We start from the raw sequence: 49098 nt of genomic DNA, 5'->3' as shown, positions 1-49098 counted from the left end.
AAATCAACATCAATGCCTCCGACTGCTTCCAGCGCGTCGAAAACCAGTGAATTCATGAGTGGGTCCGAATCGTTCAACCACGAGTGGAGTGTATCGCTAAGTTCCTCCTGAACATCTGGCGTGAGCTGCCAGCCAACGCCTCGCACGAGGTCCACCAAAGTCATTCTTAGTGGATGGAGCCCGATGTTCCAAAGGTAGTCGGCAACTCTCGCGAAGCCTTCAGGCAACGTGTTCTGTGTTCGGCCGAAACAGTTGTAGGCGCTTACAGCAACAAGCAACTGACCCGGAGTGAAATCCTTTGGGGCCGATAGCGCGTTTTGCAGGACAAGCACTGCGGCAGGCGACGTGGACTTCGGCCAATAGGACCTAAAAGCTTGCTGAATATCGAACATCTCCCTTGCGAGAATTACGCCCGGGGAGCTATAGACAGCGTTGAATGCTCGCTTCCTGAATGCCAGCTTTTTGTCGGCATGCGTAGTTCGAAGCTGTTCGGCATACGCCAAAATGCGGCCATCGATACGACGGAATGCCTCCAGTACCTCTGGCAGCAGCCCGTGAAGCGCTGCAGCGGGAACCACCGATAGGTAGCGCTTGCTGAGCTCACAATCGTCTTGTTCAGGTAGGTCGGGGCGAACAACGTGACGCCCCTTTTCGTCGGTTTCGAGTTCAAGCACCAATGCTTCGTAGCGCTCGGCGAGCTTCTCCAACAGGTCGCGCACGCGGTCGGCCACGAACGACCTTGCACTGGAGCCGCACTTGCCCTCCAAACACGCAACCAAGAGTTCGTGAGTGGGTTCATGCAACAAAACTTCCAAGAACGCGATGCTGTCACTCCCACCGAGAGCGAAGTGTGCAAGCGAGGCATATATGGGACGCTGCAGCGCCTGTTTTAGTGCGCTCACATCAAGGTGCCGCATGAGGAGCGCTTCAGCACTGAAGTAGTCGGCAATCAAGTCGTGGCGGAAGAACGCCTTTCCAGCCCGTCTGACTAGCAACCCACAACGTTGCGCACCTTCGGCAAGCTGGGCCGCTGCGGCAGATGACCCCAGTACGTTTTTGAGTTCGCGGAGCAGCTCATGTTCGGCCACGGTGGAGATGAGCCGCTCCCGCATCTGCATAGCGAGTTCCGACAATGCGCGATGGGATTCAGCCTCTTTGGGCCCAAGCCGCTGTCTGGTGAAAGCGCTGTACAGCGCGAAACGACCATCTAGGTGGCTTGCATCTAGTACGACGTTCGCCAGAATCGCAGCATCGTTGGCTGTTGTGACCACCTCCAGTGCGTCGCACTCTGGTTGGGTTGCTTCGCGCCCCAAGTGCGCTTCGAGAACTGCTTTCAGATGCTCCAGGCTGGGTTCGAGCACCGCTACACGGTGACTCAGACCCCACGGTACTGCAAAGTCTGTTTGCCCCGCCAATACGAATTGCGCATTGTGGCGGCGGTGCAATGCGAGCAACGAGCGGACCAATGCCTTGTGAAGCGTTGGCGGACACTCGTTGAAGCCGTCGACGAATACGACAACCGGGCAAGCGCTTCTACGCGCGACACGCAGCACTTCAGGGAGAGAGTGCTTTGTCGCCAGAGCGATTGACCGCTCGAGAAGGGGGCGCATCTCTCCTTCAAAGAATCGAGCTTCGATTGCTATCGGCAACATCCCCGCCGTGCTAGCCAGCGCCGACAGCTCTTCGAGTATCCGCGTCTTGCCAGAACCAGAGCTCCCGACAAGGAACAGGCTGGCGCCTTCCCGCAGGCGCTCAATGCCGTTCGCCAATGTGAACTCCTGCCCGTCGCACTGGAGTGACGGGGAGACGAACGGTTGATTTGCTGCTGCGATGGCTGTCACCCACTGCATGGAGTAGTCAGCCACGAAGCGCTCATCCGCATTGGGCTCACCCTGCACGTATGGCATCAAGCCCAAGTTCTGCGCGAACTCCCGCCAGAGGCTGAGAGGTAAAGCGTTAACACGGGGCTCTTCTATCTGTTCCGATAGCTCTGGATACCCACCAATCGCGCACTTGAAGTTGCTTTCGGGAGTGTTCGAGTTGGGCAGTGGTGCGGGGAAGATGCACAGATTCCCACCAATCGCCTGACGCGACCGTGCAGAGTCAATCGCGAATTGGGTTGAGACCTCGTCCGCTATGGCATGCCTAGCATCGAGGGCTTGCTGGAAAGGGCTCTTAGAAGAGATTGCGCGCCGCCGCGTCTCGTCGAGCTTGGCTTGCCAAGCTCCGTTCACGCCCCCCTCCACAGGATAGCGATAGCCCTTCACTTCGATAACCGTCGCGCCCCTCTCAGTTGCCACAACGAAGTCAACTTGGGTTCGGGCGCGCCCCACATAGAAGTTTGCGAAAACGATGCATGGCAGCGCTTTTGCCTCAAGGTCCGCGCGCAGTCTGTTCAGAAACCGCAGCTCAGTGGGGTCCTGTATGGCGTGCCCAAGAAAAATCTCGATGCCGTTTCCTGGAGTTGCCGGGCTTGTCTCGTCAATCATTTGCGACTGGCTTGGGTCTCAAGTGCCTGTTCACATGTCTATCGCCATCAGTCGACACCTTTTGAGCGGTCCCGTGGGGGCTTCGGTAGCGGCGCGTTCAACATGTCCAATGTCACACCCTTGCGCTCAGCGTTAATCGCCCACGTCACGAACTGCTCGAGCAGGAGTTGGTTTTCCGCTTCCAGCCGCCCGGCTTTGGCCTTGTAGCGGTCAGTCTGCGCGAGAGCCTCTCGAACCCGCTCATCCCGAGGCTCGCCTCGCCCTCGCGGCAAAGTACCGCGCAGGGCATCCTTCCTAAACGAGAATGCGTTGGCAATCTCCGGATATTCAGCGAACGTGAACCTGGAGTAGCGGTGGCCGGTTGATGCCTCGACCGCATCCAGCAATAGTTCCCACGTGAGCTTGCCTTTCCACTCATCCAACATCGCAACGATTGCGGCAATACGCTCGTCGGTTAAATCCGGTGCTCTGCTCTTTCTCATGCAAGCGCCTTTCGCCGCGCAGTCGGGCTAAATCTGACGGGATGGACGTTGTCCCTTGTGATGAGCGGGGCGTTGCTCACGTCCAAACGAATTCGCGTCCCAACGGGGACCGCCGGGTCCTCTAGAATCGACAGAAGGGCGGTGACACGTTCCAGGGTGAGCGTCTGGTGCTTGACCCAGGTATCGGCGCCGTACTCTTCTTCACTCAGTGCTTCCCGGGCCTGCTTCAACAAGTACTCTGTCTCACTCTTGAGCATGCGTAGGTTCGCTTCCTTCTGCGCTTCTCCCTTAATGCACTCCTGCTCCTCGCAGTTAATGCAATCGCGATACATCTGACAAGGCTCACTCGCGAAATCGTGCGCGCACCAGCCGTACTGTGTCGTATGTGCCGCAGTCAGCCCCAGGCCTTTGAACTCAGTCCGCGTCACCAAGTCACGCTTCGCGCTGAAGACCGGTTCCAGCTCCGAGGTGAACCCGTCTTTCAATGCCTGGCTGATGGGCGCCTGCACCTCGTCCGAAGACATATGGTCGTAGGCTCGGTTTTGCCTCACGTCCTTTCGACCGGAGAAGATGGCAATTTCGGTACTGCTCAGGCCTCCCGTCTGCGCCAACATGTTCAGGTAATGGCGCAAGCTATGACTTCGGAGCTCGATGGGGGAGCCGTCATCCTCGGTGTAACCGAACCGCTCAAAGATGGAAATCCGCCCCTCACGAGCCCCGAAGTGATTCGTGATGACACCGTAGTCAACGCAACTAAACATGCACAGGTAGGTCGCCTTCGCCGAATGCATTTCGTTCGTGCGCATAACGGCCATGGAGTCGCTGCACCGTAGGCCGGGAGCACCAGGCACGTAAGGGAACGTTTCGGGCAGCATGGCAACGACAGCGCGCTCGGCATCCTCAAACAAATATCCAATACGGTGCTCACTGAGCGACTGAGCAGGTAGCTTGTCCCTTCACGAACGGCAGAAGAGCGTGTTTGAGTGGCAGAACAAACGCTGCGAAGCCATCGCTATACCGACGAAAGTCGACTCGCGCGTTAAACGGGCCATCGGCCCATTCCCAAACGTCTTCTCTAGGGTCGAAGCTGCTCCCACTCCGCGTAAATACGCGCGCAGGCAAGGGGATGACAAGCGCAGTTGACGCGCGGAGTTCAGTTGTCTGGGGCATCAAGTTGTTCTTGTAGTTTCAGGGAGAGCTCGCCATGTAGCGGAGCCGAGTAGCCTGTGTAGCGACACCAACTGCCTTGACCTCCCTGACAGCCGCCTTCCGACGCATGCGGATTCGTCTGATATCGACGACGTTGGAATTGCTCAGCTCATCTGCGTCTTCGTAAGACAGGTCATCCACTCGATACTGAGCAGCGTCGACTAAGCGGTTGAGCTCAGGTACCGCCAAGAATCTGCCCTGCCGCAGCCGCTCGAGCAAATCAATGTTCGCCTTTGCCAGTTCCCTATGTAGCAACGCCAACGCCATGCAAACGCTGTGAATTGTGTTGGCGGCCAGACCACGCTTGCGGCACTTCGCCAAGTACAGGGTCGCTTCGTGGACCGGTAAGGCTCCAGGCCTGCTCAGAACAGAGTGGCGCTCCCCGTTCCGGAACCTAACCCGCTTTGCTACGAACTTCGTCATGTATCAACGGTTTCTGCCAAGTAGTAGTTATGCATAACGACCCCAAACAACAAAAATAAAGTGTGGATAAAGAAAAAGCCCGTGGCTACAAGGCTCACGGGCTTCAATCAACAAAAACTACACGAGGTAGGTTCTAAAACGGAATATCGTCGTCCATATCCTCAAAGCCATTCGACGGGGCTTGCTGACGACGTGCACCGCCGCCCTGGCCACCACCTTGGCCGCCGCTTTCACCGCCGCGCGAATAGCCACCGCCGCCTTGCTGGCTGCGGCCACCACCGTAACCACCACCACCACCGCTGCCGCCGCCTTCGCCGCCGCGCGAGTAACCACCACCGCCGCCACCCTGCCCGCCACCGCCTTCACCGCGGCCGCCGAGCATCTGCATTTGGTCTGCAACGATTTCGGTGCTGTATTGCTTCTGGCCGTCCTTCTCCCACTGACGGGTCTTGAGGCGGCCCTCGATGTACACCGACGAACCCTTCTTCAGGTATTCGCCAGCGATTTCGGCCAGGCGGCCGAAGAAGGCGATGCGGTGCCACTCGGTGGCTTCCTTCATTTCGCCGCTGGCCTTGTCCTTATAGCGGTCGGTGGTCGCCACGCGGATATTGGTGACGGCGTCGCCGCTGGGCATGTAACGCGTTTCTGGATCGGCGCCGAGATTGCCGACGATGATGACTTTGTTGACGGACGCCATGATGAGTTTCCGAAGGTAGGTTGAGTGATGCCGCCGTAGGCCCGGTTTAATGTCGGCGCAATGCCGGCATCCGCATGGGGCTCGCGATTATAAGCCAAGCCAAGGCCAGCCCGGCGCATGTGAAGAACACGGCGCTCTGGCCCGCGTGCAGCAGAATCCAGCCGCCGCCCGCACCGCCTGCAAACAGCCCCAGCGCCTGCGTGGTGTTGTACACCCCCATGGCTGCGCCCTTGCGCACGCCTGGCGCGTACTTCGACACCAGCGAAGGCTGCGAGGCCTCCAGCACGTTGAAGCCCAGGAAGTACACCAGCAGCGCAATCGACAGTGCCGTCAGTGTCGGATGCACCTCGCCCAGCGCCAGCTGCGCCACCATCACCAGGGCCACGGCGGACAGCAGCACCGCCTTCATCTTGCCGCGCTTTTCCGCAGCAATGATGGCCGGCACCATCAGCACGAACGACACGCCCATCACCGGCAAGTAGATCTTCCAGTGCGAGTCGATCGGCAGACCGGCGGCTTCCAGCATGTGCGGCAGCACGACAAACAGCGCCGTCTGCGTGGCATGCAGGGCAAACACGCCAAAGTTCAGGCGCAGCAGTTCCGGGTTGTGCAGCACTTCGCGGAATGGCGCTTTGACATGCTCGGGCGGACGCGGCGCATTGGGCACCACCCACAGCACCACGCCGATGGCGATGACAGCCAGCACGCCAATCGCCAGGAACATGCCCGGCATGCCGACCCAGCGAAAGATGACCGGCGCGCTGACGATGGCCACGGCAAACGACACGCCGATGCTGCCGCCAATCATGGCCATGGCCTTGGTGCGATGTTCTTCACGCGTGAGGTCGGCCACGAAGGCGATCACCGCGGAGGAAATCGCCCCGGCACCCTGGATGGCTCGCCCTACGGCGATGCCCGCCACGCTGTGCGAAAACGCCGCCACCAGGCTGCCCACCGCAAAGATCACCAGCCCCGTCACGATGACGGGCTTGCGTCCGAAGCGGTCCGACAACCAGCCATAGGGGATATACAGCACCGCCTGTGTCAGGCCATACACGCCGATGGCGAAGGCGACAAGCTGGGTGTTATTGCCGTCGGGCAGCGTTTTCGCGAACACCGCGAAGACCGGCATGATCATGAACAAACCCAGCATGCGCAGCGCAAAGATGCCGGCCAGCGAGGCGGCCGCACGCAGCTCAAGGCCGGTCATGCGGCCGGAAGCGGAAGTCATGGATGGGGAGGCGGAAGACATGGTCGGAAACCGTCACTTTCCAGCAACGGCAAGGACACTGGGGTGACACATGAGCGGCCTTGCCAGTTGCCCCATGTGAGGGCAGGTACCCGCAAAACCGAAGTTCGGTATATTAGCAGGCTTACCCTTTTCCACCCCCTCCGCCTATTGCCGCACATTGCTCGGCTGGCGGGCCGCGAGGCGAAAGCCGCACATGGAAGAAATCAAGATTCGTGGGGCCCGTACCCACAACCTGAAGAACATCAACCTCGACCTGCCACGCAACCAATTGGTTGTGATTACCGGGCTGTCGGGGTCGGGCAAATCGTCGCTCGCGTTCGACACGCTGTATGCGGAGGGGCAGCGGCGCTATGTGGAATCGCTCTCGGCGTATGCCCGCCAGTTTCTGCAGCTGATGGAAAAGCCCGACGTCGACCTGATCGAAGGTCTTTCGCCGGCCATCTCCATTGAACAGAAGGCAACGAGCCACAATCCGCGTTCGACCGTCGGCACCGTCACCGAGATTCACGACTACCTGCGTCTGCTGTACGCCCGCGCCGGCACGCCCTACTGCCCTGATCACGGCCAGCCGCTGGAAGCACAGAGCGTGTCGCAAATGGTCGACGCCGTGTTGGCGCTGCCGGCCGACACCAAGCTGATGATCCTGGCGCCCGTGGTGGCCAACCGCAAGGGCGAACACGTCGACCTGTTTGAGGCGATGCAGGCGCAGGGTTTCGTGCGCTTTCGCATCCGCTCGGGCGGCGGTACGGCACATGAGGCCGAAGCCAAGGTCTACGAAGTCGACAACCTGCCCAAGCTCAAGAAGAACGACAAGCACTCGATCGAGGTCGTGGTCGACCGCGTGAAGGTTAACCCGGAGCTCAAGCAGCGTCTGGCCGAATCGTTCGAAACCGCGCTGCGCCTGGCTGATGGCCGCGCCATCGCGCTGGAAATGGACACCGGCAAGGAGCACGGCTACAGCTCCAAGTTCGCCTGCCCGATCTGCTCGTATTCATTGCAGGAGCTGGAGCCGCGGTTGTTCTCGTTCAACAACCCGATGGGCGCCTGCCCGCATTGCGACGGCCTGGGCCAGATCACGTTCTTCGATCCGAAGCGCGTGGTGGCCTTCCCGAATCTCTCACTCGCTTCGGGCGCCATCAAGGGATGGGACCGCCGCAACCAGTTCTACTTCCAGATGCTGCAAAGCCTGGCGGCCTTCTATGACGTCGACATCGACGTGCCGTTCGAAGAGCTGTCGCCTGAGATTCAGCAGATCGTGCTGCACGGCTCCGACAAGCAGCAGATTCCGTTCACGTACATCAACGAAAAAGGTCGAACCACGGTGCGCGAGCACGCGTTCGAGGGGATCATCCCCAACCTGGAGCGGCGCTACAAAGAGACCGACTCCATCGCCGTGCGCGAAGAGCTGGCCAAGTACCAGAACAACCAGCAGTGCCCCGAGTGCCACGGCACCCGTCTGCGCCGCGAAGCGCGCTTCGTCAAGATTGGCGAGGCCGACCAGGCGCGCGGCATCTACGAGATCAACGGCTGGCCGCTGCGCGACGCGCTCACGTATTTCCTGACGCTGAACATGCACGGCGCCAAGCGCGAGATCGCCGACAAGATCGTTCAGGAGATCACCGCGCGGCTGAACTTCCTGAACAACGTCGGGTTGGACTACCTGTCACTGGAGCGCAGCGCCGATACGCTCTCGGGCGGTGAGGCGCAGCGCATTCGCTTGGCCTCGCAGATCGGCTCGGGCCTGACCGGCGTGATGTATGTGCTGGATGAGCCGTCCATCGGCCTGCACCAGCGCGACAACGATCGCCTGATCGGCACGCTCAAGCACCTGCGTGATCTCGGCAACTCGGTGCTAGTGGTCGAGCACGATGAAGACATGATCCGCGCGTCGGATTACGTGGTGGACATTGGCCCCGGCGCCGGCGTGCACGGCGGTCAGATCATCGCGGAGGGCACGCCCAAGCAGGTCGAGCAATCGCCCGCGTCGCTCACGGGGGAATACCTCTCGGGCAAGCGCCGCATCGAGGTGCCTAAGCAGCGCACCGCACCCGATGAGGAACGCTGGCTGCGCATCATCAACGCCACGGGTAACAACCTGCGGGGCGTGTCGGCGGACATTCCGGTCGGGCTGCTGACGTGCATTACGGGCGTGTCGGGCTCGGGCAAGTCGACGCTGATCAACGACACGCTGTATCACGCGGTGGCGCGCCATCTGTATGGCTCCACGCCGGAGCCGGCGGCGCACGACCGCATCGACGGGCTCGAGCATTTCGACAAGGTCATCAACGTCGATCAGTCGCCGATCGGCCGCACGCCGCGCTCGAACCCGGCCACGTACACGGGCCTGTTCACGCCGATCCGCGAGCTGTTTGCCGGTGTGCCGTCAGCCAAGGAGCGCGGGTACGACCCGGGCCGCTTCTCGTTCAACGTCAAGGGCGGCCGTTGCGAGGCCTGCCAGGGCGATGGCGTGCTCAAGGTTGAGATGCACTTCCTGCCCGACGTGTACGTCCCTTGCGACGTGTGCCACGGCAAGCGCTACAACCGCGAAACGCTCGAGGTGCTCTACAAGGGCAAGAACATCACCGAAGTGCTGGAGATGACGGTGGAGCAGGCGCACGAGTTCTTCGCGCCGGTGCCGGTGGTGCGCCGCAAGCTGCAGACGCTGCTCGACGTGGGCCTGGGCTATATCCGTCTGGGGCAATCGGCGACCACGCTGTCGGGCGGTGAAGCGCAGCGCGTGAAGCTGTCGCTGGAGCTATCGAAGCGCGATACCGGCCGCACGCTCTACATCCTGGACGAGCCGACCACTGGCCTGCACTTCCACGATATCGAGCTGCTGCTCAAGGTCATCTACAAGCTGCGCGACCACGGCAATACGATCGTCATCATCGAGCACAACCTCGACGTGATCAAAACGGCGGACTGGTTGCTCGATCTCGGGCCGGAAGGTGGCGCGGGCGGCGGGCAGATCATCGCCAAGGGCACGCCGGAGGATGTGGCCAAGAGCAAGGCGAGCTTTACGGGCAAGTACCTCGCGCCGCTGCTCAAGCGCAAGTAAGACAAGCAGCACGCGCCCAAGAAAAAAGCGCAGCTTCGGCTGCGCTTTGTCGTTGGTGAAACGGCAGGCTATTGCCCGGCGGCGGCTTCCGGTTCAACCTCGTCGGTGTCCTTCATGCGGCTGCGGTTCAGGGCGCCTGCCTCATCCAGTACCGGGTACGCGGCCGCACAAAACAGCGAGTTCAGCCGCTTGAAGTCACTGATGATGTCCAGATGCAGCGAACTGGTTTCGATGCTTTCGGCGGTCTGTTCCGACACGCGCGCCAGGTGGCTGCGCGCATAGCGCTTCTCCAGATCGCGGAAGTGCACCTTCTGCAACATCAGTCGCTGGGCGCTCGGCAGATCGCCCGTCAGGAATACCGACATCGACAGCTTCAGGTTGGCGACCAGCTGCGTGTGCATATTCTCCAACTCCTGCAAGCCGGCCTCGGAAAAGGTCAGCTTGTGCGCGATCTTCTTCTCGCGCACGTCCTGCAGCAGGCGGTCGATGATGTCGCCGGCGTGCTCCAGGTTGATGGTGAGGGAGATGATGTCGGTCCAGCGCTTGCCATCGCGGTCATCGAGTGCCTCATGGCTGAGCTGGGTGAGGTAGAACTTGACGCCCGAGTAGAGCGCGTCGACCTCGTCGTCGACGGCGCGCGTGGTCTGCAGCAGACGCACGTCGTCGGTCTTGAGCACGCGCAGCGTGTTCTCCAGCATCTGCTCGACGCGGTCGCCAATGCGCAGCACCTCGCGCGAGGCATTGCCCAGCGCCAGCGTGGGCGTGGCCAGCGCCGACGGGTCGAGATAGCGCGGCGCGACAAGCTCGTCGAGGTGCCGACCACCCGGCAGGATGCGCGTGCACAGGCGGGCCATCTGATCAGTGAAACCGATCAGCAGCGCGGCCAGCGCGACGTTGAACAACACGTGAAACGCAACCACCACGTGCTGCAACGCCACCCCAACATGCGGCGCCAGCTCGGCCAGCTTACCCAGGAACGGCAACACCAGCGCAGCACCGAGCACGCGCGAGAGCAGATTGCCCAGCGTGGCACGGCGCGCAGCCTGGCTGGATGCCGGTGTGGTCGCCAATGCGGCGATGGCGCTGCCAATGTTGGCCCCCAGCACAATCGCAAAAGCCACCTTGACCGACACCGCCGCAGACGTCGCCAGCGTGGCGCAGAACAGCACCACCGCCAGGCTCGAATAGCACAGCAGCGTCAGCACCGCGCCGATCAGCATGTTCAAGCCCGTATCGGCGGAGATGGAACTGAGCAGCACGCGCAGCGCATTGGCCTCGACCATTGGGCTGGCCGCCACCGCAATCAGCTCCAGCGCCAGCATGATCAGCCCCAGGCCGATCAGCACACGCCCAAAGTGCCCGACCGGGCTGCCCTTGCGCGACAGATGCAGGATCACACCAAAGAAGATCAGCAGCGGTGAGAGCCACGACAGGTTCAGCGCAAACACCTGCGCCATCAGCGCCGTGCCGACGTTGGCCCCCAGCAAGATGGCCAGCGCCGACGACACCCCCATCAAACCCTGCGCAACAAACGCCCCGACGATGGTGGCCGTTGCGTTACTGCTCTGCACCAGGCACGTCACGCCAATACCCGCCAGCAGCGCGGAGAACCGGTTCGACACGCTGCGCGACAGCAGCCGGCGCAAGTCCGCTCCATACAGGCGCAGCATGCCGACCTTGACGGTCTGCGTGCCCCAGACCAGCAGGGCCACACCCGAGAGCAGTTTGAGCAGCGTGTACATCAGTTTCCGTTGCGCTTACTTGGTCAGCGCAACGCGCAGCCCCAACCCGATGAAGATGCAACCGCTCACGCGATCGAGCCACAACGATGCGCGCGGCGTGCGGCGCATCCAGCCGCCCAATGCGGCCGCGCACCAGCCATACAGGCTGAACACGACGATGGTCTGTGCCATGAACACGCCGCCCAGCAGCAGCATCTGCAGCGCCGCATGCCCGGCCTGCGCATCGACGAACTGCGGCAGGAACACCACGAAGAACAGCGTCACCTTCGGGTTGAGCAGGTTGGCGAACACACTTTGGCGAAACACCTGCCACAGGTCTGGCGCCGCCTGCAGCCCACCGTTGTTCAAACCGACACCGCCCTTGCTGCGCAGCGCCTGCACACCCAGCCAGATCAGGTAGGCCGCGCCCAGCCAGCGGATCGCCTGGAACGCCACGGGCGAGGATTGCAACACCGCCGCCAGCCCCAGCGCCGCCAGCGTCGTGTGGAACAGGCAACCCGACGCAAACCCGGCCGCTGCCGCCAACCCGGCCTTGCGGCCCTGGCTCGCACCACGTGCGATCACCTGCAGGTTGTCCGGCCCCGGCATCACCGTAATGGCAATCGAGGTCAGCAGAAACAGCAGCACGTGGGGCATCGGCGCCTCCTGGCAGTGGAAGAAAAAACGGAAGCGACCATGCTACCGCGCACGGTCACAAAGTGTCATATTTTTGTCACATGAGCGTATGCGGTGAATGCATCGCTCGGGGGCTGTGCGGCTACGTCAATGGCCGTCGAAGTGACAGACCGTGAACAGCGGCAACCCACCTTCGATCAGTAAGCGCGAGCCGCCCAGTTCGGGCAGATCGACAATCGCCGCGCCCTCCACCACCGTCGCACCCAGACGTTCCAGCAAGCGCTTGCCGGCCATCATGGTGCCGCCGGTGGCGATCAGGTCGTCGATCAGCAAGACGCGGTCGCCGGGCTTGCAGGCGTCGGAATGGATTTCCACTGTCGCACTGCCGTATTCGAGCTGGTACTCCTCCGCCACCGTGGTGAACGGCAGCTTGCCCTTCTTGCGGATCGGCACGAAGCCCAGGTTCAGCTCATACGCCACGATCGAGCCGAGGATGAACCCGCGCGCGTCGATGCCCGCCACCAAGCTCAGCCCCTGCCCCATGTAGCGATGGATAAACACATCCACCAGCACGCGCAGGCTCTTCGGGTCCTGCAGCAGCGGCGTGATATCGCGAAACATCACCCCCGGCTGTGGCCAGTCCGGCACGGTGCGGATGCGCTCGCGCAGGTAGCGCGTCACGTCGCCCAGCTCGGTGGACGCAGGCACGGACGACGGCGTGAGCAAAGCCGCCTGATGGTGAGGAACGTTGGTCATGACAGGAATGGGAAAAGGCGATTTGCGCGGACTGTGGTAACCGGCTACCACCCACGGCAGACGGCGCGTCACCACAATGGGCAGACCGCAACCATACAGGAGACAACCGTGGCGAAGAAGATTCTGATGCTGGTGGGCGACTATGTCGAAGACTACGAAGTGATGGTGCCCTTCCAGGCCCTGCAGATGGTCGGCCACACGGTGCATGCGGTCTGCCCGGACAAGAAGGCTGGCGACTCCGTCGCCACTGCCGTGCACGACTTCGAAGGCGCGCAAACCTACTCCGAAAAGCCCGGCCATCGTTTTGCCCTCAACGCTGCCTTTGCCGATATCGATCCGGCGGCCTATGACGCACTCGTCGTGCCCGGTGGCCGCGCGCCCGAATACCTGCGCCTGAACGCCCGCGTGCTTGAGATCGTGCGCCACTTCGCCCGCGCCGATAAACCCATCGCGGCCATCTGCCACGGAGCGCAACTGCTGTCGGCGGCGGGCGTGCTGGAAGGCAAAGCGTGTTCGGCCTACCCGGCATGTGGCCCGGAAGTCACGGCGGCGGGCGGCACCTTCCGGGACATCCCCGTCGACCAGGCCTACACCGATGGCAAGCTGGTGACAGCACCCGCCTGGCCGGCGCATCCCGCGTGGCTTGCGCAGTTTCTTGAAGTCCTGGGGACACGGGTTCTACACTGATGCGGTTGCCCGCACGCCGGGCGCCTGACGAGGAGCCCCGGCCATGTGCGAAATCTTCATCCGCGCCAATCCCCATTCGTACGACACCCTGGCCCGCTCGCTACGCCTGCATGGCGTGGCGACCAGCGTGCGACTGGAGTGCCTGTTCTGGGAGGTGCTGGAAGAAATCGGTCTGCGCGATGGCCTGACGGTCAGTCAGCTCATCAGCAAGCTGTATGACGAGTTGCTGGAGCATCGGGGCGAGGTGGCCAACTTTGCCTCGTTCCTGCGCGTCTGCTGCCTGCGTTATCTGATGCTGCAGCAGGGTGGGCGCATTCCGGCCGATACGCGCGTATCGATCCGCTCGCTGGATGCCGCTGCTGTGCTGGCGGGCTTGCCGCCAAGCTTGGCCGACAGCCCACCACCGCGTCGTTCACGCGGGCCGCTACTTGAAGCGCTGGCCAAGTAGCGCGGCCGGCTCAACGCGGCGAGAGCCGCTCCTCTGCCATCTGCAGCCCCTCGGGGGTGCCGCGCAGCACGACGATATCGCCCAGCTCCAGCACCGTATCCGGGTCCGGATCGAGCGCGCGGATACCCTGGCGCCGTATCGCCGTCACCGAGGTCTTGAAAGTCTCCAGCCCCATTGTGCCGAGCTTGCGGCCAATGGCGGGTGAACCTTTGGTCAGCGGCACCGAATGCAGGCGCACAGCATCGCGCTCCAGCATGTCCTCTTCATCGTCCTGGCCGTGGAAGTAGCCGCGCAGCAGGCTGTAGCGCGCGTCACGGGTTTCCTGCACGCGGCGCACCACGCGGCGCAGCGGCACACCCAGCAGCACCAGCGCGTGCGAGGCCAGCATCAGGCTGCCCTCAATGATCTCGGGCACGACCTCGGTGGCACCGGCCTGCTGCAGGCGGTCCAGATCAGCATCGTCAATCGTGCGGACGATCACAGGCAGGGTCGGCTCCAGCGCCTGCACGTGGTGCAGCACCTTCAGCGCCGAGGCCGTATCCGCATACGTAATGGCCACTGCCGCCGCGCGGTGGATACCCGCCGCCACCAGCGATTCACGCCGCGCTGCATCCCCATAGACCACGTGCTCGCCCGCCGCCGCGGCATCCCGCACGCGATCCGGGTCCAGGTCGAGCGCCATATAGCCGATCTCTTCCTGCTCCAGCATGTGCGCCAGGTTCTGGCCGCTGCGCCCGTAACCGCAGATGATGACGTGGCGCTCGGTGGCGATGCTCTGTGCGGCGATCTTGGTCATCGCCAGCGATTGCAGCAGCCAATCCGTACGCGAGAACCGCATGGCGATCACGTCGCTGTACTGGATCAGGAACGGTGCAATCAGCATCGATAGCAGCATCGCCGCCAGAATCGCCTGGCTGAGCAGCGGGTCGATCAAGTGCATGCCGTCGATCTGGTTGAGCAGCACGAAACCGAATTCACCGGCCTGCGCCAGCCCCAGCGCCGTGCGGATCGCCGCGCCGCCGCCCGAGCCAAAGCCGCGCGCAAGAAACGCGATCAGCACAAACTTGAACAGCACCGGCCCGGCCACCAGCACCAGCACCAGCGCCCAGTGCTCAACCACCACGCGCGGGTCCAGCAGCATGCCCACGGTCACGAAGAACAAGCCCAGCAGCACATCGCGAAACGGCTTGATGTCCTCTTCCACCTGCAGCTTGTAGGGCGTTTCCGACACCAGCATGCCGGCCAGGAACGCGCCCAGCGCCATCGACAGGCCCAATCGCTCGGTCAACGCTGCCATGCCCAGCGTCACCAGCAGCAGGTTCAGCATGAACAGCTCCTGCGAGCGGCGCGCCGCCACCAGGTGGAACCAGCGCGAGAGCAGCTTCTGCCCCAGGAACAAGATCAACACCAGCGCAACAGTGATCTTCACGGCGGCAACGGACAGCGCCAGCACGAGGTCCGTCGGGTTCTTGCCCAGCGACGGCACCACGATCAGCAACAGCACCACCGCCAGATCCTGGAACAGCAGCACGCTGATGATGTTGCGGCCGTGCTCGGTTTCAAGCTGCAGGCGCTCGGCCAGCATCTTCGAGACAATGGCTGTGGACGACATCGCCAGCGCGCCGCCCAGCGCCAGGCCCGCCTGCCACGACAGCGGATACCAGTGCGACAGCAGCATGGTGATCGGCACTGTCAGCAGCATGGTCAGCGCCACCTGCGACGCGCCCAGCCCAAACACCTGCCGCCGCATCGAGCGCAGCTTGGAGAGGTTGAACTCCAGCCCGATCGAGAACATCAGGAACACCACGCCAAACTCGGCGAGGTAGCGCGTCTGCGCAGAATCGGACTCCAGCCCCGTCGCCTTCGGCCCGATCAGCACGCCCACCACCAAGTAGGCCAGCATGGGCGGCAACTGCAGCATGCGGAACAACACCACGCCGATCACGGCGGCGGCCAACAGCACGAGAGTGAGTTCCAGCGGCGAATGCATGCAGCTCGAAAAACCAGGCGAAAGGGGTTGGACAGGGTGGACAGCACCGGCGCATCAGGACGGTGCACACGGCAAACATGCCGCAGGCAGCACACAGCGCGTTGCAAGACCGATGCCAGGGTATAAACGAAGAACGCGATACGCGGGACGCCGCAGAGCAAAAAATGACGGCGTGGCGACGGGAAGAAAAGTGATTTGAAAGAGTTTTGCCGCGGTGCAGCAAAACGAAGCGCCCGTACGCTCCGCAACTCCCCGCAAGCCGAGCCCCAATCCGTGCCAAACCAAGCAGCAAGCGGCCGGGACCCGTGTCAATCGTTGTTATACTTCGCCGCCATGATAGCGAATTTCAACCCAGATCGAGCGCTTGCGCTGGCGCAGCAGACCTTCGACATCGAAGCGCAAGCCGTACTCGGTCTTAAATCCCAGGTGTCCGCCGACTTTGCGCGCGCGGTCGAGATGGTGCTCGGCTGCACGGGGCGCGTGGTCGTCTCGGGCATGGGCAAATCCGGTCACATTGCGCGCAAGATCGCGGCCACGCTGGCCTCGACCGGCACGCCGGCCTTCTTTGTCCACCCGGCTGAAGCCAGCCATGGCGACCTCGGCATGGTCACGCGCGACGACGTCTTCATCGGTTTCTCCAATTCCGGTGAGGTGTCGGAGCTGAACGCCATCCTGCCGCTCGTCAAGCGGCTGGGCGCCAAGCTGATCGCCGTGACGGGCAACCCGGAATCCTCCCTCGGCAAGCATGCCGATGTCGTGCTGAATTCACACGTCGACGTCGAAGCCTGCCCGCTGAACCTGGCGCCGACCGCCAGCACCACCGCCCAGATCGCACTGGGCGACGCGCTGGCCGTGGCCGTGCTCGATGCGCGCGGCTTTGGCGCCGAAGACTTCGCCCGCTCGCACCCGGGCGGCTCGCTCGGCCGCAAGCTGCTGACCCACGTGCGTGACGTCATGCGCGCCGGTGATGCCATCCCCCGCGTGCAGGAAGACACGCCGCTGTCGCAGGCGCTGATGGAAATCACCCGCAAAGGCATGGCGATGACCGCCGTGGTCGACGCTGACGGCCACGCCGTGGGCGTCTTCACCGATGGCGACCTGCGCCGCCTGCTGGAAACGCCGCGCGACTGGCGCACCGTGCCAATGGCTGAAGTCATGCACCGCAACCCGCGCTCGGTCGGCCCCGACCAACTCGCGGTCGAGGCTGTCGAGGTCATGGAAACGCACCGCATCAACCAGCTTCTGGTGGTCGATGCCGCCGGCGTGCTGGTGGGCGCCCTGCACATCCACGACCTGACGCGCGCCAAGGTCATCTAAGCCTGACACTTTGCTGATGTCCGCCCCGGCAGAATCCCCCGTCCACAGCAACATCGACGCCCGCTTTCCGCAAGCGATGGAACGCGCCGCGCGCGTGCGCCTGATGATTTTCGACGTGGATGGCGTGCTGACCGACGGCCGCCTGCTGGTCGGCCCCGAGGGCGAGATCAGCAAGGCCTTCGACACACTCGATGGCCACGGCATCAAGCTGCTGGCCCAGGCGGGCATCACGTCTGCCATCATCACCGGCCGGCATTCCGAGATCGTCGCCTGGCGTGCCGGGGAACTCGGCATCGAACATCTGTACCAAGGCGTAGCCGACAAGCGCGAGGCATTTGCCCACCTGCTGGCTGCCACCGAACTGCAACCGCAGGATGCAGGCTACATGGGTGACGACTGGCCAGACTTGCCGGTGATGGCGCTGGTGGGCTTTGCCGCCTGCCCCGCCCAGGCCCACGCTGAACTGCGCAACCGCGCCCACTATGTCGCCCAGGCGACTGGCGGCCGTGGCGCCGTGCGCGAAGTGGCCGACCTGATCCTCAAGGCCCAGGGCGCCTACGACAACCTGCTCGCCCAAATGTTGGAAACCCCGCTGCAACCCCCACTGCAGGCCCCGCAAACTTTCTGACCCCATGGCCAGCGAACGCTCCCAACACCTCGTCTCCACCGTGCTGCAGATCATGCTGCGCGGGCTGCCGATCCTGCTGATGGCGATCGTCTGCGGTGTCACGTTCCTGCTGGTGCAGGTCAACACGCCGCAAACCGACGAAACCGCCAACCAGCCCAAGCGCCACGTTGCCGACTACATGATGGACGGCGTCTCGGCCACCGCGCTGGACGAGAAAGGCGTGACCAAATATCGCTTCACCGGCGTCCACATGAACCATTACGAGGACGACCTGACCTACGACGTCACCTTTCCGGCACTGCGCGTATACGCGCCCGACCGACCGCAGGTGACCGCCCGCGCCGATCTGGGCAAGATGAACGGCGAAGGCACCATCATTGATCTGTACAACAACGCCAAGGTCGTCCGCGCGCAAGGCCCTGACCCGCGCCAGGACCCGCTGATGACCGCCGATTCGACCTACTTCCAGGTGCTGCTCAACGACGACATCGTGCGCACCGACAAGCCGGTCGAACTGCACCGTGGGCCGTCGATCATGAACGCCAACGGCCTCACCTTCAACAACGTGACGCGCCAAGTACAATTGCTGGGCAATGTGCGCGGCCGGATCGAAGGGCTGGGAACGCCGAAGCAGTAGACAGTAGACTGCGTCCACCCCCGCCCCTGACCACGCCCATCGACCGCGCTATTCTCTGTCTGAATTGATCTCCATGACCGACTCTCTCCGTGCCGCCGGCCTTGCCATCGCTGCTGCGCTGCTGCTCCCGGCCCTGCCCGCGCATGCCGAGCGCGCCGACCGCGACAAGCCGCTGGTGCTCGAAGCCGATAACGCCAGCTACGACGATCTGAAGCAGGTCTACCACCTGACCGGCAACGTCGTGCTGACCAAGGGCACCATGGTGCTGCGCTCCGACGAGGCCGATCTGCGCACCGACCCGGAGGGCTACAACTACGCCATCGCCACCTCCAAGCCCGGCAATCTGGCCTTCATCCGCCAGAAGCGCGACAACGTCGACGAATACATCCAGGGCTGGGGCGAGCGCATCGAGTACGACGGCAAGCAAGAGATCTCCAAGCTGATCACCCGCGCGCGCATGGAGCGCCTGCAGGGTGCCACGCAGCTCGATGAGATCCGCGGCGCGGTCATCACATACGACGGCCAGAAGGAGTTCTACACGGCCTCGGGCGGCCCGGAGAACACGACCGCCGCCAATCCGTCGGGCCGCGTGCGTGCCGTTCTTGCACCGCGCACCGGCACACCGGGCACGCCGGGTTCGCCCGCACCTGCCACCAAGCCCTGATCCGCACGCCTGTCTTTCCGTATCGTCTATGTCCGCAACTACCCTCGCCCCCAAGACCGTCGCTCCGCAGGCCACGACCTCCAGCACGCTGGTCGTACGCCATCTGAAGAAGCGTTACGGCACGCGCACGGTGGTCAAGGACGTATCGCTCGACGTGAAGAGCGGTGAAGTGGTCGGCCTGCTCGGCCCCAACGGCGCGGGCAAGACCACGTCGTTCTACATGATCGTGGGCCTCGTGGCGCTGGACGCCGGTGACATCGTGCTCGACGGCGAGCACATCAGCCGCCTGCCGATCCACCAGCGCGCGCGCATGGGCCTGTCGTACCTGCCGCAGGAAGCCTCGGTGTTCCGCAAGCTCAACGTGCAGGAGAACATCCGCGCCGTGCTCGAGTTGCAAGAGCAGGACGGCAAGAAGCTCTCGCAAGACGAGGTCAACCGCCGCCTCGACGGCCTGCTCGACGACCTGCAGATCGCCCACCTGCGCGATAACCCCGCGCTGTCGCTTTCGGGCGGTGAGCGCCGTCGTGTGGAAATTGCCCGGGCACTGGCCTCGTCGCCGCGCTTCATCCTGCTCGATGAACCGTTTGCCGGCGTGGACCCGATCGCCGTGGGCGAAATTCAGCGCATCGTCAGCTTCCTGAAAAACCGCAACATCGGCGTGCTGATCACCGATCACAACGTGCGTGAAACCCTGGGCATCTGCGATCACGCTTACATCATCAGCGAAGGCTCGGTGCTCGCCGCCGGAAGCCCTGCGCAGATCATCGAAAACGAGGATGTGCGCAAGGTCTATCTGGGCGATAACTTCCGGATGTAAGCCACCGATTGATCGCACACGGCGCTTACGTCGTAAGGACGTGCGAACGGACGTGCGAATGGACGTGGTAAGGGCGCACCTTAAAGCAAAATCCGTTCCATCGACTGACTGTTGGGCATAGAATAGCCCGCATGAAACAGTCGCTCCAGCTCCGCCTCTCTCAGCATCTTGCGCTCACGCCGCAGTTGCAGCAGTCCATCCGGCTGCTGCAGTTATCGACCATCGAACTGCAGCAGGAAGTTGAACAGGCACTGACCGAAAACCCGCTGCTGGAGCGGGAAAACGAGTGGCTCGACACCTCCGCGCGCATCGGCGCGGACGGCTCCGTCAACGCGCTGCAGAACAACAACGCCACGCCGCTGCCCACCGAATCGCCACCGCCTTCGCCCAACGGCGCGGACAGTTCCGACACCCCCGACAACAGCTACGACGGCCACGACAGCGGCGCCGATTTCGACAGCGATTACGGCTCCGACCGCTCCGACTGGAGCCTCGACGACTTCGCCCGCAAGCCGCAATCGGATGAAGACGATCGCGCCCCGCTGCAGTTGCGCGAAGCCGAACAAAGCCTGCGCGAATTCCTCATGGAACAGCTCGCGCCGCTCAAGCTGTCGATGCGCGACAAGGGCCTCGTCATCTTCCTGATCGAATCGCTCGACGATGAGGGCTATCTCTCCGCTACGCTCGACGAAGTCCTCACCGACCTGCCCGCCGAACTCGAAGTCGAACTCGATGAGCTGCAGGCCGCGCTGCGCATGCTGCAGAGTTTCGATCCACCGGGCGTCGGTGCACGCTCGGCAGCCGAATGCCTGTCGCTGCAGTTGCATCGACTTGATTCACCGGCGAAGGCGCTCGCGCTCATCATCGTCAACCAGCATCTCGAACTGCTTGCTGCACGTGACTACACGCGGCTGAAGAAGGCGCTGTCCGTCGATGAACTCGCGCTGAAGGCAGCGCATGAACTGATCCGTTCGTTGGCGCCATTCCCCGGACACGCTTTCGGCCGCGCAGAAGCCGACTTCGTGGTGCCCGACGTCGTCGTGCGCAAGACCAGTGCTGGCTGGATGGCACAACTCAATCCGGACGTCATGCCGCGCCTGCGCATCAACGACATGTACGCGCAAATTCTGCGCAGCAGTCGTGGGGAAACCGGTGCCGCCAATCTGCAGCAGAAACTGCAGGAAGCTCGTTGGCTGATCAAGAACATTCAGCAGCGCTTCGACACGATCCTGCGTGTTTCGCAAGCTATTGTCGAACGTCAAAAGAGCTTTTTCACGCACGGCGAAATCGCCATGCGCCCCTTGGTTTTGCGGGAAATAGCTGATACGCTGGGCCTACACGAGTCCACGATCTCCCGTGTGACGACCAACAAGTACATGGCAACGCCCATGGGGACGTTTGAGCTGAAGTACTTCTTCGGCAGCCATGTATCGACGGAAACCGGCGGGGCCGCGTCATCCACTGCGATACGCGCGCTCATCAAGCAACTTGTAGGAGCCGAAGACCCGAAGAATCCTCTGTCCGATAGCAGAATTGCCGAGCTGTTAGGTGAACAAGGATTCGTGGTGGCCCGTCGGACGGTGGCCAAATACCGCGAAGCCCTCAAGATCCCAGCAGTGAATCTGCGCAAGTCTTTATAGCCGCATCGCGGGCAATTCCGGTGCGGCCCATCCGTGAGAAGGAGAACCGCTATGAACTTCAAACTCAGTGGACACCACCTGGACATCACGCCGCCGTTGCGTGAATACGTGGAAACGAAACTGGAGCGTGTGATCAGGCACTTCGATCAGGTGATTGGCGTCAGCGTGTTGCTATCGGTCGATAACCACAAGGAGAAGAACCGTCGCCAGTACGCGGAAATCAACCTGCACCTCAAGGGTAAAGACGTCTTCGTCGAGTCACACCATGAAGATCTTTATGCGGCCATCGACCTCTTGGTCGACAAGCTGGACAGGCAGGTCATCAAGTACAAGGATCGTGTGCAAGGACATGACCGCGACAGCGTAAAGCATCAGGCCCTCCAGGCCGTGCAGATGCAGCAATAGCAGCCCGCACCGCAAAAGACCGCGCCCTCAGATGGCGCGGTTTTTTTATGCCGTGGTGCATTCCTGACGAATCCGATTGCATCCGAATTAAGTCGGGCTAAAATCTGACGAAAGTATGAATGCTGGGCGTGGCGTGGGTTTTGCCGCCATGCTGGCAACAACAGGGTCGATGCTCAGGCGCAATTTGCCCGCACCGACTGAATCGCAGCCTTGGGGGATTCGCCTTCTGTCCTGCGCGGCACACCGCTGGTGCGCCGCACAATGCCGCGCGGCACGTGGTCTATAATGACCCGATTGTCCGCGCCATCTTGGTGCAGAAGGACGCCGCTCATTTCACGCATTGCACATGAATCGCTTGGCCAAACTGCTGCCGCCCGGGAACATTGCCCTCGACGTCAGCGTAACCAGCAAAAAGCGGGTCTTTGAACAGGCCGGTCTGCTGTTCGAGAACAATCACGGCGTCGCCCGCGCGGTCGTCACTGACAACCTGTTCGCGCGCGAATCGCTCGGCTCCACTGGCCTGGGTGCTGGCGTGGCCATCCCGCACGGCCGTATCAAGGGGCTTAAGCAGCCTCTGGCAGCGTTCATGCGCCTGGCCGAGCCGGTGCCGTTCGAGTCGCCCGACGGCAAGCCTGTCTCGCTGTTGATCTTCCTGCTGGTGCCAGAACAGGCCACCCAGCAGCATCTGGAGATCCTCTCTGAAATTGCCCAACTGCTGTCCGACCGCGACATGCGCGAAGGCCTCGCCACCCTGCCGTCGCCCGAGGCGATTCACCAGCTACTGACCGACTGGCGGCCCTGAGCGCGGCGCAATCGGTGCAGCAACGCAACCGATTGCGAATGCGCACCGCCCAGCGGCATCACCGCGCCCTGCTATGGAACTGACTGGCGTCACCGCCCAATCGATCTTCGACGACAACGCAGCTGACCTGAAGCTGTCGTGGGTCGCCGGCCTGGAAGGCGCAGACCGCGCGTTCGATGTGGATTTCGCCAAGGAGGCCACGTCAGCGGCAGACCTGGTCGGGCACTTGAACCTCATCCACCCGAACCGCATCCAGGTGCTCGGTAAGCCCGAGATCACCTACTACCAGCGCCTGTCGGAAGAAAACCGCAAGCGCCAGATGGGTGAGTTGATCCTGCTGGAACCGCCCTTCCTGGTGGTAGCTGACGGCGTGGATCCGCCGCCCGATTTGGAACTGCGTTGCACGCGCTCGTCCACACCGCTGTTCACGTCGCCGATTTCATCAGCGGCCGTCATTGACCACCTGCGCCTGTACCTGTCGCGCATTTCGGCGCCGCGCGTGACGATGCACGGGGTGTTTCTCGACATTCTCGGCATGGGCGTGCTCATCATGGGCGACTCGGGCCTGGGCAAGAGCGAACTTGGGTTGGAGCTGATCTCGCGCGGCCACGGCCTCGTGGCCGACGACGCGGTCGACTTCGTGCGCCTGGGGCCGGATTTCATCGAGGGCCGCTGCCCGCCGCTGCTGCAAAACCTGCTGGAAGTGCGCGGCCTGGGCCTGCTCGACATCAAGACGATCTTCGGTGAGACGGCCGTGCGCCGGAAGATGAAGATCAAGCTGATCGTGCAGCTCGTGCGCCGCAACGACGGCGAGTTCGAACGTCTGCCGCTGGATTCGCAATACCTCGATGTGCTCGGCCTGCCGATCCACATGGTAAAGATTCAGGTGGCGGCCGGCCGCAACTTGGCAGTACTGGTCGAGGCCGCCGTGCGCAACACCATCCTGCGCCTGCGCGGCATCGACACGCTGCGCGACTTCATGGACCGCCAGCGCGCCGCCATGCAGGCTGAAGCGGCATCGCATTCGCCCCAGGGCCGGTTGCTTTAACAAAATCGTTACAAAGCTTCGCAATTCGAGGGGTTTTACCCTAGTTTTGTCGAGAAACGTCAACCCGACATGCCCCCGCCCCGTTGTGGAGGGGAATGCGCCGGGCACGCACGCGGCGGCGTTCATCGCGAGCGCGGCGGCTTGTCTCCGCCCGCTCTTCTGACGGTACCCAAGGAGAATACGACGATGAAACAACTGATTGCCGCTTGCGCCCTGGCGCTCCCGTTCCTGGCCGGCCAGGCGTTTGCCCAAGGTAGCGCACCGGCTGCGGCTGCCCCGGCCGCACCCGCAGCGCCGCCCCGGCAGCCAAGAATTCGCAGCAAGAGAAGATGGCTGCCTGCTCGAAGGCCAACAAGGGCAAAAAGGGCGCTGACTACAAGAAGGCCCAGAGCGATTGCCTGTCCGGCAAGACCGACGCTGCCCCGGCCGCCGCACCGATGACCCAGCAGGAAAAGATGGCTGCCTGCTCGAAGGCCAACAAGGGCAAGAAGGGCGACGAGTACAAGAACGCCCAGAAAGAGTGCCTCTCGAAGAGCTGAGCATCCGCTTAGAGCAACACCAGAAAGGCGACCCGGGCGGTCGCCTTTTTCTTTGGTCTCTGGTTTGCCACAGAGGGATGCTATCCTCGCGGCATGCGGATCATTCTCATCACCGGTATGTCGGGTTCAGGGAAATCGGTCGCCCTGAACGTGCTCGAAGACGCAGGCTATTACTGCGTCGACAACCTGCCTGCGCAGTTCATTCCCGAACTGGCGCGCTATCTGGCGGACCAGGGCTATACGCACCTGGGCGTGGCCACCGACATCCGCAGCCGCGAATCGCTGCGCAAGGTGCCCGAGACCATCACGACGCTGCGCAAGGAACACGACGTCCGCATGCTGTTCCTGACCGCCAGCACGAACGCATTGGTGCAACGGTATTCCGAAACGCGCCGTCGTCACCCGCTCTCCATCCGCAACGGTCGCCCCGCATCTGCGCATGCAAACGCTGAACCGCCGCAAGCGCCGAAAGACGCCGACACATCGCTCATCGAAGCCATCGAGATGGAGCGCGAGCTGCTCAGCCCGCTGGCCGACCCCGCACATCGCATCGACACCAGCACGCTGCGCACCAACGCCCTGCGCGCGTACATCAAGGAATTCATCAGCGATGAGCCGCACGACATCACCCTGATGTTCGAATCGTTCGGCTTCAAGCACGGCGTGCCGACGGATGCCGACCTCGTCTTCGACGTGCGCTCGCTGCCGAACCCGTACTACGACACGCAGTTGCGCCCGCTGACCGGCCGCGACCAGCCCGTCATCGATTTCCTGCAAAGCCAGCCAATGGTGCTGGCGATGGCCGAAGACATCCGCGCGTACGTCGAAAAGTGGCTGCCGAGTTTCATTGCCGACAACCGCAGCTACCTGACGGTGGCGATCGGCTGCACGGGCGGCCAGCATCGCTCGGTGTATATCGCCGAGCGGCTCGCCACGTACTTCCGCGCGCATGGTAATGTGTTGGTCCGCCACCGCGAATTGGCCGTAGAGGGCTGAACCGCGCGCCATGCGCGCCGAGCCAGCCTGCAGGATGTACGGATACGGCTTGCGCGGCGCCACGCGAAAGTCTTGCCGCCGTCCGCTCCACTCGCTCATGCAAGAAGACATCGCTCTCTCGCCGTTCTCACCGCTGCCGCCGCTGCCCACCGAGCTGTCGCTGTTTCCGCTGCACACGGTGCTGTTTCCCGGCGGTCTTCTCCCGCTGCGTATTTTCGAAGCCCGCTACATGGATATGGTCCGCACCTGCCTGCGCGACCAGACCCCCTTCGGCGTCTGCCTGATCGAGCGCGGCAATGAAGTCGCCACGGCAGATGCGTCGACCGTGCCGGTGGACGTCGGCTGCATTGCCCACATCGTCGAATGCGACATGGAGCAACTGGGCCTGCTGATGATCAAGGTGCGCGGCACGCAGCGCTTCAAGGTGCTGTCATTCGAGACCACGTCCAACGGTCTGATGCGCGGCACGGTAGAGCCCATCGGCGCCGACGTGCAGGACTGCAAGGGCGAGCTTTTCGATGATTGCGTGAACGCCCTGCGCCGCATCGTCACGACCTTGAGCACGCGCGAAGACGGCCACGTGCTGATGGCCGAGCCGTACGAGTGGAACAGCCCAAGCTGGGTCGCCAACCGGCTGTGTGAATTGCTGCCGGTGCCGCTCAAGGCCAAGCAGAAACTGATGGAACTGATGGACGCCGGCATGCGCATCGAGATCGTCCATCGCTACATGAAGCAGCATCACATTCTCTGATGCTGCCGGAACCGGGCTCAGGCTTAGATCAGGCTCGGCTGCACCAATGTCTCCAGCGCCAGCTTCACGGGCGCAGGCAATCCCACCGAGTTCAATTGCGCAAGCGGCACCCAGCGCCAGTCGTCGTCGAGCGCTGCGGGCTGGGCAATGTCCGCGCGCAGCAGATGCATGTGCAAGCGAAAATGGGTGAAGGTGTGCGTGAGCGCACCGGCGGTTTCCACGGCCGAGACCGTACCGTAGACCTGCGCAGCGTCGCGCACGACATCTACGTCCAACGGATGCGCGTCGAGCGCATCGTCCATCTCCCCCACCAGCGGCAACGACCACAGCCCGCCCCAGATGCCGCGCTGCGGGCGTCGCTGTAGCAGCACACGCTCACCGTGCAGGGCGATCACCATGGTGGCGGCACGCTCTGGAATCGCCTTGCGCGGACGCGGCACAGGCAGCGCCATCACGCGGTCGGTGCTGCGCGCCTCGCACAACGATTCAAGCGGACACGCGCGCTCGCCGGTCAGGCACGCGGGCTTGCCACGCGTGCAGACGGTTGCGCCCAGATCCATCAAACCCTGCGTGTACGGCTGAACGCCTTCGGCCGATGGCAGCACGGCTTCGGCGATGCGCCACATGGTGTCTTCGACACGCTTGTCGCCAGGAAAACCGTCGATGCCGAACACCCGTGCGAAGACGCGCTTGACGTTGCCATCGAGAATGGCCGCGCGCACGCCATACGAAAACGCGGCGATGGCCGCGGCGGTCGAGCGCCCAATGCCCGGCAGCGATGCCAATACCTCGGGATCGCGCGGGAAGAGGCCGCCATGCTCGGCCACCACAATCTGTGCGCAACGATGCAGGTTGCGAGCGCGCGTGTAGTAGCCGAGGCCCGCCCATGCAGCCATCACGTCATCAGCCGGTGCGGCAGCCAATGCCTGCACCGTCGGGAAACGTTCGATGAAGCGCGCGTAGTAACCCAGCACGGCAGTCACTTGCGTCTGCTGCAGCATGATCTCCGATAGCCACGTCCGATATGCGTCGCCGGTGTTCTGCCACGGCAGATGATGGCGGCCATGACGCTGCTGCCAGGCGATCACGCGTACGGCAAAATCGTCAGGGAGCGAGGGCAAGGCGGGAGCAGGTTGCGCGGGTCGGCGGGTGCGGCGTGGGGTGGCGGTCATGCGTGTGATGAAGAAGCGGTGCGCGAAAAGCGCACGCTGGCGGCGATCCTACCAGAACAAAAAAGGCGCCCGCAGGCGCCTTTCTCATGAGCAACGTTCGCATCAAGCCGCGACAGAGTGAAGCGAGTGCCGTTCCAGAAGCGTCCCCGCCGCAAGGATGCGATCGGTGTACTGGGCGATCGTGCCACTGCGCTCGTCGAGCGTATTAAGCAGCGCCTCAAGCTCGGCGATGCGCGCCTCCAGCGTGTCAGTGGCTTCGTGGATGCGCTCGATCGAATCGACGCGCTTGCGCAACTGCTTCTGGTGATCGCGCACCTGTGCTTCGAGCGGCGTCATGACCGACTTCAGCCAGATCTCGATGTCGCGGTTCATGTCCTGGAAGGTATCCAGCACGCGGCTGGCCACCGTCGAGAACGCGCCGTGCACGAGTTGCGGCTTCGGACGGGTCAGGAAGCTGAACGCGCCAAAGTGGTTGTGCGCGAGCATCAGCGTTTCTTTCAGGTCGGCGTCGTAGCGCGTGCCCAGGAAGCGCAGCGGCGGCGACAGCGTGAAACCGTGCTCCGCGTTGAACTTCTTGTACATGCCGTCGACCATCTGGTGCAGTTGGTCGATGCGGCTGGCCGCATCGCGCACCAGGCCGGTCAGGTGGCCGAACAGCTTGTCCATGTCATCACGCAGGCCGCGCGAGAACACGCGCTCTTTCATCTTCTCGCGCGCTTCACGCATGGTCGAGCGGATCTGCTTGAGCTGCACGCTCTTGATGATCTCCGCGCTGTGGCGGCCGAACACCGTGCGCAGCGCCTGGAACTTGGCAATGCTCTGCTCGAACTCTTCCTTCTCGCCCTGCACGCGCATCAGCATGTGCTTGACCATCGTGTGGTTCTTGCCGCGCAGGCCGCGCAGCTCGAACAACTGCTCGACGATGTCACGTCGGCGCATCTGCAGGAGTTGCTGCGCACCGGCGGCCATGTCCTTCACCGCCAGTTGCACTTGTTCCGTGACGATCTCGCGACGCTGCGGGATCAGTTGATCCGACAGCACCGACTCCAGTTCCGGCAGACGGCTCTTCGCCAGCAGCTCGTGGTCTTGACTGACCTTGGCCAGCAAGCCCTTCTGCGCCGACACCGGATACACGCGCTCGACATCGATATCGAGCACCTGCGCCGTGGTCATGATCTGGCGGCTGACTTCGTTCTCGATTTCCTGCTCGGTCTTGAGCGGGTCCCACAGGCCATCGACCTTGTTGAGCACGGCGATGCAGCCCTTGCGCTGGCCACCGCCCACATGCGAGCGCCACAGCTCCAGATCGCTCTTGGTCACGCCGGCATCGGCTGCCAGCACAAACACAACGACGTGCGCATCCGGAATCAGGCGCAGCGTCAGCTCAGGTTCAGTACCGATGGCGTTCAGGCCCGGCGTATCCAGGATCACCAGACCCTGCTTGAGCATCGGGTGCGGGAAATTGATGATCGCGTGGCGCCACTTCGACACTTCCACCGTACCGGCGGCATCCACCGAGAAGGCGGCGTCCGGATCGGCGTCGTTGTACAAGCCCAGTTGTTCGGCCTCTTCCTTGGGCACACGCACGGTTTCCACCACATGGCGGAACGCTTCGAGCATGCCCTCGGGCGACGACGGATCGAGCGGCACCGACAGCCAGTGGCTGCCGGCGTCACGGAAATCAGCGGTCGAGGCGTCATGCAGGCGCGTCTCGATCGGCAGCAGACGGATCGACGGCGGGTAGCTTTCGTCGTACATCAGCTCGGTCGGACACATCGTGGTCCGGCCCGCCGACGACGGCAGAATGCGGCGGCCAAAGTCTGCAAAAAAGATGGCGTTGATCAGCTCGCTCTTGCCGCGAGAGAACTCGGCAATGAAAGCGACTTTGAGCTTATCGCTGCGCAGGACGCCGCGAATGCGCTGGGCGCGCATATCGGCCTGGGCGTCGTACAGCTCCTGGGCTTGCAGCCAGTCCTGGAATTCTCCCACTGACTGCAGTACCGAAGCGCGCCAGGTACCGTACTGCTCGAACTGTGTGCTCAGTGTGTTATTCATCGTTCTGTCTTATTTTGTGCGCGCCCCGACCATGCAAATGCGCGCGCCCCCTCGGCATCGCTGTTACCGCCCATTACGGCACAGAAATGCACAAATTTAGGTGGAACGATACAGGGAACCAACAGGTTCCGGGAGAACTTTCCGCCGACTTGTCCGGGCCGGGCAGCCAAGTGTTGCGGGATGCCATCGTCAGCCCGTCACCCCCCTTTGAAAACCTTGCGAAATGACGGGCAAATCGCTTGGAAAGCCGCCTCAGCGCTGGCAGGTCGGGCAATAGAACGTGGAGCGCTGGCCCTGGACGATCTGGCGGATCGGTGTGCCGCACACACGGCATGGCAGACCGGCCCGGTCGTACACAAACGCATCGAGCTGGAAATACCCGCTCTGGCCGTCGGAACCAACAAAATCGCGCAGCGTGCTGCCACCCCGGGCGATGGCGTCAGCCAGCGTGGCACGAACGGCGTCGGCCAGCGCGGCGTAGCGCGGCCGGCTGATGCGCCCGGCTGCCGTGGTGGGCCGGATGCCGGCTCTGAACAGGCTTTCCGAGCAGTAGATGTTGCCCACGCCGACCACGATGTTGCCCGCCAGCAGCGCCGATTTGATGGCGACGCTGCGCCCGCGCGTACGGGTGTACATCCAATCGCCGTCGAAACGCGCATCGAAGGGCTCGATGCCAAGGTTGCGCAGCAACGGGTGCTCGGCCAACCCGGCTTCATCACCGGGGTGCCAGAGCACGGCACCAAAACGGCGCGGATCACGATAGCGCAGCGTGATCGGCACGCCGGTTGCGTCGACCAGTTCAAGGTCCACGTGATCGTGCGGGCCGGGTGAAACCGGGGTTTCCAGCACACGCAGGGTGCCGGTCATGCCGAGGTGGATCAGCAGCCAGCCGCCAGCGGTATCGGCGTGGCCCGCGTCGGGCATGCATTCGATCAGCAGATACTTGCCACGGCGCAACAGGCGCGTGACGGTCAGGCCGGCGAGCAACGCTGGCAAGGCAGGATCGACCGGCCAGCGCAGCCCGTGATGGCGCACCACGGCGCGCACGATACGTCGCCCCGTAATATGCGGTAGCAAACCCAGGCGGGTGACTTCCACCTCTGGCAACTCAGGCATCGAACCTCCGTCGCATGTGCTGCTCCAACCTTTTTTACGATGCGGGCGATTGTAGCGGTCAGGCTACAATGCCCTGAACACCATCCGGAGCTTCAAGACCATGCCCCACGCTTTCTCCCGTTCGCCAGCGATGCAACGCCCGCGGCGATTTCCGCGCTGCCGAGCGATCCTGCTCGCCTCGCTGATTGCGGGAGGATTGGCAAGTCTGCCGGCATGGGCGGCACACCCAACCACCGCAGCCCCGCTGATCGCCCAGGCAGCACAGGAAGGCGGCACCGGCAACCGCCCCACCATCACGCTCGAGCGCTCGCGCCCCCGTGGTGGCCTGCTGAGTTCGGAGCGCACCGACCTGCCGTCGATCGCACTCGACCAAGACATCATGTACCGCGTGCTGGCGTCGGAAATCTCGCTGCAGCGTGGGCTGGTCGAGCCGGCATACCGCACGTACCTGGATCTCGCGCAAGACACGCGCGACCCGCGCTTCGCCCAGCGTGCGACTGAAATCGCCTTCCTGACCCGCTCGCCCGCGCAGGCGCTGACCGCCTCGCGGCTGTGGGTCGAGCTGTCGCCGACCTCCATGCCGGCGCGCCAGGTGCAGCAGCTCCTGCTGGTGGCCACGGGCAAGTGGTCGGAAGTCGAGCCGATGCTGCAGGCGCAGCTGAACAAGGTGTCGCCCGGCCAACGCGCCGACGCCATCCTGCAGCTGCAGCAGCAGATGTCCAAGAGCACCGACCCCGCCGGCGCCGTGGCCGCGCTGCAGCGCATCGCCTCGCACGATATGCAGCGCCCCGAGACGCACCTGGCCCTGGCACGCGCCAAGGTCGTCGCCAAGGATGTGCCGGGTGGGCTGTCGGAACTGGACACCGCCCTCAAACTGCGTCCCGGCTATGAAGACGCCGCCATCCTGGCCGCCGAGCTGCGCGCCGATGATGACCCCGATGCCGCCATCGCCGGCCTGCGCACCTTCCTGAAGGCCGCGCCCGCCTCCATCGACGGCCATCTGGCGCTCGCCCGCATGTACCTCGTGCGCGATCAGCAAGACAAGGCCCGCGGCGAATTCGAGGCACTCAAGAAGATCGCCCCCAACGATGCGCGCATCACGCTGGCACTGGGCCTGCTGACACTGCAGCAGCGCCAGTACGACGCTGCCGAGCGCTACCTGAAGGAATACCTCGCGGCAACGGCCAAATCGCCCACGCTGAGCCCCGAACCCGGCTATCAGGGCCTCGCCCAGCTCGCCGAGGAAAAGCACGACTACGCCGGCGCACTGACCTGGGTCGACAAGATCACCGGCTCGGCCAATGGTGATGCTGACGGCCAGACCGCGCTGGCAGCCGGCATCAAGCGCGGCCAATTGCTCGGCAAGCTGCGCCGCATCGACGAAGCGCAACAGGCCTTCGACGAACTCGTTGCCGACTCGGAAGACATTCCCGACGGCCCGCGCCGCCAAGCCCTGATGGACGGCATCCGCCAGGCCGAAATCGGCATGCTGATGGACGCAAAGGCCTTTGGCCGCGCCCGTGCCCGCGTCAATGAGCTGCTGAAGGCCGATCCGGACAACGTTGAGTACACATACCAATTGGCGATGCTCGAAGAGCACGACGGCCACTACGACAACATGGAAACGCTGCTGCGCAAGGTGATCGACCTGCGCCCCGGCCAGGCCATCGGCTACAACGCACTCGGCTACTCGCTGGCCGATCGCAACGTGCGCCTGCAGGAAGCGCAGGAGTTGCTGGAGAAGGCCGTTTCACTGGCGCCGGGCGATCCCTACATTGCTGACAGCTTGGGCTGGGTCAAATACCGCCGCGGCGATCTGCCGGCCGCCACCGACATCCTGCGCAAGGCATGGAGCTCCGCGCCGCAAGCCGAGATTGGCGCCCACCTGGGTGAAGTGCTGTGGCAATCGGGCAAGCAGGACGATGCCCGCAAAATCTGGACGGAAGCGTCCAAGCTCGACATCAACGACAACACCCTGCGCGACACGCTGCGCCGCTTCGGCCAGCCGATTCCCGACGTTCCCGTGAGCGCGAACTGATGACGCTGCAGTTTTCCCGCGCGCTCGGCGCATTGGTGCTGGGCGCGAGTTGCGCGCTGTTCGCCGGCTGCGCAAGCGTGCGCCCGGCCAACGACCTGTTCGCCGGCGCGAAAGACAACGACACGACCATCACGCGCTATCAGGGCCGGTTCTCGGCGCGCTACACGCAAGGCAACGCCGAACAAAGTGCGGTGGGCAGCTTCCTGTGGCGCGAGCGCGGCACCGATGTGCAGCTTGAGTTGATGTCGCCGCTGGGCCAGACGCTGGCGGTGGTCAGCCAGAACGATCAGGGCGCCACGCTTGAATTGCCCAACCAGCCGCCGCGCCGCGCACCCGAAGTCGACACGCTGATGCAGGATGCGCTCGGCTTCTCGCTGCCGGTGTCCGGCCTGCGGGACTGGCTGCGCGCCCGCCCTGCCCCCGGCACGCCGGCGCGCGTGGCACGCGACGCGCAATCGCGGCCCGAAATCATCGAACAGAACGGCTGGACCGTGCACTACGTCGCCTGGACGGACGACACCTCCGCCGACGCGCGCATCCGCCGGCTCGATCTCGATCGCCCGCAGGGCACCAACGGACCGCTCACGGTGCGGCTCGTGCTGGACCGGTAACGTCGTCATCGCCTCACCATGACCTCCGCACCCACCGAGCTGCGCGACTGCCCGGCGCCCGCCAAGCTCAATCTGTTCCTGCACGTGGTCGGCCGACGGCCCGACGGCTACCACCTGCTGCAAACGGTCTTCCAGCTCATCGACTGGTGCGACACGTTGCACTTCTCGCGACGCGCAGACGGCCGCCTCGCCCGCACCACCGACGTGCCCGGCGTAGCGGCCGATGAAGACCTCGTGATGCGCGCCGCACGCCTGCTGCAAGCGGAAACTGGCTGCACCTACGGCGCCGACATCGCCATCGAAAAACGCCTGCCGATGGGCGGTGGCATTGGTGGCGGCTCGTCCGACGCGGCCACCACGCTGCTCGCGCTCAACCACCTGTGGGGCCTCGATCTGCCACGTACGACGTTGATGGCGCTGGGCCTGAAGCTGGGTGCCGACGTGCCCTTCTTCGTGTTCGGCCAGAACGCGTTTGCCGAGGGCATCGGTGAAGAACTCACGCCCGTCACGCTGCCGCCAGCAGCGTTCGTGGTCATCCATCCACGCGTCCACGTACCCACCCCCGCAATTTTTTCCGATGAGGGGTTGACACGTAACACGCCACTCACCATAATTATGGACTTTCCTGACCAACAAATTGTTTTCGCTTACGGTCGCAACGATCTGCAAGCGGTGGCGGAAAGGAAATACGGCGAAATCGCCCGAGCACTTGCCTGGCTAAGACAGTTCAGCCCTCTGGCAAGAATGACCGGATCCGGTGCCTGTGTGTTTGCTCCGTTCGATAACGTTGAGCATGCGCAAGCAGTAGCGGATCAGGTGCCTTCCGAGTGGGAAGGTCGATGTGCGGCAGGTCTGACGCATCATCCGCTCGCGAGATTTGCTGTGTAAGGTTTACAGTTATTGCTTCTGCAATGGAAGCAGTAACCGATCGGTTGTGTAGGGGCGTCGCCAAGCTGGTTAAGGCACCGGATTTTGATTCCGGCATGCGTAGGTTCGAATCCTTCCGCCCCTGCCATTTCTTCCTTATAGTTCCCAGCAATAGCCCGGTTGGTGTATCAGCCAACCGGCGCGTCTGAAGTCGAAAACAGGTGCCCCGATGAGCAGCGAAGGCTTGATGGTTTTTACCGGCAACGCCAACCCGAAACTCGCCGAAGCTGTCGTCAAGCACCTAGGCATCCCGCTCGGCAAGGCCCTCGTCGGCCGATTCTCCGATGGTGAAGTTCAGGTCGAGATTCAGGAGAACGTGCGCGGCAAGCACGTGTTCATCCTGCAATCCACCTGCGCCCCGACCAACGACAACCTGATGGAACTGATGGTGATGGTCGATGCGCTCAAGCGCGCATCCGCCCGCCGCATCACGGCTGCCATCCCCTACTTCGGCTATGCCCGCCAGGATCGCCGCCCGCGTTCGGCGCGTGTGGCCATTACGGCCAAGGTCGTGGCCAACATGCTGGAAGTCGCCGGCGTCGAGCGCGTGCTGACGATGGACCTCCACGCTGACCAAATCCAAGGTTTCTTCGATATCCCGGTCGACAACATCTACGCGTCGCCCGTTCTGCTCGAAGACCTGCGCAAGAAGAACTACAGCGATCTGCTGGTGGTGTCGCCGGACGTCGGTGGCGTGGTGCGTGCCCGTGCACTCGCCAAGCAACTCAACACCGACCTCGCCATCATCGACAAGCGTCGCCCCAAGGCTAACGTGGCCGAGGTGATGAACATCATCGGTGAAGTCGAAGGCCGCAACTGCGTGATCATGGATGACATGATCGATACCGGCGGCACGCTGTGCAAAGCCGCCCAGGTGCTCAAGGAACGCGGTGCCAAGCAAGTGTTCTCGTACTGCACGCACCCGGTGCTGTCAGGTGGCGCAGCCGCTCGCATCGCAGACTCGGCGCTCGACGAAGTGGTCGTGACCGACACCATCCCGCTGCGCGAAGACGCAATCAAGTGCGGCAAGATCCGCCAGCTCTCGACCGCCCCGCTGCTGGCCGAGACCTTCACCCGCATCGTGCGTGGCGACTCGATCATGTCGCTGTTTGCTGAATAATTCAGCAAACGTACGGGTCCCTGTTATAATTCAAGGCTTTACCGCAGAAAACGTCGACTAGACGGCACTTCTGCGGTGTCTGCGGGGCGCAATATGGCGCCCCGTTCACCAGACGGCTTGGTCGCGAGTCGTCTTTTTCGTTTGGAGCAATCATGAAAGTTGTCGCTTTCGAGCGTAGCGTTCAGGGCACTGGTGCGAGCCGCCGCCTGCGCAACGCCGGCAAGACCCCGGGCATCATCTACGGCGGTGAAGCCGATCCTAAGATGATCGAACTCGATCACAACGCGCTGTACCACGCGCTGAAGAAGGAAGCCTTCCACTCGTCGATCCTCGACATCGAAGTGGCTGGCAAGGTGGAAAAGGCGCTGCTGCGCGATTTCCAACTGCACCCGTTCAAGCAACTGGTTCTGCACGTTGACTTCCAACGCGTGTCGGCCAAGGAAAAGATCCACGTCAAGGTGCCGCTGCACTTCCTGAACCAGGAAAACGCACCGGGCGTGAAGCTCGGCCACGGCATCGTGAACCACATCCTGAACGACGTTGAAGTGTCGTGCCTGCCGGCCGACCTGCCGGAGTTCATCGAAGTGGATCTGGGCGCTCTGGAAATCGGCCAGACCCTGCACATCTCCGACCTGAAGCTGCCGAAGGGCGTGACCATCCTCACCCACGGTGGCGATGAGAACCCGGCTGTGGCCAACATCAGCGTGCCGGCTGGCGAGAAGTCCGCTGCTGCTGAAGAGGGTGCTGCCGCTGCTGGCGAAGACAAGCCGGCTGCCTAAGTTACCAAACTCAGTTGCCGCACCGTCGCGCCCTCGGGCGCGACACGAAAAAAGCCCGCCGAGCTGGTCTCGCCGGGCTTTTTTTCTGCCTGAGCTTTCCGGTGTCGCCGCGCGCCTCGCCATTGGCGAAAGCGGCTATGCTTGTACGATCAAGGGGCGCTTCCTGCACCTCTTCTTAGACTCCATCGCATGATCAAACTCATCGTCGGGCTCGGCAATCCGGGCGCCGAATACGCAGCCACGCGGCACAATGCCGGCTTCTGGCTGGTCGACCAGCTCGCACGCATCGGCAACGTGACGCTGCGCAACGAAACACGCTTTCACGGCTATGCCGCACGCGCCAACCTGTGGGGCAATGAGGTGTGGCTGCTGCAGCCGCAAACCTTCATGAACCGCTCGGGCCTGTCGACCGTGGCACTGGCGCGCTTCTACAAGGTGATGCCTGATGAGATCCTGGTGGCGCACGACGAGTTGGATCTGCCGCCGGGTGCGGTCAAACTCAAGCTTGGTGGTGGCTCGGGTGGCCACAACGGCCTGAAGGACATTGCCGCACACCTGACCACGCAGCAGTTCTGGCGCCTGCGCCTGGGCATCGGCCACCCGCGCAACCTCCTGCCGCCGGGCACGGCGCCGTCCGGCCAGCATGACGTGGCCAACTTCGTGCTCAAGGCCCCGCGCAAGGAAGAACAGGATCTGATTGACCGCGCCATCGACCGCAGCCTGGATGCCCTGCCCGATCTGATTGCCGGCAATGCCGAGAAATCCATGATGCGCCTGCACACCGCAGGTTGATTCGCCCACACAAGGACATCGCCATGAAACCGTTCACCACGCTCAGCTCACGCGCCGCCGCGCTGGCAGGCCTGGTGCTCGGCCTGTTGGCTGCAACATCAGCGCAGGCGCAGGTCTATCGCTGTAGTGAAAATGGCCAGACGGCGTATTCCGATCACCCCTGCGGCACACGCGCGAAAGAGGTACCGCTGATCGACAACACGCCCACCGCCGCCGACCAAAAAGCCGCTCGGGAGCGCGCCTCTGCCGAGGCTGCCGAGGTGCGTGAGATGGAAACCTCGCGTCGCAGAGCGCAAGCCGCCGAGGACGCCCGCCAGGCGCAGATCGCCGCGCAGGCCGCTGAACAGGCACGCCGTGACCAGCGGCAGAAGGTCGTGGTGGCACAGGAAGGCGTGCGCTACTGTCATCGCGTCTATGTAGGGCCAGTGCCGTACCCGATGCCCTATCCGACGCCAATGCCGGTGATCAGCCCGCCTGTCACGACCACGCCGGCGCCGGCCGCAGGTGCACTGCGTCAGCCGGGCAACGGCTCCAAACCCTTTGTGCAGGCACCGGCTACCCCCACTCCGGTGGTACCGCGCCCGCCGCGGCCGCATTTGCCACACTATCGCATCGTCTGCGAGCCGGGTTATGCGTATGAAGGTCCGGAGGATCTGCTGCCGATTCAGTGAGCGGCACGCGAGAATCGGCACGCACCAATGAAAAGAGACGGCCTGAGCCGTCTCTTTTTTTGCTTACGCTGCGCGTGGGGCGGAGGTGAGCTGGATGTACTTCTGCATCAACTGCTCCTGCGACTCGGCGTGGGCCGGGTCCTTGGGGATGCAGTCGACCGGGCACACTTGCTGGCATTGCGGCTCATCAAAGTGCCCGACACACTCGGTACATTTGCCCGGGTCAATCACGTAGATCTCCGGGCCCATCGAAATGGCGTCGTTCGGGCACTCGGGCTCGCACACGTCGCAATTGATGCACTCATCGGTAATTATGAGCGCCATGATGCTTTCCTTGAAATGACCGGCGGGAGGGCTCCCGCCAAAGCGTCATTTTATTCCGATTTGCCGGCCCCATCTGCCTTGCCCGTTTTCTCCTTGAGCCATTTCTCGACAGAGGGGAACACGAACTTGCTGACGTCACCGCCCAGGATGGCGATCTCGCGCACGAAGGTGCCCGAGATGAACTGGTACTGGTCCGACGGCGTGAGGAACATGGTTTCCACGTCCGGCAGCAGGTAGCGGTTCATGCCGGCCATCTGGAATTCGTATTCGAAGTCCGACACAGCGCGCAGGCCCCGCACGATCACGCGCGCGCCGTTCTTGCGCACGAAATCCTTCAACAGGCCGGAAAACCCTTCGACCCGTACGTTCGGATAGTGACCGAGCACCTCACGGGCGATCTCGATGCGCTCTTCCAGCGCAAAGAACGGCCGCTTGTTCGGGCTCTGAGCCACCCCGACGATCAGCTCGTCGAAGATGTTGGATGCACGGCGGACGAGGTCTTCGTGGCCGCGCGTGAACGGATCGAAAGTGCCGGGATAAACCGCGATCACCATGGTTCCTCCACCAAGGGGAAAAGAGTATCCGCCAGCGCGGCGTGGGACATGGCCGCGCCAATCTGCGTTTGGACACCGTTGCGTTATCGAGCGCGGCAAGTCCCGAGCCTGCCGCCCGCACGTTCCAGCTGCCTTTCGGCGACCTCACAATCAAACTGTAGCGAGGTGCCGTCAGATGCTCATGCACCGGAACGAGCGGCGTAGTTTAACCTTTTTTGCGCAGCAGCAAATGCGCATGCACCGCACCGGCGCGCAAGTGCTTGTGCAGTGCCACATCAGCCGGCAACGGAATGCCCGCCGCTGCTTCTGTCGATTGTGAATCAGTACTCACATCCACCAAAGGCTGCGGCGCCTCTAGGTAGATCACCCCGCCCGGCTTGACGACCCGGATAGCGGCCTCCAACGCCCGCAACGACCAATCCTGCGCGAACGGCGGGTCGATGAATACCGCGTCGAATGCGCCGTCAGCCTGACGGGCAAGCCACGAAAAGGCGTCCCCCGAAACGATATCGACCATGCGCGCATCGAGCTTGTCGCGTATGGCGTGCAACGCGCGCACGGCGGGCGCATGGTTTTCGACCAGCGTCACGTGCGCCGCACCGCGCGAAGCGGCCTCGAGGCCAAGCGCGCCGGTGCCGGCAAAGAGATCGGCGCAGCGCCAGCCTGTCAGGTCCTGGCCGAGCCAGTTGAAGACGGTTTCGCGGACGCGGTCGCTGGTCGGGCGCAGGCCGTCGGCGTCAACCACCGGCAGCGGCGTGCGCTTGTACTGCCCACCGATGATGCGCACCTGCTGCGGTGCACGCGCATGCGATGTGGCGGTCTTGGCCTTGGGGGCCTTGGAACTGGAAGATCGGGATGCCATGGGCGCGATTGTAGTGCGAGCGCAAACAAAAACCGGCGGGAATGCCGCCGGTTTTTCGGTTGAGGATGCCGTGCGTCAGTTTGTCGCCGGACCGCCCACCACGATGGTCGCCATGGTCTGCGGCTGCACCACGCGCTGGAACGCCGTGCGCACCTGATCGCGCGTGACGGCGGCAATGCGCTGCGTCCACGTATCCAGGTAGTCGAGCGGCAAGTTGTACCAGCCGATGTTGGCCACGTTGTCCAACAGCTTGCGGTTGCTGTCCAGGCGCAGCGGGAAGCCGTTGACGAGGTTGTCCTTGGCGGCCTTGAGTTCCGCTTCGGTCGGGCCATCGGCGACGAACTTGGCGACGGTGTCGCGCACCACGGTCAGGGCTTCCTCGGTCTGGTCCTTGCGCGTCTGCAAGGCCAGCTCGAACGGGCCGGGCTGTGCGGCCGGCGCGAAATAGCTGCCGATGCTGTAGGTCAGGCCGCGCTTCTCGCGCACCTCGTTGGTCAGCCGCGCGCTGAAGCCGCCACCGCCCAGCACGTAGTTGCCGACCAGCAGCGGGAAGTAATCCTTGTCGCCACGTGCGATGCCGGGTTGCCCGATGATGATGGTGGCCTGCTGCGCCGGGTGCGGAATGCGGATCGTCTCGGCCTTCGCCAACGGCATCTTCACGTCGGGCAGTGCGGGCGGCGTGGCGCCGTCGGCGGGCAGGCCCTGCGTGATCTGCGCGGCGATGGCCTCGGCTTCCTGGCGGCTGATCGCGCCAATCAGCGTCACCACCGCGCGCTTGGCCGTGTAGTTGGCTTGGTAGTAGCGCACGATGTCGTCGCGCGTGATGCTCTCCACCGATTCCGGCGAGGCCGTCTGCCCGTACGGATGCGTGCCGTAGATGGCCGTACCGAACGCACGCTCGGCCAGCACGCCCGGCTTGGTCAGCGATTCACGGATGGACGCCACCAGGCGCTGCTTGTCGCGCGTGAGCACGGCGTCGGGGAAGGTCGGTGCGGAGACGATCTGCGTCATCAGGGCGATGGCCGGGCCACGCTCGGCCGGGTCGGACAGCGTGCGCAGGCGCAGGCTCGTGCGGTCACCGCCGGCGCCACCGCCAAAGCTCGCGCCCACGTCGGCAAAGGCATCGGCAATCGCCGCTTCGTCACGTGCCGGGGCATTGCCCTGTGCGGCGATGCCCTTGTCGAGCATGCCGGCCGTGAGCGATGCGAGGCCGACCTTGGCCGCGGGCTCATAGCGCGAGCCCGCATCCACGTCGAGGTTGATGTCGAGCATCGGGATCGACGGGCTCGGCACGAAGAACACGCGCGCGCCGGTGGGGGCCGTCCAGTGTTCGATGGGCAGCGCGGCCAGCGCGCCTTGCGCCGCCGTTGCAACGATGGCGACCAGCGCCGTCTTCAGGGTCAGGGACATCCGTCGTGTAATGGGGTGCATCAACGCAGCCCTCCTTCTTCGCGCATGCCGGGAACAGGCTTGCGCGCCGGTTTGTTGGGATCGATCGGTTGCGGCAGCAGCGTAGCGACGACGAGGTTGTCTTCACTGAAGTACGTCTTGGCGACCTGCTGGATCTGCGCCGACGTGACCGCCTTGATCTTCTCAAGCTGGCGGTCGATCGAGCGCCACGACAGGCCGCTCATCTCGGTCATGCCGATCTCCATGCCCTGGCCGAACACCGAGTCGCGCTTGTAGATCTGCCCGGCCACGACCTGCGCCTTGACGCGCTTCAACTCGGCATCGGTCACGCCTTCCTTGGCAATGCGGTCGATCTGCGCGCGCAGGGCCTGCTCGATCTCGGCGGTGGTGTGGCCGTCGGCGGGGGTGCCGTCCATGATGAAGATCGAGGGGCCGCGGTTCAGGCCGTCGTAGCCGGCGTTGACGTCGTCGGCGATGCGCTTTTCGCCCTTGACGAGCTGGCTCGACAGGCGCGCATTGTCATAGCCATCCAGCACGGCGGAAAGCACTTCGAGCGCGTACGGGTCGACATCCTTCTCCACATCCCTGAGCGCCGGCACCTTGTAAGCCAGCACCACGTAGGGGTTCTCGGCCGGGGCCTTCACCCAGATGCGCTTGACGCCAATCTGCTTGGGTTCTTCCTGCGCGTAGCGGCGTGGCAGCGCGTGCGGCTTGAGCTTGCCGTAGGTGCGCTCCGCAAGGCGGAGGGCCTCGTCGGGGTTCACATCGCCCGCGACGATCACGGTGACGTTGTTGGGCGTGTACCAGGCGTGGTACCAGTCCTGCGCGTCCTGCACCGTCATCGTGTCGAGATCGCCCGGCCAGCCGATGGTCGGGTTGCGATACGGCGCGGCGTTGAACAGCACCGCCAGCATCTGCTCATAGACGGTCGAACGGGCGGAGTCGTCGATGCGCATGCGGCGCTCTTCCTTCACCACGTTCATCTCCGGCTTGAACTCCTTGTCGGTGAGCTGGAGATTGGCCATGCGATCGGCTTCGAGCTTCATCACATCGCCCAGGTGCGACTTCTCGATCTGCTGGTAGTACATCGTGAAGTCGCGCGTGGTCATGGCGTTCTCGCGGCCACCCATCGCCGCCACGCGGCGGGAGAACTCGCCAGGGCCGACATTCTTGGTGCCCTTGAACATCATGTGTTCAAGCATGTGGGCCACGCCCGTGGTGCCGTTGTGCTCGTCGATGCTGCCGGCGCGGTACCAGACCATGTGCGCCACGGTGGGCGCGCGGTGGTCTTCCTTAACAATCAGGCGCAGGCCATTGGAGAGCTTGTATTCGTGCGTATCGGACTGGCTAGCACCAACTTTGGCGCCGGCAACAGCGGCAGCCGGGTGCACCGGTGCAGCCGCCCGTTCCTGCGCACCAACCGGGCCGGCCAGCAGGCCCGCCGCCAAGGCGATTCCTGAGACCATCGCTGCCAATTGCCTAGCACCCGGGCGGGTCCGGCTTGAGACGTTTCGCATGGAAGAGCGCATAAGGGCCGTCTGATAAAATTCGACGCTTGATTCTAACGGCGAATAGACTGCCTTTTACGATGTTTAGTTTCTGGAAGAAGCGCAAGGCAGAGCCGCAACCGGCTGCCGAACCGACACCGGTAGCTGCACCCGCTGCCGTACCCGAAGCCGTTCAGGCCCCGGTACCTGCCCCGGCTGTGATCCCCGCCCCCGCGCCTGCACCCGCTGCGGTTGTCGCCCCGGTACCCGCACCTACCCCTGCGCCGGCCCCTGTTGCTGCGCCGGCCCCCGTGGCGGTGGCGGTACCGGACTCGCCCGCCGAGCCTGCCACGCTCGACATGCAGGCTGACGACATCGAAACCGTGCCGACGCCGCCCGTGGTCGAACAGGCCCGCAAGGGCTGGATGTCGCGCCTGCGCTCGGGCCTGTCGAAGACGAGCAAGAACCTGACGACGCTGTTCGTGGGCGTAAAGGTGGACGAGGCGCTGTTCGAAGAGCTCGAAACCGCGCTGCTGATGGCCGATGCCGGCGTCGACGCCACTGAATACCTGCTGGGCGAATTGCGCCGCCGTATCAAGGCCAACCGCATCGAAACCGCCGAAGGCGTGAAGACCGCCCTGCGTGACCTGCTGGTCGAGCTGCTGCACCCGCTTGAAAAAACCATGGTGCTCGGCCGCGAGCAGCCGATGGTGATCATGATTGCGGGCGTGAACGGCGCCGGCAAGACCACCAGCATCGGCAAGCTGTGCAAGCACTTCCAGACCTACGGCCAATCGGTGCTGCTGGCCGCGGGCGACACCTTCCGCGCCGCCGCGCGCGAGCAGCTCGTGGTCTGGGGCCAGCGCAACAACGTGACGGTGGTGGCACAGGAATCGGGCGACCCGGCCGCGGTGATCTTCGACGCCGTGAACGCAGCGCGCGCGCGCGGCATCGACATCGTCATGGCCGACACCGCTGGCCGCCTGCCAACGCAGTTGCACCTGATGGAAGAGCTCAAGAAGGTGCGCCGCGTGACCGCCAAGGCCATGGCCACGGCACCGCACGAAACGCTGCTGGTGATTGACGGCAACACGGGCCAGAACGCACTGGCGCAAGTGAAAGCGTTTGATGAGGCGCTCGGTCTAACCGGCCTGATCGTCACCAAGCTGGATGGCACCGCCAAGGGCGGTATCCTGGCCGCGATTGCGCGGCAGCGGCCGGTGCCGGTGTACTTCATCGGCGTGGGGGAGCAGGTGGAGGACTTGCAGCCGTTCTCGGCGCGGGAGTTTGCGGACGCCCTGCTGGGCTGATTGCCCTCGCGCGCAACGCTTCAACATGGAAACGCCCTGATCCAGTCAGGGCGTTTGTTTTGCGCAGGAACGCTGCCGATCACGCAGAAGCCGCATCCGGCTGCGCCGCCGGTGCCGCCCTCTGAAACGCCGCCTGCGCCATGCAGTGTTCAAAAATGCGCGCCAGCGTCGGATATTCCTCCACCGCCACATCAAAGCGCTTGCCGTTGAACACCTGCGGCACGAGGCACACGTCCGCCAGCGTTGGCGTATCGCCCACGCAGTAGGCACCCGTGAGCGGCGATTGCGACAGCCGCGTCTCCAGCGCCGCGAACCCCAGCTTCACCCAGTGGCGATACCAGTCGTTGCGCGCTTCCTCCTCCACGTTGAACGTGTTCTTCAGGTACTTGAGCACGCGCGGGTTGTTGAGCGGATGGATCTCGCAAGCAATCGCCAGTGCAATCGCGCGGATGTGCGCACGGTTGCTGGGCGAGCCCGGCAGCAGCGTGGGTTCGGGATGCGTCTCTTCCAGGTACTCGACAATCGCCAGCGACTGGTTCAGCACATCGGTGCCGTCGCACAACACGGGCACCAGCGCATCGGGGTTCAGCTTCACGAAGTCGGGCGCCAGTTGCTCGCCCTTGAGCAGGTGCACCGGCGCGTAGTCGTACGGCAGGCCCTTGATCTCCAGCGCGATGCGCACACGGAACGACGCCGAGCTGCGGAAGTAGTTGTAAAGCTTGATCGACATGGCTTGCGGCTCTCTGCTCAGATGACCTTTACGTGCAGCTCGCCCACACCGTCGATCTTGCCGACCATCAGGTCACCGACCACCACCGGGCCGACGCCTTCGGGCGTGCCGGTGTAGATCAGATCGCCGGGACGCAGCTCGAACAGGCGCGAGAGGTACGCAATGGTTTCCGGCACCGACCAGATCAGGTCCGACAGATCCCCGCGCTGATGTTCCTTGCCGTTGACCGACAGCGTGATCGCGCCCTTGTCCGGATGGCCGACGTCCTTCACGGGAATGATCGGACCGATGGGCGCCGAGCCGTCGAACGCCTTGCCGGTTTCCCACGGGCGGCCGCCCTTCTTGGCAGCGTTCTGCAGGTCGCGGCGCGTCATGTCCAGGCCGATGGCGTAGCCGTAGATGTGATTGGCTGCGGTTTCCACGGCGATGTCGCGGCCGCCCGTACCGATGGCGACCACGAGTTCGATCTCGTAGTGGCAGTCGCGAGTTTCAGTGGGGTAGACGAACTGGCCGGTCTCGCCATCGGGGATGTAGCGCACGGCATCGGCCGGCTTGCAGAAGAAGAACGGCGGTTCGCGGTCGGGGTCGGAACCCATCTCGCGGGCATGGGCGGCGTAGTTGCGGCCGACGCAGTACACGCGGCGCACCGGAAACTGGCCTTGCCCGCCACGCACGGGAATGCCATTGACGGTGGGCGGGGTGACGACAAATTCGGTCATGCGGATCTCCTGGAAACTCGCTTGAATAAACAGACGGGACACGGCCACCGCCCCCCGGCGACCGAGCTGCGAGCATACACCCGCACCGGCCCGGCGCGGTTCTTGCGTAACCGCCGTGCACAACGCCCCACTTTGCACCATGCAAGCGAAACCGCCCACCCCACCCGCCTCGCCCGCCGCGCCTCACCCGGCCGCGCCGATGCGCGTGCTGCTGGTGCGCGATCCGTTGGATGCCGAACAGATCAACCTGGAGCTGATCCGTGCGGGCCTGGCCGAGGCCGGCTTCATCGACGTGGGTCTGGCCGACGCCGACCTCACCCTGCCCGACCGCATCGCCCAGACGCAGCCCGACATGGTGATCGTTGCGTCGGAATCGGCCGCGCGGGACACCATCGAGCACGTCTGCGTGGCCACCCAGCATGCGCCGCGCCCCATCGTGCTGTTCACCGACAACGATGACGCGGCGCGCATCAAATCGGCGTTCGCCGCGGGCATCACCGCCTACATCGTCGACGGCATCAAGCCCACGCGCGTCAAGGCCGTGCTGGACGTGGCCTACGCCCGCTTCGAACACGAGCGCGAACTGCGCGCCGAACTGGATACCGCCAAGACCCAGCTGGCCGAGCGCAAGGTGCTCGAGCGCGCCAAGGGGCTGCTGATGAAACAGATGAACCTGTCGGAAGACGAGGCCTTCAAGCGCCTGCGCAAGATGGCGATGGACCGCAATATCAAGCTGGTCGAAGCCGCCCAGCGTGTGATTGACGTGATGGCCGGCTGAGACCACCGGGCGCCGCCCAGTTTTGGTGCGCCGCACAACTCCGGCGCCGGAAACGCACCAGCCTCGCGCCACACCCAACCGCAGCGCTCACACCAATCTCTAGACGGTTTGGCCGTTTCTGCCCTTGATGGCGCCTTGAATTTTCGTAAGCGGGCGGAAGAAAGGCGGAGAACTGTTTGAGCGCAGCGAGTTTTCCCCGCCTCCGCCCGGTTACGGAAATTCAAGGAGGCTTTCGCCATCTCGGGCGCGCCTTTCTTTGCCTACTTTCTTTGGCAAGACAAAGAAAGTAGGTCAGCCCCGGCAGGGGATGAAACAAGAGATGCACCAACCACGTTGGCATACCCCTTGCAAGGGTCACCCCGAAGCCGATGCCAACGTGGGTATCGGCGCGAGACAACGGCGTCTCGATGCACGGCAAACGCGCTCCCCATCATGGAGGGACGTGGCCGCGCATCGAGACGCCTTTTTCTTTCCTTGGAGCCATGGATGGCCGCGCCAGACAAGACTGACCCCGTCGTCAACCCGATCAACCCGAAGCGCCGCAGCGTCATCAAGGCTGCAGCGACGATTGCAGGAGGCAGTGCCGTGGCATTGATCGATCCGCTGGTGCGTGCTGGTGCCTGGGCCGCTGGCTCCGATGCGCCCGAGAAGACCGAGTTGAAGGTGGGCTTCATTCCGCTGACCGACTGCGCGTCGGTGGTGATGGCCTCCACGCTGGGCATCGACAAGAAGTACGGCATCAAGATCACGCCGTCCAAGGAAGCCTCGTGGGCCGGCGTGCGCGACAAGCTGGTGTCGGGCGACCTGGATGCGGCGCACGTGCTCTACGGGTTGATCTGTGGCGTGCAGCTCGGCATTGGCGGCCCGAAGAAAGACATGGCCGTGCTGATGACGCTCAACAACAACGGCCAAGCCATCACGCTGTCGAACAAGCTCAAGGAAGCGGGCGTCAAAGACGGCGCATCGCTCAAGGCCGTAATGGCGAGGGACAAGCGCGAGTACGTCTTCGCACAGACCTTCCCGACCGGCACGCACGCGATGTGGCTGTACTACTGGCTGGCCGCGCACGGCATCCATCCGCTGCAGGACGCGAAGGCCATCACCGTGCCGCCGCCGCAGATGGTTGCCAACATGCGCGTGGGCAACATGGACGGCTATTGTGTGGGCGAGCCGTGGGGCGCCCGCGCGATTGCCGACAACATCGGCTTTACCGCCGAGACCACGCAGGCCATCTGGAAGGACCACCCGGAGAAGGTGCTCGGCACCACGGCGGAGTTCGTGCAGAAGTATCCGAACACGGCACGCGCACTGACGGCTGCGGTGCTGGAGGCAGGCAAGTTCATCGATGCGTCGGCATCGAACCGTCGCAAGACGGCCGAGACCATCGCCGCCAAGTCCTACGTGAACACCGACATGGACATCATCCTGGACCGCATGCTGGGCCGCTACACGAACGGCATCGGCAAGACGTGGGACGACCCGGACCCGATGCGCTTCTATCACGATGGCGCGGTCAACTTTCCGTACCTGTCGGACGGCATGTGGTTCCTCACGCAGCAGAAGCGCTGGGGGCTGTTGAAGACGCATCCGGATTACGCGGCGGTCGCCAGGCAGGTCAACCGCATCGACATCTTCAAGCAGGCGGCGGCCGCCACCGGCACGCCCTTGCCGAAGAGCGACATGCGTACCGCCAAGCTGATCGATGGCGTGGTGTGGGATGCGAAGAACCCCGCAGCCTATGCCGACGGCTTCAAGCTGAAAGCCTGACGCCTGCCCTCCCTGATTGCGGTCCTTCACATCGATGGAGCCCGACATGAACACGCTCGTCAAAACGTTGTCCGGCGTGCAGTCCGACGCCGCTGTCCCCACGCGTCGCATCGCATTGCGCGACTGGTTTGTGGCCGCCGTGGTGCGCAGCTTTCCGCCGGTGCTGGGCCTGGTGATCTTCGTGCTGGCGTGGCAGGGCATCGCCACGGCCATCCCTGCGTTGCCGACACCGGCTGTCACGTGGAAAGCCGCCGTCGCGCTCTTCGCTGATCCGTTCTACCGCAATGGCCCGAATGACCAGGGTGTGGGCTGGAACGTGCTGGCGTCGCTGGCGCGGGTGGGTGCGGGCTTTGGGATGGCGGCGGTCATCGGCATTCCGGCGGGCTTCCTGATCGGGCGCTTTGCGTTTTTGAATGCGATGGCTTCGCCCATCATCAGCCTGCTGCGGCCGGTGTCGCCGCTGGCGTGGCTGCCGATCGGGCTGCTGTTGTTCAAGTCTGCCAATCCGGCGGCCATCTGGGCGATCTTCATCTGCTCGATCTGGCCGATGGTCATCAACACCGCCGTGGGCGTGACGCGCGTGCCGCAGGATTACCTGAACGTGGCGCGCGTGCTGAACCTGTCGGAGTGGAAGGTGTTCACGCGCGTGCTGTTTCCGGCGGTGCTGCCGTACATGCTGACGGGCGTGCGGCTCTCCATCGGCACGGCGTGGCTGGTGATCGTGGCAGCGGAGATGCTCACCGGCGGTGTCGGCATCGGCTTCTGGCTGTGGGATGAGTGGAACAACCTGAAGGTCGAGCACATCGTCATCGCCATCTTTGTGATCGGGGTCGTGGGCTTGCTGCTGGAGCATGCGCTGCTGGCGATTGCGCGGCGGTTCTCATACGACGCAGTTTGAGAGGGGCGACCATGAGCGAAAAATTCCTGCGCATTGAAAACGTCGGGCAGACGTTCAAGACCAAGAAGGGTGCGTTCGTTGCCCTGCGCGATATCGACCTCACCGTCGCGCGTGGTGAATGCATTGCGTTGATTGGGCACTCGGGCTGTGGCAAATCCACGCTGCTGAATTTGATTGCCGGCCTCACGCGGCCGACGACGGGTGGGCTGATCCTGGCGGAGCGTGAGATTGCGGGGCCGGGGCCGGATCGGGCGGTGGTGTTTCAGAACCATTCGCTGCTGCCGTGGCTCACGTGCTTTGACAACGTGTACCTGGCGGTGGAGCGGGTGTTTGGCAAGACCGAGACGAAGGTGCAGTTGCGTGAGCGCACGCATGCTGCGCTGGCACTGGTGGGGCTGACGCATGCCGAGCAAAAGCATCCGCATGAGATTTCTGGGGGGATGAAGCAGCGGGTGGGGATTGCGCGGGCGCTGTCCATGGAACCGAAGGTGCTGCTGATGGATGAGCCGTTTGGGGCGCTGGATGCGCTGACGCGGGCGCATTTGCAGGATGAGCTGCTGAAGATCGTTGCTGCTACCGGTAGCACGGTAGCGATGGTCACCCATGATGTGGATGAGGCTGTCTTGTTGGCGGACCGCATCGTGATGATGACGAATGGCCCGGCTGCCACCATTGGCGAGGTGCTGACGGTGGATTTGCCGCGGCCGCGGGATCGGATGGCGTTGGCGGAGGATCCGACTTATCACGCCTGTCGGACGGCTGTTTTGGATTTCTTGTATCGGAAGCAGCGGCACCCGGTGGCGGAAGCGGCTTGAGTTTTTTGTGTTTGGTTTTCGGTTTTGATGTTGGTGGTTGGCCTCCCTTTCGCCCCCTGCCGGGGCCGACT

At 63.5% G+C, this 49098-nt stretch carries 45 protein-coding genes, 1 tRNA gene and 1 pseudogene; 28 read left to right on the top strand and 19 right to left on the bottom strand.

Annotation, left to right across the window (positions count from 1 at the left end):
• The 5 genes from C404_RS0130280 to C404_RS50330 all read right to left on the bottom strand — a co-directional run.
• The coding region (locus C404_RS0130280; protein ID WP_031329827.1) for an NERD domain-containing protein at positions 1–2489 on the bottom strand (2489 nt) is incomplete at its 3' end.
• A 47-nt stretch (positions 2490–2536) separates the two neighbouring features.
• Positions 2537–2971: a hypothetical protein gene (locus tag C404_RS50350; RefSeq protein ID WP_021196419.1), complete on the bottom strand. Its 435-nt coding sequence runs from the start codon at positions 2969–2971 to the stop codon at positions 2537–2539.
• Positions 2968–3786, bottom strand: coding sequence for a hypothetical protein (locus C404_RS50345; protein ID WP_052027484.1), 819 nt, complete (start codon positions 3784–3786; stop codon positions 2968–2970). The genes C404_RS50350 and C404_RS50345 overlap by 4 nt, the downstream gene beginning before the upstream one ends.
• 950 nt (positions 3787–4736) lie before the next feature.
• Positions 4737–5300 carry a single-stranded DNA-binding protein gene (gene ssb / locus C404_RS50335; protein WP_021196416.1) on the bottom strand — a complete coding sequence of 188 codons (564 nt, stop codon included), beginning with the start codon at positions 5298–5300 and terminating at the stop codon, positions 4737–4739.
• 46 nt (positions 5301–5346) lie between these two features.
• Positions 5347–6510: an MFS transporter gene (locus tag C404_RS50330; RefSeq protein ID WP_021196415.1), complete on the bottom strand. Its 1164-nt coding sequence runs from the start codon at positions 6508–6510 to the stop codon at positions 5347–5349.
• A 235-nt stretch (positions 6511–6745) separates the two neighbouring features.
• Between C404_RS50330 and uvrA the strand changes: the two genes are divergently transcribed.
• Positions 6746–9610: an excinuclease ABC subunit UvrA gene (gene uvrA / locus C404_RS50325; RefSeq protein WP_021196414.1), complete on the top strand. Its 2865-nt coding sequence runs from the start codon at positions 6746–6748 to the stop codon at positions 9608–9610.
• Between the two features lie 68 nt (positions 9611–9678).
• On the opposite strand, the gene C404_RS50320 is transcribed toward uvrA, so the two are convergent.
• The 3 genes from C404_RS50320 to C404_RS50310 form a co-directional block, all read right to left on the bottom strand.
• A complete protein-coding gene (locus C404_RS50320; RefSeq protein WP_021196413.1) occupies positions 9679–11352 on the bottom strand; it encodes a Na/Pi cotransporter family protein in 1674 nt (557 codons plus the stop codon).
• Between the two features lie 15 nt (positions 11353–11367).
• On the bottom strand, positions 11368–11988 hold the full coding sequence (locus C404_RS50315; protein ID WP_021196412.1) for a LysE family translocator: 621 nt from the start codon (positions 11986–11988) through the stop codon (positions 11368–11370).
• 126 nt (positions 11989–12114) lie between these two features.
• Positions 12115–12723, bottom strand: a complete 609-nt coding sequence (locus tag C404_RS50310) for an adenine phosphoribosyltransferase (protein ID WP_021196411.1) — start codon at positions 12721–12723, stop codon at positions 12115–12117.
• Between the two features lie 108 nt (positions 12724–12831).
• On the opposite strand from C404_RS50310, the gene C404_RS50305 reads away from it, so the two are divergent.
• Positions 12832–13410, top strand: a complete 579-nt coding sequence (locus tag C404_RS50305; RefSeq protein WP_021196410.1) for a DJ-1/PfpI family protein — start codon at positions 12832–12834, stop codon at positions 13408–13410.
• Between the two features lie 43 nt (positions 13411–13453).
• On the top strand, positions 13454–13858 hold the full coding sequence (locus C404_RS50300) for a ribbon-helix-helix domain-containing protein (protein ID WP_021196409.1): 405 nt from the start codon (positions 13454–13456) through the stop codon (positions 13856–13858).
• Positions 13859–13868: 10 nt separating this feature from the next.
• Here the strand turns inward: C404_RS50300 and C404_RS50295 are convergent, their stop codons facing one another.
• Positions 13869–15848: a monovalent cation:proton antiporter family protein gene (locus C404_RS50295; RefSeq protein ID WP_021196408.1), complete on the bottom strand. Its 1980-nt coding sequence runs from the start codon at positions 15846–15848 to the stop codon at positions 13869–13871.
• Between the two features lie 333 nt (positions 15849–16181).
• Between C404_RS50295 and C404_RS50290 the strand changes: the two genes are divergently transcribed.
• The 12 genes and pseudogenes from C404_RS50290 (at position 16182) to C404_RS50235 (ending at position 26092) form a co-directional block, all read left to right on the top strand.
• Positions 16182–17165 carry a KpsF/GutQ family sugar-phosphate isomerase gene (locus tag C404_RS50290; RefSeq protein ID WP_031329822.1) on the top strand — a complete coding sequence of 328 codons (984 nt, stop codon included), beginning with the start codon at positions 16182–16184 and terminating at the stop codon, positions 17163–17165.
• 16 nt (positions 17166–17181) lie between these two features.
• Positions 17182–17793, top strand: a complete 612-nt coding sequence (locus tag C404_RS50285; protein ID WP_021196406.1) for a KdsC family phosphatase — start codon at positions 17182–17184, stop codon at positions 17791–17793.
• 4 nt (positions 17794–17797) lie between these two features.
• Entirely contained in the window at positions 17798–18430 is a 633-nt protein-coding gene (lptC, locus tag C404_RS50280) for an LPS export ABC transporter periplasmic protein LptC (RefSeq protein WP_021196405.1), read from the top strand.
• A gap of 73 nt (positions 18431–18503) precedes the next feature.
• On the top strand, positions 18504–19094 hold the full coding sequence (gene lptA, locus C404_RS50275) for a lipopolysaccharide transport periplasmic protein LptA (RefSeq protein ID WP_021196404.1): 591 nt from the start codon (positions 18504–18506) through the stop codon (positions 19092–19094).
• A 28-nt stretch (positions 19095–19122) separates the two neighbouring features.
• Positions 19123–19911, top strand: coding sequence for an LPS export ABC transporter ATP-binding protein (gene lptB / locus C404_RS50270; protein ID WP_021196403.1), 789 nt, complete (start codon positions 19123–19125; stop codon positions 19909–19911).
• A gap of 131 nt (positions 19912–20042) precedes the next feature.
• Positions 20043–21551: an RNA polymerase factor sigma-54 gene (locus C404_RS50265; RefSeq protein WP_021196402.1), complete on the top strand. Its 1509-nt coding sequence runs from the start codon at positions 20043–20045 to the stop codon at positions 21549–21551.
• 51 nt (positions 21552–21602) lie between these two features.
• On the top strand, positions 21603–21956 hold the full coding sequence (hpf, locus tag C404_RS50260; RefSeq protein WP_021196401.1) for a ribosome hibernation-promoting factor, HPF/YfiA family: 354 nt from the start codon (positions 21603–21605) through the stop codon (positions 21954–21956).
• Positions 21957–22302: 346 nt separating this feature from the next.
• The gene (gene ptsN / locus C404_RS50255) at positions 22303–22758 is read left to right on the top strand and encodes a PTS IIA-like nitrogen regulatory protein PtsN (protein ID WP_021196400.1); all 456 of its coding nucleotides are present in this window, start codon (positions 22303–22305) and stop codon (positions 22756–22758) included.
• A gap of 73 nt (positions 22759–22831) precedes the next feature.
• Positions 22832–23806 (top strand): HPr(Ser) kinase/phosphatase, encoded by a 975-nt coding sequence (hprK, locus tag C404_RS50250; RefSeq protein WP_021196399.1) that lies wholly within the window; start codon positions 22832–22834, stop codon positions 23804–23806.
• 186 nt (positions 23807–23992) lie between these two features.
• Positions 23993–24345 (top strand): annotated as a pseudogene (locus C404_RS50245) (PsiF family protein).
• A 93-nt stretch (positions 24346–24438) separates the two neighbouring features.
• Positions 24439–25341 carry an RNase adapter RapZ gene (gene rapZ / locus C404_RS50240; protein ID WP_021196397.1) on the top strand — a complete coding sequence of 301 codons (903 nt, stop codon included), beginning with the start codon at positions 24439–24441 and terminating at the stop codon, positions 25339–25341.
• Between the two features lie 97 nt (positions 25342–25438).
• Positions 25439–26092 carry an LON peptidase substrate-binding domain-containing protein gene (locus C404_RS50235; RefSeq protein ID WP_031329820.1) on the top strand — a complete coding sequence of 218 codons (654 nt, stop codon included), beginning with the start codon at positions 25439–25441 and terminating at the stop codon, positions 26090–26092.
• 23 nt (positions 26093–26115) lie between these two features.
• On the opposite strand, the gene mutY is transcribed toward C404_RS50235, so the two are convergent.
• The 3 genes from mutY to mutM all read right to left on the bottom strand — a co-directional run bounded on the left by mutY (position 26116) and on the right by mutM (position 30435).
• Positions 26116–27264 carry an A/G-specific adenine glycosylase gene (gene mutY, locus C404_RS50230; RefSeq protein ID WP_031329819.1) on the bottom strand — a complete coding sequence of 383 codons (1149 nt, stop codon included), beginning with the start codon at positions 27262–27264 and terminating at the stop codon, positions 26116–26118.
• Positions 27265–27366: 102 nt separating this feature from the next.
• Positions 27367–29319 (bottom strand): dynamin-like GTPase family protein, encoded by a 1953-nt coding sequence (locus C404_RS50225; RefSeq protein ID WP_021196394.1) that lies wholly within the window; start codon positions 29317–29319, stop codon positions 27367–27369.
• A 252-nt stretch (positions 29320–29571) separates the two neighbouring features.
• On the bottom strand, positions 29572–30435 hold the full coding sequence (gene mutM / locus C404_RS50220) for a bifunctional DNA-formamidopyrimidine glycosylase/DNA-(apurinic or apyrimidinic site) lyase (protein ID WP_021196393.1): 864 nt from the start codon (positions 30433–30435) through the stop codon (positions 29572–29574).
• Positions 30436–30535: 100 nt separating this feature from the next.
• Between mutM and C404_RS50215 the strand changes: the two genes are divergently transcribed.
• From C404_RS50215 to C404_RS50180, 8 genes are all read left to right on the top strand, one after another.
• The gene (locus tag C404_RS50215) at positions 30536–32473 is read left to right on the top strand and encodes a tetratricopeptide repeat protein (protein WP_031329818.1); all 1938 of its coding nucleotides are present in this window, start codon (positions 30536–30538) and stop codon (positions 32471–32473) included.
• On the top strand, positions 32473–33084 hold the full coding sequence (gene lolB, locus C404_RS50210; RefSeq protein ID WP_021196391.1) for a lipoprotein insertase outer membrane protein LolB: 612 nt from the start codon (positions 32473–32475) through the stop codon (positions 33082–33084). The genes C404_RS50215 and lolB overlap by 1 nt, the downstream gene beginning before the upstream one ends.
• An 18-nt stretch (positions 33085–33102) precedes the next feature.
• Entirely contained in the window at positions 33103–33972 is an 870-nt protein-coding gene (ispE, locus tag C404_RS50205) for a 4-(cytidine 5'-diphospho)-2-C-methyl-D-erythritol kinase (RefSeq protein WP_021196390.1), read from the top strand.
• A 50-nt stretch (positions 33973–34022) separates the two neighbouring features.
• A tRNA-Gln gene (locus C404_RS50200) sits at positions 34023–34099 on the top strand.
• An 81-nt stretch (positions 34100–34180) separates the two neighbouring features.
• Positions 34181–35131, top strand: coding sequence for a ribose-phosphate pyrophosphokinase (locus C404_RS50195; RefSeq protein ID WP_021196389.1), 951 nt, complete (start codon positions 34181–34183; stop codon positions 35129–35131).
• A 152-nt stretch (positions 35132–35283) separates the two neighbouring features.
• The gene (locus C404_RS50190) at positions 35284–35910 is read left to right on the top strand and encodes a 50S ribosomal protein L25/general stress protein Ctc (protein ID WP_021196388.1); all 627 of its coding nucleotides are present in this window, start codon (positions 35284–35286) and stop codon (positions 35908–35910) included.
• A gap of 189 nt (positions 35911–36099) precedes the next feature.
• A complete protein-coding gene (gene pth / locus C404_RS50185; protein ID WP_021196387.1) occupies positions 36100–36702 on the top strand; it encodes an aminoacyl-tRNA hydrolase in 603 nt (200 codons plus the stop codon).
• A 23-nt stretch (positions 36703–36725) separates the two neighbouring features.
• Positions 36726–37373, top strand: a complete 648-nt coding sequence (locus C404_RS50180) for a DUF4124 domain-containing protein (RefSeq protein WP_031329817.1) — start codon at positions 36726–36728, stop codon at positions 37371–37373.
• Between the two features lie 63 nt (positions 37374–37436).
• Here the strand turns inward: C404_RS50180 and C404_RS50175 are convergent, their stop codons facing one another.
• The 5 genes from C404_RS50175 to C404_RS50155 all read right to left on the bottom strand — a co-directional run bounded on the left by C404_RS50175 (position 37437) and on the right by C404_RS50155 (position 42052).
• Positions 37437–37697, bottom strand: a complete 261-nt coding sequence (locus C404_RS50175) for a YfhL family 4Fe-4S dicluster ferredoxin (RefSeq protein WP_021196385.1) — start codon at positions 37695–37697, stop codon at positions 37437–37439.
• A gap of 50 nt (positions 37698–37747) precedes the next feature.
• Positions 37748–38251, bottom strand: coding sequence for a pantetheine-phosphate adenylyltransferase (coaD, locus tag C404_RS50170; RefSeq protein WP_021196384.1), 504 nt, complete (start codon positions 38249–38251; stop codon positions 37748–37750).
• 205 nt (positions 38252–38456) lie between these two features.
• Positions 38457–39113 (bottom strand): 16S rRNA (guanine(966)-N(2))-methyltransferase RsmD, encoded by a 657-nt coding sequence (rsmD, locus tag C404_RS50165; RefSeq protein ID WP_021196383.1) that lies wholly within the window; start codon positions 39111–39113, stop codon positions 38457–38459.
• A 75-nt stretch (positions 39114–39188) separates the two neighbouring features.
• Entirely contained in the window at positions 39189–40523 is a 1335-nt protein-coding gene (locus C404_RS50160) for a M16 family metallopeptidase (protein ID WP_021196382.1), read from the bottom strand.
• A gap of 20 nt (positions 40524–40543) precedes the next feature.
• Positions 40544–42052 carry a M16 family metallopeptidase gene (locus C404_RS50155; RefSeq protein WP_031329815.1) on the bottom strand — a complete coding sequence of 503 codons (1509 nt, stop codon included), beginning with the start codon at positions 42050–42052 and terminating at the stop codon, positions 40544–40546.
• Between the two features lie 59 nt (positions 42053–42111).
• Between C404_RS50155 and ftsY the strand changes: the two genes are divergently transcribed.
• A complete protein-coding gene (gene ftsY, locus C404_RS50150; protein WP_031329814.1) occupies positions 42112–43320 on the top strand; it encodes a signal recognition particle-docking protein FtsY in 1209 nt (402 codons plus the stop codon).
• Between the two features lie 79 nt (positions 43321–43399).
• Here ftsY and maiA read toward each other — a convergent pair whose 3' ends face one another.
• Entirely contained in the window at positions 43400–44050 is a 651-nt protein-coding gene (gene maiA, locus C404_RS50145; protein ID WP_021196379.1) for a maleylacetoacetate isomerase, read from the bottom strand.
• 17 nt (positions 44051–44067) lie between these two features.
• Positions 44068–44769, bottom strand: coding sequence for a fumarylacetoacetate hydrolase family protein (locus tag C404_RS50140; RefSeq protein ID WP_021196378.1), 702 nt, complete (start codon positions 44767–44769; stop codon positions 44068–44070).
• Positions 44770–44908: 139 nt separating this feature from the next.
• Between C404_RS50140 and C404_RS50135 the strand changes: the two genes are divergently transcribed.
• The 4 genes from C404_RS50135 (at position 44909) to C404_RS50120 (ending at position 49027) form a co-directional block, all read left to right on the top strand.
• Complete coding sequence (locus C404_RS50135) at positions 44909–45547, top strand: ANTAR domain-containing response regulator (protein ID WP_031329813.1); 639 nt, start codon at positions 44909–44911, stop codon at positions 45545–45547.
• 486 nt (positions 45548–46033) lie between these two features.
• Positions 46034–47314, top strand: a complete 1281-nt coding sequence (locus C404_RS50130; protein ID WP_021196376.1) for a CmpA/NrtA family ABC transporter substrate-binding protein — start codon at positions 46034–46036, stop codon at positions 47312–47314.
• Between the two features lie 46 nt (positions 47315–47360).
• Positions 47361–48212, top strand: a complete 852-nt coding sequence (ntrB, locus tag C404_RS50125) for a nitrate ABC transporter permease (protein ID WP_021196375.1) — start codon at positions 47361–47363, stop codon at positions 48210–48212.
• Between the two features lie 11 nt (positions 48213–48223).
• A complete protein-coding gene (locus C404_RS50120) occupies positions 48224–49027 on the top strand; it encodes an ABC transporter ATP-binding protein (RefSeq protein ID WP_021196374.1) in 804 nt (267 codons plus the stop codon).
• Positions 49028–49098 lie beyond the last annotated feature (71 nt).

Source organism: Ralstonia sp. AU12-08 (assembly GCF_000442475.1).
Lineage (GTDB): Bacteria > Pseudomonadota > Gammaproteobacteria > Burkholderiales > Burkholderiaceae > Ralstonia > Ralstonia insidiosa.
This window is presented reverse-complemented; position numbering and strand designations above follow the sequence as displayed.

What these genes read in the sequence shown, in the direction of transcription:
- C404_RS50350 (WP_021196419.1), bottom strand. Translation starts at nt 2,971, where the DNA reads ATGAGAAAGAGCAGAGCACCGGATTTAACCGACGAGCGTATTGCCGCA.
- C404_RS50345 (WP_052027484.1), bottom strand. Translation starts at nt 3,786, where the DNA reads ATGGCCGTTATGCGCACGAACGAAATGCATTCGGCGAAGGCGACCTAC.
- ssb (WP_021196416.1), bottom strand. Translation starts at nt 5,300, where the DNA reads ATGGCGTCCGTCAACAAAGTCATCATCGTCGGCAATCTCGGCGCCGAT.
- C404_RS50330 (WP_021196415.1), bottom strand. Translation starts at nt 6,510, where the DNA reads ATGACCGGCCTTGAGCTGCGTGCGGCCGCCTCGCTGGCCGGCATCTTT.
- uvrA (WP_021196414.1), top strand. Translation starts at nt 6,746, where the DNA reads ATGGAAGAAATCAAGATTCGTGGGGCCCGTACCCACAACCTGAAGAAC.
- C404_RS50320 (WP_021196413.1), bottom strand. Translation starts at nt 11,352, where the DNA reads ATGTACACGCTGCTCAAACTGCTCTCGGGTGTGGCCCTGCTGGTCTGG.
- C404_RS50315 (WP_021196412.1), bottom strand. Translation starts at nt 11,988, where the DNA reads ATGCCCCACGTGCTGCTGTTTCTGCTGACCTCGATTGCCATTACGGTG.
- C404_RS50310 (WP_021196411.1), bottom strand. Translation starts at nt 12,723, where the DNA reads ATGACCAACGTTCCTCACCATCAGGCGGCTTTGCTCACGCCGTCGTCC.
- C404_RS50300 (WP_021196409.1), top strand. Translation starts at nt 13,454, where the DNA reads ATGTGCGAAATCTTCATCCGCGCCAATCCCCATTCGTACGACACCCTG.
- C404_RS50295 (WP_021196408.1), bottom strand. Translation starts at nt 15,848, where the DNA reads ATGCATTCGCCGCTGGAACTCACTCTCGTGCTGTTGGCCGCCGCCGTG.
- C404_RS50290 (WP_031329822.1), top strand. Translation starts at nt 16,182, where the DNA reads ATGATAGCGAATTTCAACCCAGATCGAGCGCTTGCGCTGGCGCAGCAG.
- C404_RS50285 (WP_021196406.1), top strand. Translation starts at nt 17,182, where the DNA reads ATGTCCGCCCCGGCAGAATCCCCCGTCCACAGCAACATCGACGCCCGC.
- lptC (WP_021196405.1), top strand. Translation starts at nt 17,798, where the DNA reads ATGGCCAGCGAACGCTCCCAACACCTCGTCTCCACCGTGCTGCAGATC.
- lptA (WP_021196404.1), top strand. Translation starts at nt 18,504, where the DNA reads ATGACCGACTCTCTCCGTGCCGCCGGCCTTGCCATCGCTGCTGCGCTG.
- lptB (WP_021196403.1), top strand. Translation starts at nt 19,123, where the DNA reads ATGTCCGCAACTACCCTCGCCCCCAAGACCGTCGCTCCGCAGGCCACG.
- C404_RS50265 (WP_021196402.1), top strand. Translation starts at nt 20,043, where the DNA reads ATGAAACAGTCGCTCCAGCTCCGCCTCTCTCAGCATCTTGCGCTCACG.
- hpf (WP_021196401.1), top strand. Translation starts at nt 21,603, where the DNA reads ATGAACTTCAAACTCAGTGGACACCACCTGGACATCACGCCGCCGTTG.
- ptsN (WP_021196400.1), top strand. Translation starts at nt 22,303, where the DNA reads ATGAATCGCTTGGCCAAACTGCTGCCGCCCGGGAACATTGCCCTCGAC.
- hprK (WP_021196399.1), top strand. Translation starts at nt 22,832, where the DNA reads ATGGAACTGACTGGCGTCACCGCCCAATCGATCTTCGACGACAACGCA.
- rapZ (WP_021196397.1), top strand. Translation starts at nt 24,439, where the DNA reads ATGCGGATCATTCTCATCACCGGTATGTCGGGTTCAGGGAAATCGGTC.
- C404_RS50235 (WP_031329820.1), top strand. Translation starts at nt 25,439, where the DNA reads ATGCAAGAAGACATCGCTCTCTCGCCGTTCTCACCGCTGCCGCCGCTG.
- mutY (WP_031329819.1), bottom strand. Translation starts at nt 27,264, where the DNA reads ATGACCGCCACCCCACGCCGCACCCGCCGACCCGCGCAACCTGCTCCC.
- C404_RS50225 (WP_021196394.1), bottom strand. Translation starts at nt 29,319, where the DNA reads ATGAATAACACACTGAGCACACAGTTCGAGCAGTACGGTACCTGGCGC.
- mutM (WP_021196393.1), bottom strand. Translation starts at nt 30,435, where the DNA reads ATGCCTGAGTTGCCAGAGGTGGAAGTCACCCGCCTGGGTTTGCTACCG.
- C404_RS50215 (WP_031329818.1), top strand. Translation starts at nt 30,536, where the DNA reads ATGCCCCACGCTTTCTCCCGTTCGCCAGCGATGCAACGCCCGCGGCGA.
- lolB (WP_021196391.1), top strand. Translation starts at nt 32,473, where the DNA reads ATGACGCTGCAGTTTTCCCGCGCGCTCGGCGCATTGGTGCTGGGCGCG.
- ispE (WP_021196390.1), top strand. Translation starts at nt 33,103, where the DNA reads ATGACCTCCGCACCCACCGAGCTGCGCGACTGCCCGGCGCCCGCCAAG.
- C404_RS50195 (WP_021196389.1), top strand. Translation starts at nt 34,181, where the DNA reads ATGAGCAGCGAAGGCTTGATGGTTTTTACCGGCAACGCCAACCCGAAA.
- C404_RS50190 (WP_021196388.1), top strand. Translation starts at nt 35,284, where the DNA reads ATGAAAGTTGTCGCTTTCGAGCGTAGCGTTCAGGGCACTGGTGCGAGC.
- pth (WP_021196387.1), top strand. Translation starts at nt 36,100, where the DNA reads ATGATCAAACTCATCGTCGGGCTCGGCAATCCGGGCGCCGAATACGCA.
- C404_RS50180 (WP_031329817.1), top strand. Translation starts at nt 36,726, where the DNA reads ATGAAACCGTTCACCACGCTCAGCTCACGCGCCGCCGCGCTGGCAGGC.
- C404_RS50175 (WP_021196385.1), bottom strand. Translation starts at nt 37,697, where the DNA reads ATGGCGCTCATAATTACCGATGAGTGCATCAATTGCGACGTGTGCGAG.
- coaD (WP_021196384.1), bottom strand. Translation starts at nt 38,251, where the DNA reads ATGGTGATCGCGGTTTATCCCGGCACTTTCGATCCGTTCACGCGCGGC.
- rsmD (WP_021196383.1), bottom strand. Translation starts at nt 39,113, where the DNA reads ATGGCATCCCGATCTTCCAGTTCCAAGGCCCCCAAGGCCAAGACCGCC.
- C404_RS50160 (WP_021196382.1), bottom strand. Translation starts at nt 40,523, where the DNA reads ATGTCCCTGACCCTGAAGACGGCGCTGGTCGCCATCGTTGCAACGGCG.
- C404_RS50155 (WP_031329815.1), bottom strand. Translation starts at nt 42,052, where the DNA reads ATGCGCTCTTCCATGCGAAACGTCTCAAGCCGGACCCGCCCGGGTGCT.
- ftsY (WP_031329814.1), top strand. Translation starts at nt 42,112, where the DNA reads ATGTTTAGTTTCTGGAAGAAGCGCAAGGCAGAGCCGCAACCGGCTGCC.
- maiA (WP_021196379.1), bottom strand. Translation starts at nt 44,050, where the DNA reads ATGTCGATCAAGCTTTACAACTACTTCCGCAGCTCGGCGTCGTTCCGT.
- C404_RS50140 (WP_021196378.1), bottom strand. Translation starts at nt 44,769, where the DNA reads ATGACCGAATTTGTCGTCACCCCGCCCACCGTCAATGGCATTCCCGTG.
- C404_RS50135 (WP_031329813.1), top strand. Translation starts at nt 44,909, where the DNA reads ATGCAAGCGAAACCGCCCACCCCACCCGCCTCGCCCGCCGCGCCTCAC.
- C404_RS50130 (WP_021196376.1), top strand. Translation starts at nt 46,034, where the DNA reads ATGGCCGCGCCAGACAAGACTGACCCCGTCGTCAACCCGATCAACCCG.
- ntrB (WP_021196375.1), top strand. Translation starts at nt 47,361, where the DNA reads ATGAACACGCTCGTCAAAACGTTGTCCGGCGTGCAGTCCGACGCCGCT.
- C404_RS50120 (WP_021196374.1), top strand. Translation starts at nt 48,224, where the DNA reads ATGAGCGAAAAATTCCTGCGCATTGAAAACGTCGGGCAGACGTTCAAG.